Below are 57,671 nucleotides of genomic sequence, written 5' to 3' on the forward strand. Positions count from 1 at the left end.
GCATTATAGCTGATAGATATATCTTCCCGTTCTTCCAAAAGCTCTCGAAAATGTGTGAAATTAGAATCTTTGTAGTTATCAGAACGTCTTAAGTCTAAAATGTTTTGTTTGAAATCAGCATCAAAAGTATGAGAAGGTTTGTTGTTAGAATTCTTGTGAATGAGGGAAGTCACGCCTTCATTGTTCACTCCTTTAATTAAGCGGAATATTTGACGTTCACTCAGATTTAGAGTTTTAGCAGCATCACAAGGTGTAAGATTGCCTTCGATTACATTTGACAATACTCGATATCTGTTAATCTGTTTGTCATTCAATAAGTATTGCACCTCTTTTTTCATAAGATTATTGTGACATAATCAAAAGATAATTATAAGGTGACATTATCAAAAGATAAACACAGTCGAGAAAAGCTATACATGCTTTCAAACCATGCAGTTAGGGTAACAATATAGAGTAAATCCAAAGGAGGTAAAAACATGGCAAAAGGAAAAGACAAATATAGTCACAAATATGATATGAATGAGTTAAAACAAATGACAATCGAGATGATCAACAGAAGAGGTGTCCAGCTGGAGCAGATAGCTGAAATCGTTCTGGACCTTCAAAAAGAATATTATGAGGACCTCACAATTGAGATATGCATGGAAAACATTGATGCTGTACTTAGTAAGAGGGAAATTATTCACGCAATAATGACTGGAATAGCTATTGACGAACTGACTGAACAAAAACTACTGCCTGAGCCACTTCAAAGCATAGTTGCAGCAGATGAAGGATTATATGGAATCGATGAGATACTTCCGCTGTCCATTGTAAATGTTTATGGAACAATCGGTCTTACTAATTTTGGATACCTTGATAAGGAGAAAATCGGTATAATCAAGGAGCTGGATACAAAAAAAGGCGAAGCCTGCCACACATTCCTGGATGATTTAATAGCTGCAATAGCAGCTGCAGCGGCAAGCAGGATTGCACATTCAAGATAGAATAAAAAAAGAAGCGAGGCCTGAGCCTCGCTTTAATTATTATTTCATGTTTCCTTTTTCTTTCTCTTGTGCAAAGAATTCCTTTGTAAGCTTGATAATGGTTCCACTTAGCATAAGAACACCTATTAGGTTTGGAATAGCCATAAGACCGTTCATTGTGTCTGCAAGAGCCCAGATAAACTCCAATCCTCCAATTGCTCCAACTACAACAAATGGAATCCAGATAATTCTGTAAGGTACAATTGCTTTTTCACCGAACAGGTACTCAGCACACCTCTCGCCGTAGTATGACCAGCCAAGAATTGTTGAGAATGCGAACAACATGATACCTATTGATACAATGTATCCACCACCGATGATTGCTTCATCAAATGCTTGAGTTGTAAGTGCTGCACCAGTGGAACCTGAGTTCCAAAGTCCGGATACTAGGATTGCAAGAGCTGTAAGAGTACAGATAACAATTGTATCCATAAATACCTCGAATACTCCCCAAAGTCCCTGTCTTACAGGGTGGTCAGTAGTTGAAGCGGCATGCGCGATTGGAGCACTACCAAGACCTGCCTCATTTGAGAATACTCCACGAGCAACTCCGAACCTAACTGCCATTGCAAGTGTTGAACCTGCAAATCCACCAACAGCAGCTGTACCAGTGAATGCATTTCCAAATATAAGGCCAAATGCTTCAGGGACTTGTGATCCGTTCATAATGATTATAAAGATTGCTCCAAGGATGTAGATTGAAGCCATACCAGGTACAAGCTTTTCAGTTACAGAACCGATTCTCTTGATACCACCAAGAATTACAAGAGCAGTAAGTACTGCAAGTACAAGACCTGTTGCCAATGGGGGAACATTGAATGATTCCTGAAGTGAAGCTGCAACAGAGTTTGACTGAACCATATTACCGATACCAAAGGCTGCAATAGCTCCAAATACTGCAAATACTGTAGCAAGCCATTTCATGTTAAGACCATTTGCTATGTAATACATTGGTCCTCCAACAAAACGTCCATCTTCAGTTTTCTCTCTGAATTTAATTGAAAGAACAACCTCGCCGAATTTTGTTGTCATACCGAAAATTGCCGATACCCACATCCAGAATACTGCTCCTGGTCCACCAAGGGCTATTGCAGTAGCAACACCGGCAATATTACCAGTTCCAACAGTTGCTGCAAGTGCAGTAGCTACCGCCTGGAATGGAGTGATTTCACCTTCACCAGCCTGATCCTTGGAGAAGATTTTCAATAATGTGTTTCTAAGTACATAACCTAGCTTAAGAATAGAAAAGAAATTAGTTCTAATTGTTAAGTAAACTCCTGTACCTACCAGTAGTAAAAGCATAGGTGGTCCCCATACAAAACTATTGATGGTACTGTTAAGACTCATAATAAAATCCATAAATACCTCCTGTTATGATGTTTTCAAGAAACTTCGAACAAAGCAATTGGTGGATTGCCTTAAGCTGTCAGTTAAAACGTTTTCCCCGAACGCAAAAAAAACAACTCAAGAAACATTCTAACAGAAAGAATAATGGAATTCAATATAATTTAGAGAAAATTTAAAATATACAATCAAATGATAAAATAATAACGAAATCAACAGAAAATATGTGTATAATAGTTATCTTATTGACAACCATAATATCTTTAAAGGTTGACATATCAATAGTTTAAGAGAGATTATGGTTGCCTTTTATTCTTAAGATCTGATCAAATTAAATCAATTACATAGTAAAATCAGATTCGTTTTCACACCATAATCCGACTACATTATATTTACCATCTGTTAAATATGATATAATTAGATATATATAATGAAATTAAGAGGTGGAGTATGGCAAAATACTATTATGCAGTAAAAAAAGGATTGAAAACAGGGATTTACCATACCTGGGATGAATGTAAAAAACAGGTTCATGGATTTCCAGGAGCTGTATACAAGAAGTTTGGATCTATTGAAGAAGCTAAAGAATATATATCTGATAAGGATAATGCAGCTGAAATAATAAGCGAAGCAGAAGACAGTTCTGCTGCTGTAGCATATGTGGATGGAAGCTATGACCTTAGCAACGGGACTTATAGCTATGGTGTGGTAATACTCTCAGACAAAGAGAAGTATTGTTTAAGTGGAAGAGAAGAGGATCCTGAGCTTGCAGCAATGAGAAATGTGGCAGGTGAACTAAAAGGTGCCATGGAAGCAATGAACTGGGCTTTGTCAGAAAACAAAAAAACCCTTCACCTTCATTACGATTACACTGGAATCGAAAATTGGGCAAAGGGTAATTGGAAGACCAATAAATGTGGAACTAGGGATTATAAGAAATACTATGATAGCATCAAAGACAGACTGGATGTCAGATTCATAAAAGTGAAGGCACATAGTGGTGACAAGCTCAATGATGAAGCGGACCAGCTGGCTAAAGATGCAATACTCTAGGTAATTTTTTCATAAAGAATGTTATTGGTATCCAATAGTTGGATAGCGTACTCATCTACTCTGTAGTCATTTTTGTAATAGATTTTTTTTATCCCAGCCTGTATAAGAGATTTTGTACAATTCAGACATGGGAAATGCGTGACATAAGCAACGCATTTGTTAACAGGAATTCCTTCCTTAGCACAGTATAAGAGGGCGTTCATTTCTGCGTGTATGGTAGCAATGCAATGACCATCCCTCATCGTGTGACCTACGTCATCGCAATGGGGGTTTCCTGAAACTGATCCGTTGTACCCAGTTGATACTATCCGGTTGCTGTCATTTACTATAACACAACCAACCCATGCCCTGTCACATGTGGAGCGACTCGCTACAAGTTCTGTTATTTCCATAAAGTATTTATTCCAACTCATTCTTCTGGACATATAGTTCCTCCTTGTCAAGTGGATTCAATAGGGTAATTATACCATAAGGTCAGCCGAAGTAGTATGATATAATCTGGGTATATATGATTGGTAGGATACTGATTGAACATCTAATTCTAAGTCGGAGGTGGATGAGAATGTATGGTCTTGTGCTGGAAGGCGGAGGAGCAAAGGGCTCCTATCAAGTGGGGGCCTATAAGGCAATAAATGAATGTGGGCTTGAAATATCAGCAGTTGCAGGAACATCCATCGGAGCTCTTAATGGTGCAATGATCGTTCAGGGTGATTTTGAGGAATGTCTGGAATTATGGGATGACATTAGGTATTCTGACATCATTAGAGACAATGATCAGGAACTGAACAGACTACTTCACTCTAAGCCAGACATACACACAGTGAAGATGGTTGCAGATAAACTGAGGGGCGTAATATCAAACAAAGGATTTGACATAGCACCCTTTAGAAATATGATTGCCAGGTATACTCGTGAAGACGAAATAAGAAATTCACCAATAGAATTTGGTATTGCAACATATAATCTTACAGACAGGATTCCAATGGAATTATTCAAGGAAGACATTCCCTGCGGAGAGATGAAGGATTATCTATTGGCATCATCATATATGCCATTTTTCAAAATTGAGAAAATCGGCGGAAAGACTCTGTTGGATGGTTGGTTTCACGATAATCTTCCCTACCATATGCTTTTGAGAAAAGGCTACACCAATCTTATTATTGTGAGAACCCATCAGATGAATCCAGGAGAGCTGGAAGACATAAAAGACTTGGATCCAATAATAGTCTACCCAAAGGAAGATCTTGGGAGAGCCTTTGATTTGGACAGTTCAAAAATAAAGAGAAACATGAAAATGGGATACTGCGATGCTCTAAAAGAAATTAGAGATTTGAAGGGGAGAAGATACTATGTAAGGCCTGAAGGTGAGAAATTCTATTTTCAATATCTTGAAAGTATTGGCAATGATAAAATTGAGGAGCTTTGCAAATTGCTCCACATTGATTCAAAGCCTGGACTTAGCATACTGTTTGGGCACATCATTCCCAGGTTGGGATCAATGATGGATATAGAGGAAGGTTACGATTATGAGACATTCATTATATACATTATTGAGTATATTCTCGAAGCAGGAGAAGTTGAGAGATTTGAGGTCTATAGCTTTGAGGAGTTGACAAGAATGCTCAATCAGAATAATGGTAGGTTTCGTAAAAGAGAGTATAGCAGGTATGATAATATAATGAATCGATTTGGAAATCTGGTACCTTTTAACAGAGACGAAATTCTTCTTGAGGCAGCGAGAATAATATTTATGGATTGAATTTGGAGGAAGAGGAATTGATAATAGAAAGATTGACAGATAAATTAAAAAACAGAATACCAAAGCCATTGGATGCAGTAGGTAAATTTTCAGTCTTGATCCCTTTGGTCAACATTGATGGAGAATGGCATGTAATCTATGAATTAAGAGCAAGGCACATGAAAACCCAGCCAGGAGAAGTGTCTTTTCCTGGAGGAAAGGTAGAAAAAGGAGAAAGCTTCAAGACAACGGCAATAAGAGAAACCGTTGAAGAGCTGGGAGTCACTCCTGAAGATATCGAGATTCTTGGAGAGCTCGATTTTCTTGTATCCTATGCAAACTTCACAATTCATTGTTTTTTAGGGGTACTTAAGGTGGAAGACCTGGATAAGCTAGAAATCAATCCTGAAGAAGTGGATCACATTTTTACTGTGCCAGTAGGATTTATTCTGGATACAGAGCCCCTTTCCTATGAGCTTTTATTGAAAACAGAGGATGCGGAGGACTTTCCATATGAGCTTATACCAAGAGGAAGGGAGTATAATTTTCGCGAAGGGAAGCATCAGGTGCTTTTTTACCAATACGGGGATCACATTGTTTGGGGTCTGACAGCACGGTTGACAAAGCATCTTGCTGAAATAATAAGAGAATGTTAATGTATCATGTAATAAAAAAGACTGAGAAATCTATTCCAGTGGAATACTTTAGTCAGTCTTTTTATCTGGTTTTTAATTCAAATTCTTAATTGAATGAAAAACCAGTATTGCTGTTATCAGCGAAGCTGTAAAGTCAGCCAAAGGACCTGCCATCCAGACTCCTCGTAGGCCCAATAGGGGGGGAAGTATAAGTAGGGCTGGAATAAGTACCAAAACCTGTCTTGAAAGACTTAGAAGCATAGCCTGTTTAGGCTTGCCAGTTGCTTGAAAATAGGAAGTGCTGACAATCTGGAATCCTACAATCGGGAACATAAAAAGAAGAGTCTTTATCCCTGGAACTGCTATTGGAAGCAATCCTGACTGAGCTCCCTCGCTACCTGTAAACAGTAGAATTATTGCTTCAGGGAAAAATTGAACGATTAAAAACCCACTTGTAGTAATTGCAGTAGCCATCAACGAGGCATAGAGTAGCGTTTTTTTAACCCGATCGTATTGTCGGGCACCGAAATTATATCCCATAATGGGTTGAGAACCCTGGTTTATTCCAAAAACCGGCATTAGAACCATCATTGCAACGGAATTGATTACGCCCATACTGGATGTGGCAAGGTCGCCACCGTGAATCTGAAGATTAGTATTGTAAAGAGCAGTTACCATACTCGCAGCAATTTGCATGCTGAAAGGAGCAAAACCATTCCCAAAAATCTTTTTTACATATTCCAGTTTAAGCTTCAAGTATTCCTTTTTAAGATCTAGAATGCTGCTTCCGGTAAAGAAGTACCTTAGAACCCACATTGCTGAGATAAACTGAGAAATTATTGTTGCAATAGCAGCTCCTTGTACACCCATCTTGAATACAAAAATAAACAGCGGGTCAAGTATCATATTGAGAATTGCTCCGATCAGCATCGTCATCATGGCAATTTTAGGGTTACCCTCACCTCTTATAAAGTTGTTCATACCAAAGCCAATCGCCTGGAATGGTGCTCCGAGAAGTATGACCCTCATGTAGTCCATTGAGTAACCGATATTGGAATCGCTTGCACCAAAAGCCCTTAAAAGAGGTTCAAGAAACAGGTTTCCCAATATTCCAAGGGATACACCGATAATAATCAAGAGCATAAGAGAATTGCTGGCAATTTTGTCAGCTTCATCCTTGTTATTTTCACCAAGTCTGATTGATACCAGTGTATTTCCACCAATTCCTACCAGCATGGAGAAAGCCATAAGGATAAGCATCATAGGCATGCCTAAGTAAACACCACCGATTGCAATGCTGTTGACACCACGTCCGATAAATATGCGGTCAACAATATTGTAAAGGGCATTGACCATCATTCCAACAATAGCAGGAATTGAAAATTTTAGCAGAAGACTACCTACAGGCTCATTGCCAAGTCTTAGAGCCCGTTGGCTGTTGGTTTTATTTTTATCCATAGTATCACCTTTGTTTTTTTAAATACTGAAAATGGCTGCCAAGCTTTTGTCCAGTGTTATTATCATTAGATAATTATACTATACTAAGTGTATTATACCAATAAGAATCACTTTCTTTTGACTTTTATTCAAGTACTTGGTAAATTAAAAGTAATAGTGAGAAAATTGAATATAATCTATGATTTTCCCAGGGAGGATTTCCATGGCAAATAAAGACAGAGATTTTATAAAAAGATCAAATGATAGAAGTAAATCTTATGGCATAGATCCCAATCAAAAAAAAAGCAAACATATCCTATCACAGAAAGAACTCAACAGCATAATTACCAACAATCATACACTGATTTCTGTATCGGAACCTTTTATAAATCAGTTATATTCCTTTGTAAAGGATTCAGAATTTCTGGTTATACTCACAGATAGAGAGGGACGCATACTTAATATAACAGGAAATGAAGATATGCTGCAAAAAGCACATGACACATGGCTGGTGCCAGGTGCATCGATGAATGAAGAGGATGCTGGAACCAACGGCATGGGTACGTCAATAAGAGAAGGATATCCACTTCAGGTTACTGGTAAAGAACACGTATTGAAGATTCTACAGAACTGGACATGCTCAGGGGCACCCATAAGAGATCATGAAGGAAAGATCATCGGATGCATTGATTTGACAGGTAGTATGGAGCTTGTTAATTCACATACGCTTGGGATGGTTGCTGCAGCGGCTTCAGCAATAGAATACATGATAAGAAATACACATTGTTCAAGCCTACATGAAAAAATGGAGAGATATCTGGATACAATAATTAATTCTCTGCCATCTGGTATTTTCACTGTTGATATGGATGGGAAAGTAGTGCTGGCAAATGACTATACATATAAGATTTTAGGATATTCAAGTGAAGCGTTTAGTACAGTAAAGGGAGAAGAGCTTTTCCCCGACTGGGAAAGGATTGTAGGTAGAATCAAGAAAGGTGAGAGTATATATCAGGAAGATGTGTACATAAATCTAGATACAAATAAAAATGAAGTAAATCTGAGTGCGTATCCAGTAAATGGAGAAGGAGACATGCCTTATGAAATTGTATTTGTAGTCAAGGATGTAAAGAAGATGAGAAAACTAGCCAACAAGGTTACAGGCTCTCGTGCGGTTTATACATTTGACAAGGTTATTGGAGAGGATCATGAATTCATAAGAATTATTGATTTTGCTAAAAAAGTTGCAGACTCCAAATCCACAGTTTTGCTTTTGGGAGAAAGTGGAACAGGAAAGGAAATTTTTGCTCAGTCAATACAAAATCATAGCGACAGAAAAAATGAACCGTTTGTAGCGTTAAACTGTGGAGCAATTCCCAAGAATCTTATAGAGTCAGAGCTTTTTGGCTATGTAGGTGGAGCTTTTACTGGTGCCAATATAGAAGGACAGCCAGGAAAATTTGAAATTGCAGATGGGGGGACTCTTTTTCTGGATGAAATTGGAGAAATGCCATATGAGCTGCAAACAAGACTTCTACGTGTAATCGAGGAGGGAAATGTTAGAAGAGTGGGAGGTTCATTAGAAATTCCCGTTGATGTAAGAATCATAGCAGCGACCAATAAAAACCTCAGGGAAGAAGTGGACAAAGGTAATTTTAGAAAAGATCTATACTACAGATTAAACGTACTCCCATTAAGACTACCACCTTTGAGAGAAAGACCTGGGGACATTCCTCTTCTATTTGATTTCTTTATGAAAAGAAAAGCAAAAAGCCTCAGTAAAAAACCAGTGGAAGTTCCAGATTACTATATGGATATGCTCAAGAATCACAATTGGCCAGGCAACATAAGAGAACTTGAGAATCTGGTTGAACTGATCATTAATACCGAGTCTTTTCCTACACAGGGTTTTGATAAGGATATTGACTCTGTACCGGCAATGAAGGTAGTAAGTGACCGGACTCTTGAAGATATTGAAGCAGACCATATCAAGAGGATTTTAAAAAAATATGATGGAAATATAACTTTGGTATCAAAAAAATTAGGCATTGGTAGAAATACTTTGTATAGAAAAATTGAAAAGTACGATATCGGTGTATAATTATGGAGCAGTGCTCTAAAATGGAACGCGGTAATTTGCTATAATATGTTCCACAATGGAGCAAATAAAAATCAGGTGTGACAACAAATAAAACTGAATTGTTAGAATAGTTCAAATTCAGCCAATGATGCCAACTTTTTCGGTCGAGAAAAACTTGGCATCATTTTTGCAATGTATATATAGTGGAAGAAAGTGAAAAAAAAGAAGGGGGAATACATATGTTTGGTTACACAGGAAAGATTCTTAGAGTAAATCTTACAGATGGAACATTTAAAACCGAGCCATTGGATCACGAAATGGCAAAGAAATTCATCGGCGGTAGAGGTTTGGGAACAAAGATGATGATGGATGAGGTAGATCCTAAGGTTGATCCATTAAGTCCTGAGAACAAATTGTTTGTAGTAACAGGACCTATGACTGGAAATCCGGTTGCAACAGGTGGTAGATACATGGTTGTAACAAAATCTCCATTATCAAATACAATAGCATCATCAAATTCAGGAGGAAAATGGGGAGCTGAGTTAAAGTTTGCTGGATGGGATATAATAGCTTTTGAAGGAAAATCTGCCGAGCCAGTATATCTAAGTATTGAAGACGACAAGGTAGAGCTGCTTTCAGCTGCCGATATTTGGGGAACAACTGTTTCAAGCACAACCAAAAAACTTGGAGAAAAGCATGTAGATGGAGCCAAGGTTCTTGCAATTGGACCTGGTGGAGAAAACCTTTCTCATATAGCAGCAATAATGAACGACGAAGACAGAGCTGCGGGAAGATCCGGAGTTGGAGCTGTTATGGGTTCAAAGAATCTTAAGGCGATTGTAGTAAAAGGTTCAGGAAAACCAGATGTGCCAGATCAGGACAGAATTAAAGAGCTTAACAAGACTCAACTCGCAAAGATAAAGGAGAATGGAGTAACAGGTGAAGGGCTACCAACATATGGTACTGCAGTACTTGTAAATATTCTAAATGAGCTGGGAAGCTTACCGACAAACAATTTCCTGGAAGCTCAGTTTGATAAAGCAGATGAAACCAGTGGAGAAACACTGGCTGACAAGTATCTTACAAAAAGAACTGCTTGCTACAGATGCCCAATCGGTTGCGGAAGATATGTAAAGGTAGGAGATTGGGAAGGCGGAGGACCTGAGTACGAAACACTTTGGTCATTCGGTGCTGACTGCGGAATAAGTGATATGGAATCAATCATTATGGCTAATCACTGGTGTAATGAAATGGGAATAGACACAATATCAGCAGGAGCAACAATTGCAGCGGCAATTGAATTGCATCAGAAAGGTTATATAAAAGATGATGAGCTTGATGGACTTAAGCTTGAGTTTGGAAATGGCACTGACATTACTGAATGGGTTAAGAGAATGGGATATGCTCAGGGACTTGGTGCAAAGATGGCTGAAGGCTCCTACAGACTTGCTGATGGTTATGGAGTGCCAGAATTCTCAATGACAGTTAAAAAACTTGAAATGCCAGCATACGACCCAAGAGGTATAATGGGAATCGGTCTTAACTATGCAACAAGCAACAGAGGAGGATGTCACGTAAGAGGATATACAATATCTCCTGAGGTTTTAGGACTTCCCGAGCAATTGGATAGATTCGAAACAAGTAGCAAGCCTACCTGGGTAAAAATATTCCAGGACCTTACAGCTTCCATTGATTCATTGGGAGTATGTCTGTTCACTTCATTTGCACTTGGAGCGGATGACTATGCTGATATGTACAATGTAATTGCCGGAACTGATCTTACAGGTAATGACATTCTTGCAATAGGCGATAGAATTTACAATATCGAGAAGCAGTTTAACCTTCTTGCCGGAGTAACTTCTGCTGAGGACACTCTTCCTAAGAGATTACTTGAAGATCCTATTCCTGAAGGACCAAGTAAAGGTTGGGTAAACAAGCTTGATGAAATGCTTGGAGAATACTATAAGGAAAGAGGCTGGGGTGAGGATGGAATACCTACCGAAGCTAAATTGAAGGAACTGGGACTGTAATGATTAAAATCGAAGTCAGATATTTTGCCACACTCAGAATTGATGATAAGAAGAAAGAGACTCTGGAGGTCCAGGAAGATACAAGTGTGGAAACACTTCTTGACCAGATAGGGGTAAACCTTGAGGATGTTGCAATCCTATTGGTAAATGGAATAAGAACACCTCCCGAGAATAAATTGAAGGATGGGGATATATTATCCCTTTTCCCTCCTGTTGGAGGGGGTTAAGAGGAAGCCTGAAAGGGCTTCTTTCTTTTTAACTTTTTTTTGGAACTTTTAGGAATATCACCAGTTTATTGATATAATAAATAAAAGGGCCTAGGAGGGAGACAATTGACTGGAAAATATATTCTTGCACTGGATCAGGGAACCACAAGCTCCAGAGCAATACTCTTTGACAAGAGCGGAAAAATCTGTGGTATTGCACAAAAGGAATTCAAACAATACTATCCAAAAGAAGCGTGGGTTGAACATGATCCAATGGAAATTTGGGGAACTCAATCAGGAGTGATCAGAGAAGTGATGGATAGTGCATCTGTAACTGCAGATGATATTGTTGCGATCGGAATTACAAATCAAAGAGAAACTACAATTGTATGGGACAAGAATACTGGAAGACCAATCTACAATGCCATAGTATGGCAGTGTAGAAGAACAGCAGATTACTGTGAAGAACTAAAAGATAGAGGTTTGTCTGAATATGTAAAAATAAATACTGGACTCTTAATAGATGCCTATTTCTCTGGCACAAAGCTTCAGTGGATTCTCCATAATGTAGAGGGAGCAAGAGAAAAGGCACTTAACGGAGATTTGTTGTTTGGAACTGTTGACACATGGCTTTTGTGGAATCTTACAGGTGGTAGGGTCCACAGAACTGACTATTCAAATGCATCAAGAACGATGCTTTACAATATTCGAAACCTTCATTGGGATAAAAAGTTATTGGACGAAATGGATATTCCGGAAGCTATGCTACCTGAAGTAATGGATTCCTCCGGGATATTCGGATATACGTATGAAAAAAGCTTTGGCGCAAGGATTCCAATTGGAGGAATTGCTGGAGACCAGCAAGCAGCCTTATTCGGGCATACATGCTTCGAAAAGGGAATGGTCAAGAATACCTATGGTACAGGGTGCTTTATGCTTATGAATACAGGCCAGGAGCCCATAGAGTCAACAAGCGGACTTATAACGACCATAGCATGGGGCTTGGACGGTAAGGTGACCTATGCCCTTGAGGGGAGTATATTTGTAGCAGGAGCCGTGGTTCAGTGGCTGAGAGACGGGCTTAAACTTATCAGGACGGCGGCGGAATCCGAAGATTTTGCAACGAGGGTAGACAGCACAGATGGAGTTTTTCTTGTGCCTGCATTTGTTGGTATAGGAGCGCCTCATTGGGATATGTATGCAAGGGGTACTATTGTTGGAATAACAAGAAATACTACTGCTGAACACATAGTAAGAGCGGCCTTGGAGTCTATTGCCTACGAGACCAGGGATGTTTTGGAGGCCATGGAGAAAGATTCCGGGATATCACTTAAGACCTTGAGGGTTGATGGAGGAGCTGTGGAAAATAATTTCCTTATGCAATTCCAGGCAGATATACTGAACTTAGATGTCGAGCGACCAGTAACAAGAGAGACCACTGCTCTTGGAGCAGCATATCTTGCAGGTCTGGCAGTAGGTTTCTGGACCAATAAAGATGAGATTGTCAGAAACTGGGATCTTGACAGAAAATATACACCTGCCATGGACGAGTTGGATCGAACTGATTTGTACAGACAGTGGAAGAGGGCAGTAGGAAGATCCCTGTACTGGAAAGGAGAAGAATAATGCTAAGCATAGATGGAATAATTCTAGCTGCTGGCTTCTCCAGGAGGATGGGAAGGGATAAACTACTGCTACCGGTTGGAGAAGACCTTGTGGTGGAGAGAGTTATTAAAACAGCTCTTAACTCAAAGCTTTCAAGGCTAATCCTAGTATACAGAAAAACGAGTGTCGCTGAAATCGGCAAAAAGCATGGAATCAGGACAATCAAGAACAACAAGGCCAGGCTTGGACAGGGCGAAAGTGTTAAATGCGGCGTGGAAAAAGCAACTGGGGATGGATATCTTTTTATTGCTGGAGACCAGCCATTTGTATCCTGTAATCTGATTAATGAAATGATAAATGATTTTACAGCTTCAGGAAAAGGGATTATTGTTCCTACCCTGGATGGAGAGATTCATATGCCAATACTGTTTTCAAGCAAATATAGAAATGATCTATTAAAAGTACAAGGCGAAAATGGTGGCTTTGAAATAATAAGCAACAATCAAAATGATATTCATTGGTACCATGTAAATAGTCCCAGAGACGTAACAGATATTGATACAGAAAGTCAGTACAGGGAATTAATTGCCAGGAAGGATAGCGAATGTGATGGAATACAGGATTGAAACCAATAACAACAAAAGATATATATATCTGCCAGAACTTGAGACAATGGGGCTTAAACATTGCTTTACCACAAAGGACATGGATGTGGGGACGAGTACAAACCCTGACAAGGTATCTCTTCAGGGTTTTATAAATGAAGCATATCAGTTTATGGGTAGAAAACCTGAAATTCTTTATAATGGGTATCAGGCTCATACTTCAAATATTGAAATAATTCGTTTTCTCGATCAGGGGAAAGAGGGCCCATATGGAAGATTTATACCAAACACTGATGGGCTTCTTACTGATTTGAATGACGTAGCCCTACTTACGCGGTTTGCAGATTGTGTGCCTATTATATTATTTGATAAAGAGAAGAGAATTCAGGGAAATATTCATTCAGGATGGAAAGGAACACTTGAAAGAATAGTTGAAAAAGGAATCCTCGGACTCCTAAAGGAGTATGGATCTTCTGAAGAAGATATTTTAGCGGTAATTGGTCCTGCCATAGGTAGGGATGACTTTCAGGTTAGAGAGGATGTTGGAAGCTTATTCCTGGAGGAATTCAATGACTGGAAGGAACTAGTAAGAAAAGTATCGGAAGAAAAATTCCTTGTGGATCTTCAGGAGATAAACCGAAGAATGCTACTTAAAATGGGAATAGATGAAAAAAACATAACAGTCATTGACATATCAACATATGAAAGGGATGATCTTTGCCATTCATATAGACGAGATAAAGAAGATTTTGGTTTAATGGGACTTTTTACAATTCTAGAGGGTTAAGGACAGAAGAAGAGCTTCCCTGATTTGGGAAGCTCTTCTTCTGTTGTTTGAACCTATCTATGTAATTGGGTCTTTCGGCTTTGAGTCTTGTAAATACAAAGAGGGGTAAGATTTACCAAAGAATCTCAAAAAGACCATGAAACCGCTAGTTTGATAAAATAATAACAAAACGTATCAAAAAATTTAGATTTATAAATCTTTATAAGACTATTATAAATCAACAAAATAGTAATTGCAAGGATAAAGAGGGAATATTGATAAAAAAATATCTAACAATATAGTAAAATTGTTCAAAAATACGTAATAAATTTTGTTCTTGGCACCATATACAAGCCACCTGTTTAATGGTATACTGTGCTAAATAAATAAGAAAAAGGAGGAGTTGTATGAGTTTATTGATGGCATTTTCAACAGTTCTTATCGTTCTGGCTCTTGGAGACGTAATATCAGCAAAGACTAAGGCATTCGTACCATCGGTTTTCGTTGCGGCATTTTTATTTTTATTTGGATTCTGGACATTCTTTCCAGAAGACATCGTTGCACTAGCTGGATTCCAGATGCCAGTAGTATTATTGTCAATGTACCTTTTAATAACACACATGGGTACAATGATGTCAGTAAGGGAATTGGCAGGACAGTGGAGAACCATTCTTATTGCACTTATAGGTATAGTTGGTATTATGTCTCTTACTATGACAGTTGGTGTTGCTTTGTTTGGTAGAGAGACAGCAATAATAGCTACACCACCACTTACAGGAGGTATCGTAGCGGCTATAGTAATGAGTGACGCAGCAACAGCATTGGGGAGAGACAATCTTGCAATACTTGCCATAATTACATACGTAATGCAGGGATTTGTGGGATATCCTTTGACTTCCGTAATGCTTAAGAAGGAAGGAACCAGACTGGTTAATGGATTTAGAAGTGGTGAGATCAAGCACGTTAAGGAAGAGGTAGTAGTAGATAAGCCTGTCAAGAAAAAGCTTATTCCACCTTTGCCAAAGGACTACCAGACAACCTATGTAACTCTTGCAAGACTTGGTCTTGTAGCATGGGCAGCAGTAGCATTCTCAGGATTTATCGCACCGGTTATAAACATATCAGCATTTGTAATTTGTCTGTTGTTTGGAGTTATTGCTCAGGAGATTGGTTTTGTAGAGCAAAAACCTCTTAATACATCGGGTTCATTCGGATTCCTAATTACTGTCCTTATGGCTTATGTATTTGCTGGACTTGCAAGAGCGACCCCTGCAATGCTGATGGAGATAGTAGTCCCTTTAATGGGAATAATTGTTCTTGGTGTTTCAGGTATGGCCATTCTTTCCATGGTACTTGGTAAAAAACTTGGCTACACCAAGGAAATGGCGTTTGCAGTTGCATTGACTGCTCTTTACGGGTTCCCGCCAAACTATATTCTTACTGAGGAAGCCTCAAAGGCCCTTGGTGAGACACAGGAAGAAAGAGAGTTCCTAATGGACGAAATGCTTCCAAAAATGTTGGTTGGAGGCTTTACAACAGTTACAATTGTATCTGTAATAATAGCGGGAGTATTTGTAAACTTGATTTAATGAAAAGCGCCTTGAAAGGCGCTTTTCCTACAATTTAGAATAGAAGATACGAAAGAGGTGAAAATGGATGCAAAAGGTTAAATGCTCTTGGAGAGATAACATGACATTTTTAGGCAAGGATGAACTTGGTCATGAATTGTTGATGGATCTTGGTGAAGAGGCAGGAGGAGATAATGCAGGATTCAGACCAATGCCATTGCTGCTGGTTGGCCTTGGAGGTTGTATGGGAGTTGATGTAAAGATAATACTGGATAAGATGAAGGTTTCTTTTACAGAAATGGACCTTGAAATCGAGGCTGATATGGATGAAAGTACTATCCCGAGGATATATGATGAAATAAGAATTTTATTTAAGTTCAGTGGAGAAGACTTGGAAATGAAGAACCTTGAGAAGGCAATCAAGCTTGCCGAGGAAAAGTACTGCAATGTGAGTGCAATTCTAGGCAAGACGTGCAGGTTGGTGTACAAGGCAGAGATTCTTTAGGAGGATGATTTATGTTTACCAAAGTTGAAAGAATCAAAAAAGATATTGAGGAGCTTGCTAAGTTCAATAGCAGTAATGAAGGTGGACTGACAAGATTTTCATTGACTGAGGAAGACAAGCTGGCAAGAGACTATCTCAAGGCACAGTTAAGTAAGCTTAATGTTAAAGTATATGAAGACAATGCTGGGACTCTTTTTGCAAGAAGAGAGGGAACAGATCCAGATGCTCCAGTTATAATGATTGGATCACATTTTGACTCAGTAAAAAACGGTGGTAATTTTGATGGCCCAGCAGGTGTTGTCATGGCGCTCGAAATCTTTAGAGCACTTGAAGAAAACAATATTGAAACTAAATATCCAATAGAGTTTGTCGCAATGATTGAAGAAGAAGGTGGAAGATTTGGGTCAGGAGTATTTGGCAGTCGTGCAATGGCAGGACTTGTTGACTACGATCAACTGGAGAGAAACAAGGACAAAGATGGCATTTCAATGGCTCAGGCCTTTAGGGACTTCGGCTTTGAACCTGAGAAAATATCTGAAACCAAAAGAAACAGAGAAGACGTAAAAGCCTTTATCGAGCTACACATAGAACAAGGACCAATTCTTGAGAACGAAGGCAAGGATGTTGGAATAGTAGATTTTATCGTTGGCATAAATGAATTCAAGGTAGAAGTCAACGGAAGACCGGATCATGCTGGAACCACTCCAATGGATATGAGAGCTGATCCACTGTCAGTTGCATCAAAGGTAGTAGCCAATGTGGACTCATATCCTGGACCAGAAAAAAATGGAACAGTGGCAACGGTTGGAGTGCTTGAAGTGAAACCGGGTGCTGCGAATATTGTACCTGCTCAAGTTGTTTTTACGGTTGATATTAGATCAAAGGACGAAAGCAGCATAAAAAATGTCAAGAAAAAAATACTGGATGAACTTTATAGACATACAAAAGACACGGACGTGACCTATACTGTAACTGAAATGCTTGATGTGAAGCCTGTTAAGATGAATGAGGAAATGGTAAGTCTTTTCAAGGAATCAGGAGAAGAAAAAGGTATATCCTATAGAAACATGATAAGTGGAGCAGGACATGATGCCATGGTAATGGCTGCCGTAACAGAGGTTGGGTTGATATTTGTTCCAAGCAAGGATGGCAGAAGCCATTGCAAGGAAGAGTGGACCGATTATGATAAGCTCCAGAAAGGCATTGAGTTGATTTACGATACCATATTGAAATTAGGGGAGGCAAAATGATGAGAGTAAGAGAATTGGTAGAGAAGTATAAGGATTATTCAATTTCAATGAGAAGAGAATTTCATATGAATCCCGAGCCCAGTATGAAGGAATATAGCACTCAAAAAAGAGTAATGGAAGAACTCGAAAAAATGGGAATTCCTGCTGAAAAAAGTGGAGGAACTGGTGTTGTTGGAATAATCAAGGGAAAAGGTGAAGGAAAGACAATAGCCCTTAGAGCCGACATGGATGCTCTTGAGGTACTTGAGGGTAATGAGGTGGAGTACAAGTCCAAGGTTGAAGGTGTAATGCATGCATGTGGTCATGATGCCCATACGGCGGGACTCCTGACTGCTGCAAAAGTCCTGAATGACATGAAGGACGAATTCGACGGAACAGTGAAGCTTCTTTTCCAACCAGGCGAAGAGGTAGCACAGGGAGCCTTGGCCATGATAAAAGATGGAGCTATGGAAGGTGTAGATGGTATTTTTGGAATCCATATCTGGAATGATGTGGAGACAGGCAAAATATCAGTTGAAGAAGGACCAAGAATGGCTTCAGCGGCCATGTTTAAGATATTCGTCGAAGGAAAAGGCGGACATGGTTCAATGCCACATCAAACGGTTGACGCTGCAATTGTTACATCCGCAATTGTCATGAACCTGCAGTCAATAGCAAGTAGAGAAATAAACCCTCTTGATCCGTCAGTTGTAAGTGTAGGAATGATAAAATGTGGATCCAGATGGAATGTAATTTCCGGAGATGCCTATATGGAAGGAACAACAAGGTGCTTTTCAATGGAGGTAAACAACGCATTTGAAGGCATTATAAGGAGAGTAGTTGAAAACACTGCAGAGGCCTACAGAGCCAAAGCTAGAGTTGAATACACGCAGATGACTATCCCAACTATAAATGATCCAATGATGTCAGCACTGGCGGCAGAAACCGTTAAAAAGCTTAGAGGCGAGGAAGCCCTGGTTAAGTTTGAGAAAACAACAGGTGGGGAGGATTTTGCATTCTTCTCTGAGTATGCACCTTCAGCCTTTGCATTTGTTGGCTCAAAGAATGAGGAAAAGCACGAATACCATCCACATCATCATCCAAAGTTTAACATCGATGAAGATGCACTTGGTAGAGCTGCAGAATTGTACTCACAATTTGCACTGGATTTCTTAAGCAAGTAATTAAAATAACCACAAGACTTTTAATCAAGATCCAAAAGATGACTTCTGCATTGAAAAGGGGTCATCTTTTTTAATGTTCGCCCGGAATGGGTGTAATATAACGGGGAACCTTATCCTTTATATATTCGTTTAGTCGTGTATAATATTAGTATGTTGTGAAAAGATTGAAAAAGAATTGAAACTTAACTACTATTCTTAAATTAAAATATGGGGAGTTATTTTAGGAGGTGAAGTTGTGCGAATTTTGATTGCTGAAGATGAAAAGGACCTCTTGGAATTATTACAGGATAATCTTTCAAGAGAAGGGCATGATGTTTTTATAGCGGAAAATGGCAAAGTCGCATGGGAGATCTTTGAGCACGAAAAAATTGAACTGTGCATATTGGATGTTATGATGCCCGAAATGGATGGCCTGAAATTAGTACAGAAGATCCGAGAAAAGAGTGAAACTCCAGTCATCTTTTTAACAGCAAGAGGTGATGAAACAGACAAGGTGTTGGGACTTTCTTTAGGTGGTGATGATTATCTGGTGAAGCCTTTTAGCATGGCTGAACTCAAAGCAAGGGTACAAGTGCAGGCACGACATATACAAAAGCGAGGAATGGAAGTTGATGATTCGAATCCAAGTTTGACTGTACTTTCCTATGGCAAACTTAATCTGCATTTAGATGAAGCTGTTTGTTATAAGAATGATCAAACCATAATTCTTTCAGCCAAGGAGTTTTTACTGCTAAAACTCTTTATGGAAAATGTGGGGCGGGTTTTCACCAAAAAGCAGATCTACAATGCGGTATGGCAGGAGGAATATCTATATGATGATAATACAGTTATGGTACATCTGAGCCGCCTGCGCAGTAAAATAGAAGATGATCCGAAAAACCCCATTTACTTAATTACAATAAGAGGAATTGGATATAAGTTCTCTGTTTATCCACCAGTAAAAGCAGGTGAAGTTAATGCGCAGAAATAAACTCAAAGAAGATGTTAGTATTTCGAATCAATTAACCAAAAGTTATCTCATGATGTATCCCCTTTTCATAGTGTCTTACTTCTTTGTACTGCTAGTTGGTACCTGGGTAAGCAGTGGTTGGCTACAAGGTTCAAACATTGAGCCACAGTACACAGCATCAGAGCTTATTCGTTCAAATATCCAAGAAATTGACATCTCTGGTGTGACTAACTCTGATGGCGGTGTGGCGGTAATCTTTGAAGATGGTATTGTTCAGGAGCTTGGCGGGCACAAGCTATTTGAAAAGACAACTATATCTATGTCTGAATGGACAGACTTTTTAACGAGGATTGAAAGCCCTGATGGAGAGTATGTTTACAGTGTTACCTACAACGAACAAGAGAAATTTTGGCTGGTGGTTGGCTTTCCTGTTTCTATCCGAGTACGACTTTCAGTTGCTACTAATGCTCAGTCTTCGGAATACACAAAAGCATTGATTTTGTATATTACCATGATCCTTTCTTTGCTTTTGTTGGTGTTTTTGGGTGCATGGATTTATGCAAGACATTCTGCAAAGTCTTTTATCGCACCACTACGAAAGTTATGTAGCATGGTGAAGCGAATCACTCGTGGCGAGTATGAATTAGGAGAGAACGAGGGCTTAAATGGCGAATTTTTATGGCTTAAAAATGATATTCATAAGTTGTCAGCTGAACTGAATCAAGAAAAAATCCTACGTGAAAAAGCGGAAAATGAAAAAAAACAAACTTTGATGGACATTTCTCACGATTTGCGAAATCCCATTGCCTCCATTATGGGTTATGCGGAAACACTTAGTACATCAGTGGAGATGAATGATGAAAAATACAATCGCTATGTAAATGTGATTCTTAGGAACAGCATACGTGCAAACGACTTGATGAATGACCTCTTCACATACTCAAAACTTGATCATGCAAACTTTAAACCAACGCTTGTGCAGAGCGATATAACCGAATTTATACGAGAGCAGGCCTCGCAGTTTTTATCCGAGTTTGAGATGGCAGGAATAGATACAGAGTTTAATATTCAAGAAACAGAAATAATGATATCATTTGATGAAAAACTGCTGCATAGAGCCTTCGCTAATCTGTTTACCAATTGCATACAGCATAATCCAGCAGGAACAAAATTTACTCTTAGCCTTACCGAGGACAAAGATACTGTTAAAGTTATTATAGCAGATGATGGAATAGGTATGGAGGAATCAATTTCTGAAAACATATTCGAGCCATTTGTTCGCTCCGATAAATCAAGAAACTCAAAGACAGGCGGAAGTGGACTTGGACTTGCAATTGCTTCAAAGATAATTATGCTGCATGGTGGCACCATAGAACTTGATACTGCCCTTGGAGAGGGCGTGAAGTTTATTATAATGCTTAATAAGAATTTATAAATATGAGTGTAGAGAACGGTACTTCCATTTCGGGAGTGCTGTTTTTGCATTTAAGGTTAATGTAAGGTTTAGTTAAGCTTCATGTTAGAGAAGGGAGATATAGTAATAAATAGAAAGATAACAACACAAAAAAAGAGGAGGATACAAAATGAACATGTCTATTATATTCATCATTTTATTGATTGCTGCTACAGCTGCTTTACTCACTAGTATAATACTTAGTGTTTCGCTGCTGATTAAGAAAAGAAAGGAAAAAGCTATCGCTAAAACGATATCAAGATTAAAAGGATCTGGTGTTGTTTTATTCGGCTTAATGGTTATTATGGTAGGAATATCATTGTTTAGTCAATTCACATCAAAAACTCCACCTATTTTGAATGAGCAAGGCGATGTTCTGGAAGGTAGTATTGCAGAACTGACAAAGATCGAGTTGAACGAAAGAAAAGAATGGATTAGCATCCGAGGAGAGAACAAACAGAATCCAGTCCTGTTATTTTTGGCAGGTGGCCCTGGTGGTACACAGATGGCGGCAGTTCGACATGATCTTGCAGAGCTTGAAAAACATTTTGTGGTGGTGAATTGGGACCAGCCAGGCTCTGGGAAATCATATTATGCAGCTGCTAAAAACAGTTTAGATGTGCAGGATTATATAGATGATGGACTCGCACTAACTGAATATTTATGTGAGCGTTTCAAACAAGAGAAAATTTATGTAGCCGGGGAATCTTGGGGAAGTGCCCTTGGTGTTTTCTTGGCGTCAGAGACACCCGATCGTTATCATGCTGTGATAGGAACAGGACAAATGGTAGACTTCCTAAAAACAGAGCTGTTGGATTACGATAAGGCGATGGAGATTGCAAATGAAAAAAAAGATTTTGATAAAATCAAGAAGCTTACAGAAAACGGTAAACCACCCTACTATGGTTCAGATGTTACATGGAATAGTGCTGAGTATCTAAACTATCTATCAGCTGAGATGAGTAATAATCCCGAAATTCAAAATAATGGTTACAATACGTTTCGTGATATTTTCTCACCTGAATATGGAATTATTGACAAGGTTAACTACTTTCGGGGTATCTTGATGACCTTTAATCATGTTTATCCCCAGCTTTATGATATTGATTTACGAATAGACTACAATAAGCTTGAGGTGCCAATCTACTTTTTTCTCGGAAGGCATGACATCAATGCCCCACTCTCATTAGTGGAAGATTATGTAAATATATTAGATGCACCACATAAGGAAATTGTCTGGTTTGAGAATTCGGGGCATAACCCTTGGATAAATGAGAGTGATAGATTCGTTGAGGAGTTGCTCATAGTAAAAGATAGGGATAATTAACAAATAATTATTCTTGGTATCAATAATAGTTGAATCAAAAGATAAAGGTCGCAATGCGATTTGCAGAAGAGATTATCAAATAAAAACCCCCATATTGAGTAGGTTTTATTAGTCTACTCGATATGGGCATCGTATTTATGTCTTTTGGGTTTTTACATGTCACTGAGAATTTCAGTGTAGAGATCCGTTATTTCCAAAGCCAGCTGGATGCGAAGTCTTGTTTGGTAATCATCAAGATCAGCATCCATAAGCTCTTTAAGTCTATTCAATCTATAAGTCAGTGTATTTCCATGAATATGGAGGTCTTTCTTGGTCTTGGTCCAGTTTCCCCCGTTGTAGATATAGGTTTTCAATGTTTTGAACAATTCAATCTTGGAAGAATGAGAGTACTCCAGTACAGGCGAAAGAACATTTCTTGAAAAATTGACAAGATCATGTTTATCGTTTTTAAGAAGAATCTTTTTCACTTGATAGTCTTCGTAGAAGTGGCACCCACACATTGAATTTTCAGGTATTATATCAAATAATTTGTAAGTTCTTTCATAGATATTGCTGAACTCATCATAACTTGAGATTTTTTCACTTACAATGGATACGCAACTTGAATGAATTCGGGCTCTCGATTCCAATATCTCAGTAATTTTAACAAGGTTCTCATGAAAACTTTTCATGGTATCCCTGTCAAAGCTTTCACTGTCGTCGACAAGGACAATAATAAGGTTTCTTTTCTGTATTGACAGACTCTTTGCAAAGGTTTTAAGTGCAAGGGCATTTACTTCCTGGTAGAAGTAACGGAAATACTTATAAGCGGGATTCTCACTTTTCTGATAAAGGAGATTAATTAGAATCATCCTTTGGGGTTGGCTAAAGTCTATACGATACCTTTGATTGAACTTGTTTTCCAAGTCCATTGAATTACCTTTTAAAAGATTATCAAAGTAGTCTCCCCTTATGGACTGTTCAAGGTTGGTCATGTCATAATCCTTTAGGATTTCAAGAGCAACCACATTGGAACACTTCTCAACAACAATTCTATCCAGTTCGGAGAGATGATTTTCCTCCATAAGTATTCCGATCCAACCGAAAACATCTCCAGAGACAAATATGGGGTATAATAAAATCCAAAGCCCGAGTTCTTTATTGTAATGAACAGTATCCCCTTCAGAGTTCATGTAATTCAGGATTGCTGGTTTTATATCTTCAAGTTCTTCTCTTTTATCGTAATGATTCCCTGCATAAGAAACAATGGAATAAAAAAGGTCTATAATGAAAACATCTGTCTGTAGCAGCTCTGAAACTTCATCGATTATGTCATCGGACGTATTCCTGTTCAGTATCATCTCCGTAAATTTATTATGAAGGAAAGTGGAGTATTGGTATTTGTTTTTTTCCATTTCCACAAGCTGACTATATTCCTTGAGTGCATCTTGGGCTTCAATCTCACGAGAATATTTCTCAGCATTCTTTATCGCTATTGTAGCCTGAACTGAAATAAGCTCCGCGAGGTAAACATCATCCTTGGTAAATGGTTCCCGCCCAATGTAATTGTCAAGCACCAAAACTCCGATACACTCTCCATCATGAATTAAAGGGCAGCTTATTGCACTTAATAGAGTATCCATCGGTCTGATAATTCTATTGTGCAACATCTCTTTAGTCTCTCCTGACATGGAAGACATGGCTTCGTGAACTTCTTCAGTAGATTCCAGATGAAGTGTTTTCATTTGCATGAAAGTAATTCCAGTAATTGATTCTCCTGGCTTCAAAGATACATTCATATCATTGAAGCCAAAAGAATACTTGGATTTCAATAGGTTATCAGATTTATCATATAGGAAAATAATGCCTATGTCTGCGCTTTTTATCAAGCGAAGGGTGGCGTTCATAAGCTCCTTCAATATGAAGTCCAGATCCCTTGAAGCATTCAGCAACTTGGTTGCCTCAAGTATGTTCTGCAGTTCCTTGATTCTTTGTGAGGAATCCGTCATAATAAATCTACCTTTCAATAACTAAATTTGTACTTGGTGGTACGTTTTCTTGCCCTTTTTGATTAGGAGTTTTCCGTCCTTGAAATCATCAAGTGTAACCATCTTATCCACAGCTCCGACTTTTTCATCATCAATGCTTATACCGCCCTGCTCAACAAGTCGTCTTCCTTCACTGTTAGACTTAATCAATCCCAATTCTCTCATAAGGTCCAGGATTCCAATTCCTTCATTGAAAATACTCCTGTCCAATGTCGTTGAAGGGATGCTACTTTCATCCATGCCATCTGCAAAAAGGGCTTTTGCTGCTTTAAGCGCATTGTCTGCATCATCTTGTCCGTGAATCATTTTTGTTACTTCGTGTGCCAACACTTCCTTGGCTTTGTTGATTTCAGCTCCTTCAAGAGCTCCCAAACGTCGTACTTCATCCATTGGAAGGAATGTAAGAAGCGCAAGGAATTTTTCCACATCTCTGTCATCAACGTTTCTAAGATACTGGAACAATTCATAAGGAGTAGTCTTTTCCTTGTCCAGCCAAATGGTCCCTTTTTCAGTTTTGCCCATTTTCGTGCCCGCTGCTGTAGTCAAAAGCTTGAAGGTCATGCCGAAAACCTTGTCCTGCTCAAGCTTTCTAACTAACTCATAGCCTCCAAGGATATTTGACCACTGGTCACTTCCTCCCAGCTGAAGCTTGCAGCCATAGGTTCTGTAAAGGTGTAAAAAGTCATAGCTTTGCATTAGCATATAGCCGAATTCAAAGAATGTAAGCCCTTGTTCAAGTCGGTTTTTGTAGCAGTCAAAGGTAAGCATTCTGTTTACTGTGAAATGAACTCCGATTTCTCTCATAAATTCAACAAAATTCAGGTCCATCAACCAGTCAGCATTGTTTGGCATAAAGGCTTTCCCCTCACTGAAATCGATAAATCTTGAAAATTGTTCCTTAAACCTTGAAGCATTGTAATCAATCATTTCCCGTGTAAGAACCCTTCTCATGTCTGATTTACCTGACGGGTCACCAATCATGGTAGTTCCGCCACCCAGCAGTGCAATAGGTCTGTGGCCTGCTCTTTGCATATGCATCATTACCATCATTTGCAGAAAGTGACCCAGGGTAAGGCTGTCAGCTGTAGCATCAAATCCGATATAAAAAGCAACGGATTCTTTTTCCAATAACTCCTTTAAGGCTTCCTCATCCGTAACTTGGTCGATGTAGCCTCTTTCCTCAAGTACATCATAAACATTTCTCATATTATTCCTCCTCGCAAAAAAAATAAAGGGCTTTCTCATCAAAAGGACGAGAAAACCCGTGGTACCACCTTAATTCACATAAAGCCTCATATCACGTATGGTGTGAAATCCCCCGCAGACTCCAGGTTGTATTTGGATTATGTGTAATCTATCAGCTTCTCAACACCACTGACTCTCTGTGAAGATCCATCACAAAATCTACTTTTTCCCTTCATGGTCCCTATGAATTTAATAACATATTATTATATGGAATCCTGCTTGTCAAGAAAAGAAAAAGAGGACTGATTAGTCCTCTACCTTGATTTCCATGCTATTTTCCCAAAGTCCGTGGATATTACAGTAGCTGGTTGCATAAAGCGTACCAGGTGTTGAAACCTTGAACTTTGTAGTAAGATATGGAGCCGTGAACAACTCTGTCTCCCCATGTGCTGCAAATGTGTAGGTTCCGATTTCCACAGGGAACTTGCCTTCTGAAGGCTTGAAATATACCTTGATCCATGCTATGTAGTGCTCAAGGGTATTTGGATGTGGAATCTCTTCACCTACAAGTACCTTAACTTCCATTTCTTCGCCTTTTTTTACCATTTCAGGTGCATGGATAACAGGAACGTGTTTCTCGCCTTTCCAGTCTCCGCTCTGATAGAAATTACCGATTGACATACTAATTCCTCCTTATTTGATTTCTCTATTTAATTGTATACCCCAAGAGTCTTAAAAAAACACAAAATAATTATTAAAGAGGGCAATTGGTTGGTATAATAGTAGATGAGGGGAGAGAATAGAATGGAAAAAATTGAACTGATAGCAACGACAACTTTTGGATTGGAGGCAGTTACAAAAAGAGAATTGATAGATTTAGGTGTTGAGGACATTAATGTAGAAAATGGGAAGGTTTATTTTACTGGAACTCTAAGGGATATAGCGAGGGCAAATATTTGGTTGAGAACAGCTGAAAGAGTTCTGGTAAAAATGGGTGAATTCAAGGCCTTAAGCTTTGAAGAGCTTTTTGAAAAAACCAAAGCTCTGCCTTGGGAGGATTGGATACCTGAGGAAGGTAATTTCATAGTAGATGGCAAGAGCATTAAATCACAGTTATTCAGTATCTCAGATAGTCAAAGGATTGTGGAAAAAGCTATAGTTGAAAGATTGAAAACAAAGTATCCCATTGAGTGGTTCAAAAAATCCGGTCCAAGATACCGGGTTGAAGTGGCGCTTCTTAAGGATATTGCAACCTTGACGATAGACACATCAGGAGAAGGTCTCCATAAGAGAGGGTACAGGGACAGAGCAGGGGATGCCCCAATAAAAGAGACATTGGCAGCAGCAATGGTAATGCTTAGCTACTGGAATAAGGATAGGGTTTTGTTGGATCCATTCTGTGGCTCTGGAACAATTCTTATTGAAGCTGCTATGATTGGCAAGAATATCGCTCCAGGTTTGGATAGAAAGTTTGATGCTGAGAATTGGGATGTTGTACCAAGTAGTTATTGGTCTGAAGAGAAAATAGAAGCTATGAGAAAAATCGACCATGACAGCACACTTCATCTTCTTGGAGCAGATACTGACAAGAGATCAATTTTAAGAGCGAGGGATAATGCAGCCAATGTAGGACTTGAGGATGACATAGCTTTCTTTATGAAAGACATGAGAGACGTTGACTTGCAGGAGGACTACGGGGTAGTCATTACCAATCCACCATATGGAGAAAGAATGGGTGAACGAGAAGAAGTGGAACTTCTCTACAAGGACTTTGGAAAAAAATTCAGGGAATTGAGCACATGGTCAATATATGCAATTACCTCCAACGAGAGGTTTGAAGAGCTATATGGAAAGAAGGCGGATCGGAAGAGAAAATTGTACAACGGAAGAATAAAAGTGGACTATTATCAATTTTATGGTCCCAGACCAGAATAAGAAAGGGTGACATGAATGGGAATCTATACTAAAACAGGAGATAAGGGAAAGACATCATTATTTGACGACAAGAGAGTAACAAAGGATGATATCAGGGTTGAAAGCTATGGTACAGTCGATGAACTAGGAACATTTTTAGGCTTGGCAAAGAATTACGTAAGTGATGAAATCAGAGAAAAAATCTATGAAATTCAAAACAAACTCTTCACAGTCGCAACAAACCTTGCAACTGAAGACCAGTCAAAAGTGGCATACAGAATGAAGGATGAGGATATCAAGTATCTCGAAGATACAATTGACGAGTACATGGGAAGACTTAATGATCCTACTGGATTTATAATACCAGGCTCAAATATCCCATCAGCATATCTTCACGTGGCTCGAACTGTATGTAGGAGAGCTGAAAGAAGGATAATTTCCCTTTCAGGGGTAGCTGAAGTAGATCCTTTGGTTGTCAAGTATGTCAATAGATTATCAGATGCCATATACGCAATGGCAAGATATTCAGAGGAGGAACAAAGAGCCGTAAAATATGAATAGATTTATATGCTGAGCATATGAAATTGATTTCCTGAAAATATACTGTAAAAATCTCTAAAAACCAGCACATGAGGTTTAATTTGTTGTGGAAAAAATTCTTTGTATGAGATACAATGATAATAGTCACCAAATATTTACTATTTATGGTGCAAAGGGTTAGTTAAAGTATTAACAACCTTAAAGAGGTGATTATTGTGATTGAAGATAAAAAGGCAGTCCAAACAGAAGATGATGCCAACTATATTCCCTACGGAGTACTTAATTATCGTGTTCTGGAAGGTATGGCCGACTGGGTAAGGGTAATTGATAAAAAGGGCAAGGTTATATTTGCCAACTCAGCCATGAAGGAAGCACTTGGTGAGGACATTGTAGGAAGTGATTGCTACGATGTGCATTGCAAAAATAAGAAGTGTGCATTTTGCATAACCAATAGGAGCATTGAGACGGGGGAAACAGTTCAAAAAGAAGAAATAATCCAGGGACAGTATTATTCAGTCAAGAGCTCGCCTGTTAAGAATCATCACGGAGAGATTTCAGGAGCCGTTGAGGTTTTCAGAAATGTAACCAGGGAAAGAAAACTTGAACTGGAGCTTGTCGAAAGAAACAAGAAGATAAGCAGAGACCTTCATTTTGCAAGAAGAATTCAGGAAAGAGTACTACCCAAGAGAGGCATCCTTGAAAATCTTAAGATTGACTATGTCTATCAGCCTTCAGAGATGCTTAGCGGGGATATGTTTGATTTATATTATATTGACGAGGCCAATATCGGGATTTATATTTGCGATGTAGCAGGTCATGGAATCGCCGCATCAATGATGACCATGTTTATCAAGCAGGCAATGAGAAGCATCAAAGATGAAATACTAAGTCCGGCATTGGCATTGGAAGAGCTTAATAATAGATTCAGCACTCTTGGACTTGAAGCAGACAAATACTTTACAATATTCTATGGAGTATACAATAAGGTAACCCACAGGTTGACCTATTCCAATGCAGGACACAACTGTTATCCGATTAAATTCAATTTTCATGAGATTGAACCACTTAAAATAAAGGGATATCCAATTACGATGCTCTTTGAAAAGGTAGAATATAAAGAAAAAGAGATTAAACTGGAGCTGGGTGACAAGATACTTTTCTACACTGATGGAATCACAGAAGCAAGAGACCATAACGACAAACAATTTGGAATAGAGGGAGTTTTGGAGACAGTACAGAAGAATCCCGACAATATTCTGAAAGAAGTTGAAGATAAGTTTATAATCCATAGCTGGGGAGAACAGGATGATGATTATGCCCTGGTACTGGTGGAAGTGGTAGATTAACCTAGAATTTTGATTCTAGGTTTTATTTTCATCCCTTGCAAAAAGGGAAGCACCCATTATACTGAGGAGGGATAACATGAGTGTTGGTTTTGATTATTCAAAGAGTTTTGTAAAAAATCATGAAGTGGAGTTTATGGAGCCATTTCTTAAGGAAGCGCATAATATGCTTCACGATGGCAATGGACCTGGCAATGAGTTTGCTGGATGGCTTAATTGGACAGAGAACTACGACAGAGAGGAATACAAAAGACTGAAGGTGGTTGCATCAGAGATAAGAGAAAAAGCTGATGTGTTTATTGTAGTCGGTATTGGCGGATCATATCTGGGTGCACGTGCAGCCTTCGAAGCATTATCACACACTTTCCACAACAATTTATCTAAGGATGGCAGAGGAGCTCCACAGATTTATTTTGCAGGCAATAATATGTCTCCAAAGTATATGACCGACTTGATGGATGTAATCGGAGATAAGGAAATCTATGTAAATGTAATTTCAAAATCAGGTACAACTACGGAACCTGCAATTGCATTCAGGATTCTGAAGGCATATCTGGAAGAAAAATACGGGAAGGAAGAAGCGAAGAACAGAATAGTTGCAACAACGGACAAAGACAAAGGCGCGCTGAAAACTCTTGCGACCAATGAAGAATATGAGACATTTGTGATACCTGATGATATAGGTGGGAGATATTCAGTCCTTACGCCGGTTGGATTATTGCCACTGGCTGTTGCTGGAATAGATATCGACCAATTGATGGAAGGTGCACACGAAGGTGCAATCCAATACAGCAATCCATATCTTGCGGAAAACAGATGCTATCAATATGCAGTTACAAGACAGATTCTCCAGAGAAGAGGCAAGGATATAGAGATTCTTGTAAACTATGAACCAGGACTTCAGTATCTTGGAGAATGGTGGAAGCAGTTGTATGGGGAGTCAGAAGGAAAAGATGGCAAAGGGATTTTTCCAGCCAGTGTCAACTTTACAGCTGACCTTCATTCCATGGGTCAGTGGATACAGGATGGAAAGAGAAATATCTTTGAAACCAGCATCGTAATTGAAAGTGCTCAGAAGGACATGGAGATCATCCATGATGAAGAGAATCTTGATGGTCTGAATTATCTTGAGGGAAAAACAATCGGGCAAGTTAACAGAAAAGCCTTTGAAGGAACATTATTGGCACATCTTGAAGGAAACGTTCCTAACTTGATTATTTCATTGCCGGAATTAAATGAATTCCATTTTGGCAAGCTTCTATACTTTTTCGAGAAGGCATGTGCGATTTCTGGATATATTCAGGGCGTAAATCCCTTCGATCAACCAGGAGTCGAGGCTTACAAGAGTAACATGTTCAAACTTCTTGGTAAGGAAGGCTACTAAGACACTTGATAATGAATGGGAATACTGGTATGATAAATATTAGACAAGGAGGGATATTGTTGGAATTTAAACATTTGATTCTTAAGAAGGAAAACAATGTTGCCACTCTGTGGATCAACAGACCTGATGCAATGAATTCACTGAGTACAGAGGTTCTAAAGGAACTATCAGTGGCTGTAGACAGAGTAAGGGATGACGATGATGTTTTCGTGCTGGTTATCACTGGCGAAGGAAAAGCTTTTGTTGCAGGAGCTGATATAGCAGAAATGAGTGGCATGAACTCTGTGCAGGCTAGAATCTTTGCAGAAATCGGCCTAAGCACATTTAGGAAAATTGAGTCCATGGAAAAACCTGTAATCGCTGCTGTTAATGGTTTCGCTCTTGGTGGAGGATGTGAGTTGGCAATGGCATGTGATATTAGAATTGCCTCCAAAAAAGCAAAATTCGGTCAACCGGAAGTAGGATTAGGCGTTACTCCTGGATTTGGTGGAACAGTTAGGTTGTCGCGACTTGTTGGTATCGCAAAGGCAAAGGAACTGATTTTTACAGGCAATATTATAAAGGCGGATGAAGCCATGGATATAGGGCTTGTAAACAAGGTGACAGAGCCGGAATCTTTAATTGAAGAAGCCATGGAAATGGCCAACAAAATAGCTCAGAATGCTCAGCTTGCAGTAAGATGTTCAAAGCAGGCAATCAACAGGAGCTATGATGTTGACATAGAAACTGGAATGGAAATTGAAAGGAATCTTTTCGCTCTTTGCTTTTCAACTGGAGATCAAAAAGAAGGCATGAAGGCATTTGGGGAAAAAAGAAAACCTGAATTCAAAGTAGAATAACTGGAGGTGCTTTATGAAAAAAGTAAGCGTATTGGGAAGAGGCACAATGGCATTGGGCATAGTTCAAATTTTTGCTCAAAAGGACATTGAAGTAACAGTATGGGTAAGATCAATTGATTCAGAGAAACCTAGAGGCAGCATTGCTCCGATTGAAAAAACAATGGGCAAGCTGGTTGCAAAGGAAAAAATAACTCAAGAACAGATGGACAAGACTCTTGAAAATATAAAAATTACAACTGAATTGGCTGATGTTTCAGACAGCGATCTGGTAATTGAAGCAATATCAGAGGACATGAAGGTTAAGAGAGATACCTTTGGCAAGCTTGATGAAATCTGTAAGCCGGAAGCAATTCTTGCAACAAACACATCATCCTTGTCTATAACTGAAATCGCTAACTCAACAAAGAGACCAGACAAGGTTATTGGAATGCACTTCTTTAATCCTGTTCCTCTTATGAAGCTTGTGGAAGTAATTAAGGGACTCGCTACATCCGATGAGACAAAGGACAAGATAATTGAACTATCCCAATCTCTTGGAAAGACTCCTGTTGAAGTGGAGGAAGCTCCAGGATTTGTAGTGAACAGGATACTTATACCTATGATAAATGAAGCAGTTGGGATACTGGCTGATGGAGTTGCAACAGCTGAAGATATCGATGAAGCAATGAAGCTTGGCGCAAACCATCCGATTGGCCCATTGGCTCTGGGAGATCTTGTTGGTCTGGATGTATGTCTTGCCATAATGGATGTTCTTTATGATGAATTCCAGGACTCAAAATACAGAGCACATCCACTTCTAAGAAAGATGGTAAGAGGAAATCTACTTGGAAGAAAAACAGGAAAAGGATTCTACGCATATTAGAAATTGTGTAATTGACAATAACTCTAAAAATATGATATATTTAATTTGTTAGAGGGAGTAACTGCCCGTTACGGGAACTTAAGTCACCAATAACGGACCAATGGTCCTGGCTTAAGTGATGTGAAATCGTGTGAGACTCTACAATTCCTGAAGGGGAGTTGTAGAGTTTATTTAATTTCAAGGAGATAAAAATGGAAGATCTGATTCTTAGCTTTATTAATCCACTGCCAATAATTTTTCTTTTAGGTATTATAGCCGTTAGTTTATATACATTAAGCAAAGGGGCAGATCTGCTTATTGATGAAGCAGTTGCTGTGTCGAGTTATCTTAATGTACCAAAAGCAATAATAGGAGCAACAATAGTATCCTTGGGTACAACATTGCCAGAGCTTTCAGTATCCACAATGGCAGCAATTCAGGGAAGTCCGGATATGGCTCTTGGAAATGCAGTCGGTTCAATAATTACAAATTCAGGGTTGATAATCGGGCTTGCAGCATTACTTAAACCAATAGATATCGATCGAAGTTCAATTAAAATACAGGGATGGCTAAAGCTTTTATCGGCAGGGATGCTAATTGCATTTTCTCTTCCGTTTTTTTCAGCAGGAAGTGAGGGTACAATATCTCAAATGATGGGATTTTTATTTGTTGCCATGCTGATTGCGTATCTTTACTGGTCATTTCAAGAGTCCAAAAGGGAGTCTGCCCTAAGTGAAAACAAGAATGATGAAGTAGCTTCTAAGGCTGAAATAATCAAGAAATTTTTATTGATGGGAGTTGGAATGGCAATAGTTATTCTTTCATCGCAGGTTCTTATACCAACTGTTGAGGTAACTGCTATAAAACTGGGAGTTCCTAAGAGCATAATAGCTGCAACACTTGTTGCATTTGGCACCAGCCTTCCTGAACTTACTACTAGCATAAAGGCTGTCTTAAGAGGTCACGGTGACCTGGCCGTAGGAAACATAATCGGAGCGGATATACTGAATGTATTATTTGTTATAGGAGTTTCTGCTGCAGTGACGCCTGAAGGTCTTCTTGTACCGGCATTGTTTTACAGGATACACTATCCGGCAATGGCTGTAATTCTGCTGACATTCAGATTTGTAACATTAAACAAGGGAAACATAATTAGAAGGAGAGAAGGAGCAATTCTGATGGCCTTCTACATGATATATCTTGGAATGAATCTTACCAACTTCATATAAACAAAAAAAGGGTCGTATCACATTGATACGACCCTTTAAAATCCTAGATTACTTTGTTGAGGCTTCTGTTAAGCAGATTATCTCCAATCTTGAAGACATTACCTGCACCCATTGTAATTACAACATCACTATCCGTGGTTTCTCTAAGTATAAAAGATTCAATTTCATCGAAGGATCCAAAATATGTGGCATCCGAACCCTTGTCCTTGATTCTCTTTGCAAGCTCCCTTGAGTGTATTTCACCAAGATCCTTTTCTCTGGCCGCATATATATCCGCAATAATGACTTTGTCAGCATCCTTGAATGACTCTGAAAAACTATCTAAAAGAATCTTTGTTCTTGTAAATGTGTGAGGCTGAAAAATACAGAAGATCCTTTTTTGGGTTGCTTTTCTCAATGCACTTAGGCTTGCCTTTATTTCTGTAGGATGGTGTGCATAGTCATCGATGATTTCAATCTCACCAAGAAAGCCCTTGTGTTCCAATCTTCGATGTACTCCTTTGTAATTGGAGATTTTAGCTGATATAAGCTCCATATCCAGACCAATATTACTGGTTGCAATAATTGCAGCAAGAGAATTGTAGATATTATGAGTTCCCATAACGCTAAGTTTGATAGTGGTTGACTTTTCTCCATTAACAAACAAATCATAAACAGGATAACCCCTGTCGTTAAACCTTATATTTCTAGCTTCATAATCAGATGGAACCTCGATACCAAAAGTAATAATCTTGGATTTTACAGCAGGGATTAACTTTCTGATGTGTGGATCATCGTTGTTCAAGATTGAATAGTCATCTACACCAAGATTAAGCAAATATCCTTTGAACGTATCTGTTATGTGGTCCATGCTCTTGAAGAAATCAAGATGGTCTTCATCAATATTGAGGACTACTGCAATTGACGGGAAATACTTAAGAATATTGGCTTTGTATTCGCAAGCCTCCGTTAGGAGATAATTATCTGAGCCAAGTCTTACATTCCCGCCTATATCATCAAGCTCTCCGCCTAGTAATATGGTTGGGTTTATTTCCGGATTATTAATAATGGTTGCGATCATACTGGTGGTAGTGGTTTTTCCATGAGTACCGGAAACAGCAATGGAATTTTTGAAATTTCTCATTACAGCACCAAGAAAAGCGGCTCTGTCAATCACAGGAGCTGGTGACTCAATTGCTGCAAGAAGCTCCTCATTGTCAGAAGATATTGCATCTGTGTATATAACAAGATCTGCATCTCCAATATTTTCTTTGTTGTGACCTATAAATATTTCTGCTCCCATTGTTCTTAGATGGTCAACTATCTGGCTATCAGTAGTATCCGTTCCTGAAATATTGAATCCTTTTTGTATAAGGATTTCAGCAAGACCACTCATGCTTATTCCACCGATTCCGATAAAGTGTACTCTACGGTACTCGGGACTGCCTAAATTTATATCAAACATTTAATTTCCCCCTGAATTTAATCAAATTACATTCTTGTTGCTCAAATAATACCCCAAAAAACAATTACTCAGGCATACATTCAATGATTATATCATAACAAAAATAATAATAAAGGACAAATTTGATAAAAAAATTTATAATTTTCTAAAAAAAAGAAGGAATCCATCAAAAAATGTAGAATAATAATAGTAACATGTAAAAGAACCGTCGAGGAAGGTGGTGAGACAATGAAGATTACAGACGTAAGGGTTAGGAAGGTTACAGAAGAAGGCAAGATGAAGGCAATAGTATCAGTTACGTTCGATGAAGAGTTTGTTGTACATGATATCAAAGTAATTGAAGGACAGAACGGATTGTTTATTGCTATGCCAAGTAGAAAAATGGCAGATGGTGAATTCAGAGACATCGCTCACCCGATTAATGCCACCACTAGGCAAAAAATTCAAGAGGCAGTTTTTGAAGAGTATGAAAAAGCTTTGACACCAGAGTAGAAGGGCCTATGGGCTCTTTTATTCTCTTTAGAAGCTTCATTTTTTTTGTGTAATTATCAATTTGGTGTGGACTTATAAAATAAATGGGTTAAAATAATATGGAGGGAATAACAAAAAGAGGTGTGTTATAAAATGAATATAGGAATAATACTGGCAGCCGGAGAAGGAACCAGAATGAAGTCCCGACACCCAAAGGTGTTGCATGAGATTTCCGGAAAACCTCTCTTGTCATATGTACTCGATGCGGCACAGAATGCTGATATAAGCAGAAATGTCGTAATTGTAGGCCATGGAAAAGATGAGGTTGTGGAAAAAATATCCGGTGAGAACATTATTTTTGAAGAACAGCCTGTACACCAGGGAACACCATACGGTACAGGTTACGCTGTCATGCAGGGAATTAGTCATGTGGCAGATGAAGACAATGTAATTGTTTTGTGTGGAGATACTCCCTTGATTACTTCAACTACCTTGACAGAGCTGATGGAGTACCACGATTCTCAGAATAATAATGCAACGGTTCTTACAACAGAGCTTGCTGATCCAACAGGTTACGGAAGAATTGTAAGGAAAGATGAGGGCAGCTTGGAAGAAATCGTTGAGCACAAGGATGCAAGTCCAGCACAAAGGGGAATCAAAGAAATCAATTCAGGAATCTATTGTTTTAGTGGCAAAGAGCTAAAGATAGGATTAAAAGGAATTGATAACGACAACAGCCAAAACGAATATTACCTTACCGACGTTATCAGTGTTCTGGTCCAAGGAGGCTATAAGGTGGGAGCTTTCCTTATCGAAGATTCAACTCAGATACATGGTATCAACTCTAGGGTGCAACTTGCTCAGGCTGATGATATAATAAGAGAGAGAATTAATACCGGACATATGGAAAACGGTGTAACCTTGATTAATCCTAAAGACACTTACATTGAACCAAAAGTGCGAATAGGTAAGGACACAATTGTGTATCCAGGAGCAGTTCTAGAAGGTGAAACTGTAATTGGAGAGGATTGTATTATCAGGGGTACAACCAGAATCGTGGACAGTGTCATTGGCAATGGAGTAAGCATCGAGTCAACATTGATTGAAAAGAGTAAAGTTGACGATGGATGCAAAATAGGTCCCTATGCTCATCTTAGACCGGATTCGGATCTAGGGAAAAATGTCAAGATTGGGAACTTTGTTGAAATCAAGAAGTCCACTCTTGGAGATAATTCCAAGGCAAGTCATCTATCCTATGTTGGAGATGCACTAGTAGGTTCAGGAGTCAATATAGGCTGTGGTGTTGTATTTGTAAATTACGACGGTGAAAAAAAATACAAATCAATCATAGGAGACAATGCCTTTATTGGAAGCAATTCAAATCTGGTCGCACCGGTTAGGGTGGAGGACTGGGGCTATGTAGCAGCTGGCTCTACCATAACGGAAAATGTTGGAGAAGGAGAACTTTCAATAGCCCGAGCCAGACAAGTTAACAAGGCAGGATGGGTGGAGAAGAAGGGACTAAAAAAACACAAATAACTAGGAGGATGTAGAGATGAACCTTTGTTTAGGTGGAATCAAGGTTTTCACCGGAAATGCCAATAGAGAGCTGGTAAAAAATATTTGCCAGGAGCTGGGTATTACCCTGGGTACATGTGATGTAACCCACTTTAGTGACGGTGAGATTAACGTAAATATCGGGGAAACTGTTAGAGGCTGCGATGTATTTATCATCCAGTCGACAAACACACCTGTTAATGACAATCTTATGGAGCTTCTTATTCTAATAGATGCAGTGAAGAGAGCTTCAGCAGGAAGAATAAATGCTGTTATACCATACTATGGTTATGCCAGACAAGACAGAAAAACCAAGGCAAGAGAGCCAATTACTGCAAAGCTTGTTGCCAATCTACTGACCACAGCAGGAGCTGACAGAGTAGTGGGCATGGATCTTCACGCTGGTCAGATACAGGGATACTTTGATATTCCAGTAGACCACCTTTCGGCAGTTCCAATTCTTGCAGAGTATTTCAAGGATATTGTGGATGAGGATACTGTAATAGTATCTCCTGACCTTGGAGGAGTAACAAGAGCAAGGACTTTCGCCAATATCCTTGATCTTCCCATAGCGATTATAGAAAAGAGAAGACCAAAGGCAAATGTATCAGAAGTAATGAACGTAATAGGTGACATCGAAGGTAAAAACGTAATACTTGTAGACGATATTATTGATACAGCCGGTACAATAGTTAAGGCAGCTAGCGTATTAAAGAGCTTTGGAGCCAAAAAGGTCTATGGTTGCGCTACTCATGGTGTGCTTTCAGGACCTGCATTGGATAGGATCCACAACTCAGAGCTTGAAAAATTTGTAATATCAGACACAATTCCATTGGCAGAAATGGCAAGGATTGATAAGATTGAAGTTGTTAGCGTTGCACCGATTTTTGCGGAAGCAATAAGACGAATCAACAGCAACGAGTCTATCAGCGTTATTTTCGAATAGTCACATAGCAGGGAGTTGATTATGTGATTGTAATAGCAGGATTGGGAAACCCCGGAAGCAAATACTCAGAAACCAGACACAATATCGGCTTTAATGTAGTTGACAGATTGGCACAGGCCAATGGCATCAAAGTCAATAAACTAAAGTTCAAGGCCTTGATTGGTGAGGGCTTTATTGGGACCGAAAAGGTTCTTTTGGTAAAGCCAAGTACATTTATGAACAATAGCGGACAATGCATAAGAGAAATTGTGGAATTCTATAAGCTGCCACCAGGGAATCTACTTGTGGTGGTCGATGATATAGACATAGAATTTGCCACCATAAGAATTAAGAAAAAGGGAAGTGCAGGCTCGCACAATGGTCTTAAGTCAATTATTTATCAGTTACAGGTAGATGATTTTCCAAGAATCAAGGTGGGAATTGGCAAAAAGCCTCATTACTATGACCTGGCCGACTTTGTCCTCAGTAAATTCAGTTCTGATGAAAGAAAGCTGGTTGACCAGGCAATTAAAAAAGCAGCAGAAGCAGCAGAGGAATTCGTAAAAAGTGGCATAGACAAAGCCATGAATAAATTTAATGTCAGAAATGCAGCCCAGGACTAAAACCTGGGCTTAAACCTTTGGGAGGGTTGAAATGAAGGATTTTCTTATTGATCCACTGTTAAATCTAAAACCATATAAAAAATTGCTGCAGGATATTGAAAGTGGAACATCCCCACTCTCGACCCATGGACTGATGGAAGAGAATCTGGGGCATTTTCTGTGTGGATTAAAGGTCCATACGGAAAGGCAAATTCTTCTTTTGACCCATAATGAGACAAAAGCCAGACAAATTTATGATGATATAAGGACAATCCTTCCTGAGCAGAAGATAAGACTATATCCCGCAAAGGACACAATACTATATGATGTAGATGCTTTCAGTTCCGAAAGGACACATCAACGCCTCGAAGTTTTGTCGTGTCTTATGGAAAATAAGAGTATGCTTGTAATTGCATCGATAGAAGCTTTGTCAGATCATATAATATCCAGAGAATCCTTCCAGAGTTTCAGCTTGAATATCCAGTTGGGAAAAGAGGCAAGTCTAGTGGAGCTGACATCAGGACTTGTTGGTGCAGGTTATGAAAGGGTAAGCCTTGTGGAGCAAACTGGCCAATTCAGCATACGTGGTGGAATTCTGGATGTATTTCCGCCCAATGTGGAGCATCCTGTGAGAGTTGAATTCTTTGACACCGAAGTTGACTCAATCAGAACCTTTGATTGGAGGGACCAGAGGTCTGTTGATGTAATAGATGAAGTAGACATCTTTCCGGTTTCAGAAGTAATAATTCCAGCAAGTGGAAGAATGGAAATTGCAGGAAGGCTGGGAAAAGAACTCGAAGAATTCAAAGCAAAAACAGAAGCAGGAGACGCAAAAGACAAAGCAAGTGATAAATTCGGAAAATATATTGATGCCTTGGAAGAAGGATCACATATTACAAATAAGGACCTGCTTATTCCGTACATTCCAGAAGGACTTATGGGTACCGTAGTAGACTTTTTTCAGGAGTCGTCTTTAATAATACTTGATGAGCCAAAAAGATTAAGAGAAAAGTACGAAGACATGACAGGAGAATTTAATGGAAGAACCATTGACCTATTGCAGGTGGGAGAAGTTCTGAAATCGCATCTTGGGCTAAAATATGATTACGAGGAATTAATAGCTGAATTAAAGAAGAAGATAGTTGTTACAAGCGCATCATTTTTAAAGCAGGACAACGATTTTTCGCCTAAGGCAATAGTACGTTTCACCATGAGGACAATACCTGTATATCATGGAAAACTGGAGATTCTTAAAGAAGATCTGGACAGATACTTGTATAAGGGATACAAGATTATTGTTTTGGCAGGGACTTCGGACAGAGGAAAGAGACTAAAGGAGACACTGATGGATATTGGGATTGTCTCCGAGTTTTATGGTTCCAGGGAAAAAACAATCCAAAGCGGTCAGGTGTTTATTGCAGAAGGCTCCCTAAAGGCAGGATTTGAGTACGAAGAGATGAAGCTTGCAGTAATAACTGACAAGGAGATTTACGGTGCAGGAAAGAAAAAGACCAGAAAGAAGTCCAAGAGACTCAAGGACAGTGGTGAAAAGCTGCAATTCTCAGACCTTAATGAAGGTGACTATATTGTGCACGAGAATTACGGTATTGGACAATACCTTGGTGTATCGCAGCTGGCAGTACAGGGTGTAAAAAAAGATTATCTAATGATTCAGTATAAGGGAAAGGACAGATTGTATCTTCCAATAGAGCAGATGACCATGATACAGAAGTATATTGGATCAGATTCCATTAAGCCAAAAGTTAACAGGTTAAGTGGGTCCGAGTGGTCCAAGACAAAGACCAGGACCAAGAAGGCAATTGAAGAAATGGCAATAGATCTTCTGGAGCTTTACGCAAAACGAGAGAAGGTAGAAGGATATCAATTTTCAAGTGATACAACATGGCAAAGAGAGTTCGAAGACTTCTTCCCCTATGAAGAAACCCAGGGACAACAAACATCCATTAAGGACATCAAAGAAGACATGGAAACGAAAAAGCCAATGGACAGACTTCTTTGTGGTGATGTTGGATATGGAAAGACAGAGGTTGCTTTAAGAGCTGCATTCAAGGCAGTAATGGATAGTAAGCAGGTTGCAATCCTTGTACCGACAACAATACTTGCCCAGCAGCATTACAATACCATCGTCGAGAGGCTTGGGAACTTTCCCGTAACAGTAGCGATGCTTAGTAGATTCAGATCAAGAAAAGAACAGCAGGCTTCAATTGAGATGCTTAGAAAAGGCATGATGGATATAGTGATTGGAACACACAGACTTCTTTCAAAGGATGTTGTATTTAAAGATCTTGGATTGCTGATAGTGGATGAAGAGCAGAGATTTGGAGTCAAGCACAAGGAAAAGTTGAAGAAATTAAAGGAAAATGTTGATGTACTTACCCTGACGGCAACCCCCATACCGAGAACTCTTCACATGTCGCTTGTTGGCATAAGAGATATGTCTGTAATCGAGGAGCCACCAGAGGAAAGATATCCAATTCAGACATATGTTACAGAGTACAACAAGACTCTGATTAAGGATGCCATTCAACGGGAGATTTCAAGAGGTGGACAGGTTTATTATGTATATAACAGGGTGGAGACTATTGATAAGGTAGCAATAGAGCTTAGGGAACTAGTTCCGGAAGCTGAATTTGCAATCGCCCACGGTCAAATGGCAGAACGTGAGTTGGAGCAGGTAATGATGGACTTTATGAATAAGGAAACCAGTGTTCTTGTTTGTACCACAATAATAGAAACCGGACTGGATATACCAAATGTGAATACAATTATAATTCACGACGCAGATAAGTTCGGGTTATCCCAGCTGTATCAGTTAAGGGGAAGGGTCGGAAGATCAAACAGACTTGCATTTTCATACTTTGTATATCAAAAGGACAAGGTGCTTTCAGAGGTTGCCGAAAAGAGATTAAGAGCTATAAAAGAGTTTACTGAGTTTGGATCAGGGTTTAAAATCGCCATGAGAGACCTTGAAATAAGAGGTGCAGGTAATCTTCTGGGAGTTGAACAGCATGGCAACATTGAATCCATTGGATATGACCTTTATGTAAAATATCTTGGGCAGGCGGTTAGAAAGCTAAAGGGAGACAAGGTTGAGGAAAAACTCGATACAACTGTTGATATACAGGTGGATGGATATATCTCAGGTGATTATATTCCAGATGAAGAACAGAAGCTTGAAATCTACAAGAGGATTTCAACAATCGAGTCCATGGATGACTATAGAGAGCTTATTGATGAGCTGATAGACAGATTTGGAGATCTTCCAAAACCAGTTGAAAATCTAATGAACATATCCTACATCAGGGGAATCGGAAGCAGAAACCATATAACAAATATAATACAGATTAACAAGAAGGTCAGAATTGACTATGAAAATGTAGACCATATAAAGCTGGATCTGATACAGATGCTAACAGAGAAATATGGATCTGCAGTTTCCTTTGATCTTTCAAATCAGCCAAGTTTAAACCTTGAGATAAAGGGAGATGTAATTAACAGGCTGAAGGAATTTCTTGAGGCCATTGACAATTTTGCTCAACTGGGTAATAGTGTATAGAGTGAAATAATCTACCAAATTACAGAGAGGATGTTAATTTTAAAATGAATAAGGCTTTGAAACTTATTATTATAATTATGATAGCTTCAGCAGTGCTTTCAGGATGCTCGACAGATACTCAAGGGCTTGTAGCTGAAGTGGATGGACAACCGATAACCCAGGAAGAGTTTGACAAGGACTTTCAAGTATACAAGGATCTCTACGAAAGACAACTGGGAGAAGGAGCTCTTGAACAGGAAGGAATAGACGGAAAAACAATGGGCGAGAGTCTGGAGGAAAGCATTCTGGAGAAATTGATCATGGAGAGACTGATCCAGGCTGACAATGAAGAAAAGGGAATAGAGGTATCAGAAGAAGAAATCCAGGAATATATAGATGACTACAAGGAATCAATTGGAGGAGAGGAAAGCTACCAGCAGTTCCTGCAGTCGAACAATCTCTCAGAGGAATATTTTGTTGATAACATGAGAAAAGAATTGCAAGGACAGAAGAATAAAGAAGATTTTATCGGTGGATTAACTGTAAGTGAAGAAGAAGCAATGGAGTACTATGAAACAAACGGTGAAGACATTGTAGAAATAAATGCCAGTCACATACTTCTTGGAAGTGAAGAAGAAGCACTTAGTGTGATGGATAGATTAGATTCAGGTGAAGACTTTGCCCAGGTTGCAACTGCTAAATCAATGGATAGCGTCTCTGCAGTAAACGGAGGAAATCTTGGGTACTTTGGAAAAGGTCAGATGATTCCAGAATTCGAAGATGTAGCATTCCAATTGGAGGAAGGCGAAATAAGCAATGTGGTGAAGACCGAGGTCGGGTACCATATAATCAAGGTTCAGGATAAAAAGGAAAGTTTTGAAGACCTAGAGGCTAAGATAGTAGCATTAATCGAAGAACAGGAATACTTTGAATATGTTCAGTCTCTTAGAGAAGAGGCTACAATAGAGAATTATCTTGATTAATAAATAGGGGATTGTAGTTACAATCCCTTACTCAGGAAAAGACATAGGAGGACAATAGGAATGTCTAAAGGACACAGCTTTTTAAGAGGGGCGGCAATATTGGGAATGGCAGGGGTGCTTGTAAAGATTCTGGGAGCCATCTACAGGATTCCCCTATCCAATATAATTAAATCAGAAGGATTGGGATATTATCAGACTGCATATCCCTTCTATGTGCTTCTCTTTACGCTTTCAACTGCAGGATTTCCAGTTGCAATAGCAAAGCTCGTATCCGAAAAAAGGGCGCAGGGAGACTATGCAGGTGCTCACAAGATATTCAAGACAGCTCTTGTGGGACTGGTGGTACTTGGAGCCTTGACGGCTTCTATCTTGGCTTTTTCAGCCAACGCAATTGTAAACTATCTTGGGAATGTCAACGCTTACTATGCACTTATCGCCTTGGTTCCAGCACTTTTTTTCGTGCCAATCATGGCAGCTTTCCGGGGGTTTTTCCAGGGAAGTCAAAGTATGCTCCCCACGGCGCTTTCACAGATAACCGAGCAGCTGTTTAGAGTAATCACAGGACTTGGTCTTACTTATCTTCTCCTGGACAAGGGAATTCCAATAGCAGCAGGGGGAGCTTCCTTTGGAGGATCCATGGGAGCATTAATGGGTCTTGCAGTAGTTGCATACATCTATATGAAGAGAAGATCATCCATAATGGATGAGATTGCACAGAGTACGATTGTAAGGGAGTATCCGGGAAAGCAGATAATCAAGGATCTGCTGCTGATAGCTGTTCCCATAACCATCGGAGCAACCATAGCACCCATAATGGACACAATCGATGCGGCATTGGTTTTAAGAAGATTGCAGTCCATCAACTATACGGCGGCTGAGGCAAATGCATTGTACGGAGAATTAAAAGGTATGGCACAGACTCTTGTTAACCTGCCGCAAGTGTTTTCAATTGCAATTTCCATGAGTCTTGTACCAGCAATATCCAGTGCCAGCGCCAGAAACTCGGAAAAAGAAACAAGTAACCTTATATCAAGTGGAATAAGGATGACTCTTCTGATTGGCTTGCCTTCAGCAATCGGTCTCTTTGTTCTTTCAACACCAATTGTGGCACTTTTATACTACAACAACCCACCGGAAGCAATAGCAAGCGTTGGAGATATTCTGGCATACTTGTCCCTGGGAGTAATATTCCTGACCATGGTTCAGGCACTTACTGCCATACTTCAGGGACTGGGGAAACCCTTTATACCTGTAAGGAACTTGTTTATCGGAGCATTGGCAAAGATAGTGCTAACCTATGTATTGACAGGAATTCCAGCCATCAATGTAAAAGGTGCTGCAATAAGTACCGTGGTAGCCTATGCAATAGCATCTAGCTTAAATCTATGGTATGTAATAACTGTTGCCAAAGCCAAGCTGAATCTGGGTGCAATACTTCTGAAACCTCTAATTTCAGCTGTAGGAATGGGAATTATTGCAAGAGCTTCTTACGTGGTCCTTGCCGGACCAATTGGTGGAAGACCGGCGACACTTGTAGCCGTACTTCTTGGAGTTGTTGCATATGGGGTCTTGTTGCTTGTGACAGGAACACTTACGGACGAGGATCTTGATCTTATGCCAAAAGGTGACAAGTTCAGAAAGATAGTTAAGAGATTTGATAAATGGTCTTAAAGGAGAATAATTATGAGTAAAATATTTGTGGTAGGTCTTGGACCCGGGAACATTGACGATCTGACCCTTGGAGCCATAAGGAGAATGGAAGGCGGCAAACCCAATTATATTAGAACAGAGCGACATCCTGCTGTTGAGTATATGAAGGAAAAAGGGATCGAGTATACTGCTTTTGACCATATCTATGACAATGAAGAAAGCTTTGAGAAGGTTTATGAACAAATAGTCTCTAAGCTTCTTGCTGCTGTAAAAATCCAGGGTGAAATCAATTATTTTGTTCCGGGGAATCCAATGGTTGCGGAGAATACAGTCAAAATGCTTCTAAGCCAAAGCGTATGCCAGGTGCAGATTGTATCTGGGATGAGCTTTATTGAACCAGTTCTTGAAACTGTCAAGGCAGACCCGGTAGATGGCCTTAAGGTTATTGATGCAATAGGACTGGAAGCAGCCAAGGTGGACATAAATTCACACCAGATATTTACTCAGGTTTATAATGCAAGAGTCATGTCGGAAACCAAGCTGGTTCTAATGGACATCTTTCCTCCTGATTATGATGTTACCCTTATACACAACGGTGGCATGGGAGACAGGGAAGTAATCGAGAGAATACCCTTGCATGAGATTGACAGGTCAGATAACATTGGTTCACTTACAAGTCTTTTTGTGCCCAAGGTAGATAAAAATGTTCAAAGAATTTATGACTTCAACGATATTCAGGCTATTATGAAAAAGCTTCGAGCAGAAGATGGATGCCCCTGGGATCGTGAACAGGACCATTTTAGCATAAGGGGAGCAGTTCTGGAGGAAGCATATGAATTGGTAGAGGCAATTGAGGAGGATGATCCTGATCATGTTGTGGAAGAATTAGGTGATTTACTGCTTCAGGTGGTCTTTCACGCACAAATCGGACATGAAAATGGTGATTTTAACCCAGTTCAGGTGACAAGTTCTCTCGCAAACAAGTTAATTACTAGGCATCCACACGTTTTTTTTGAAAAAAATGTAGATAATTCCGATGAAGTAGTATATAATTGGAATAAGATAAAGTATGCAAACAGGAATATTACTAGGCTTTCAGAGAAATTGAGAAATGTTCCAAGGTTGCCAGCTCTCCTTAGAAGCAATAAGGTCCAGGAGAAAGCAGCTGAAGTCGGGTTTGACTGGGACATGATCGAAGGGCCTGCAGACAAGGTAAGCGAAGAGCTGAAAGAAGTCTTGGAAGCCGCTTCGACTCACGGTTCAGGAAGCTTGGTTGTAGAAAGTGAAATTGGAGATTTGCTGTTTGCTGCTGTAAACCTATCCAGATTTCTAGAGGTCAATCCCGAGGTAGCATTGGGCAGAACCATTGAAAAGTTCACAAAAAGATTAGAGGAAATGGAATACATGGCTGATGGAATGGGTATAGTTATGGAAGAAATGACTCTGGAGGAACTAGATAGCCTCTGGGATAGGGTGAAGCTCCAGGAAAATGGAGATAACCAGGACTGATTATGGTTAGTATTTCTAGAAAATAAAAAACAAGGAGGAATTATTAATGAACAAAGCAGAACTTATTGCAAGCATCGCGGAAAAGAGCAATCTTACTAAAAAGGATGCAGAAGCAGCACTAAACGCATTCATGGGATCAGTAGAGGAATCATTGGCAGCAGGTAATAAAGTACAACTGGTAGGATTCGGAACTTTCGAGGTTAGAGAAAGAAAAGCTAGAGAAGGTAGAAACCCAAGAAATCCTGAAGAAGTCATTAAAATTCCAGCATCAAAGGCACCTGTATTTAAAGCGGGTAAAGCACTTAAAGAAAGCGTAAACGTAAAAAAAGGCAAGAAGAAATAAAAAAACAGGAAATCAGGTCTTTGACCTGATTTTTTTTGTTGGAGGAGGGAATTGCATGAGATTGGACAAGTTTCTCAAGACAGCAAGGATAATCAAGAGAAGAACTGTTGCAAAGGAAGCCTGTGACCAAGGAAAAGTGACCATAAATGACAAAGTGGCAAAGGCTGGAGATAATGTAAGCATAGGTGACAAGATAACTCTAAGCTTTGGAAGTGGACAGATGAAGATTGAAGTTGTCGATCTAAAAGATAACGCAAAGAAGGATGAAGCACATGAGCTTTACAAATCTCTGGACTAATCCAAATGAAGCTTGAAATAATTTCCGATTAGTGAGATAATAAAATTGTATGAGGAGCTCTTAAAAAGAGGATGGTGATGCTTATGTCCGATAAAAAAACGAGAAAGAGAAAAGGAATAAGAATTATTCACGTTCTGTTGATTCTTCTTGTTGTTTACGTGGGCTTTGTTATGAATCACCAAAGAAAACTTATGAGTAACTTGCAGGAGCGAAGAGCATCAGTGGAATCAGAAATTACAAGCCTTGAAAGGGACATCAACATACTCAATGATGAAATTGGGAAAAGCGGTACCCTTGAGTTTATCGAAAAGGTTGCAAGAGATGATTTGGGGATGGTAAAACCACGTGAAATCATCTATATTGACAAGAGTAATAAACGAAATGATACACTGGATGTTTTTAAGAATGATAACTGATTGACAGGGGTCATCTAGTACTATATACTTGACCTATACCAATATTTTTAAGGAGGAGTAATTTGTCTATGTCCGTTTCAGTTGGAGAAATCGTTGAGGGTACAGTAACAGGTATTACTAATTTTGGTGCGTTTGTTTCATTGCCAGGAGGAAAAAGTGGACTGGTACATATTTCAGAAGTATCCCACGATTATGTAGAAAAAGTATCTGATTACTTAAAGAAGGATGAAAAAATTAAAGTTAAGGTTTTATCAATTTCCTCGGATGGGAAAATTAGTCTTTCTGTAAGACAAGCAAAGCCTAAAACTAGTAAGCCAGTAGAGATAGATTGGGCTAAACAAGATGACAGGCAAAAAAACATGTCTTTTGAAGATATGTTGAACAGCTACTTGAAAGACAGCAGTGAAAAGATGGATCAGATTAAAACCAAAGATGGCAGAAAAAGCTATGGCGTTAAAGGTAAAAAAGCCAGTAACGACGATTAATAAAAAAACCGGGTTTTCCGGTTTTTTCTGTTTTTAATACTGAAGTAAATAGGAGTCATGGGTTATTAGGTGATAATATGATCAATAGAGTAAAGAATAATATAGAAAAATATAAATTGCTGGAAGATACCGAAACGGTACTTGCAGCCATATCCGGAGGACCGGATTCAATGGCTATGCTGTATAGTCTCTATGAACTAAGACAAGAATATGGGATTAGGATTTTGGTTGCACATGTGAATCACGGAGTAAGGGGTGAATTCGCAAAAAGGGACCAGGATTTTGTCCAGGCAATATCAAATGGACTGGGTCTTGATTATTACACGACAGATGTCGATATGGTTGCTTACGGCAAGGAACATAAGATGACATCTGAAGAGGCGGGACGTTTGTTGAGATACGATTTCTTTAGAAAGATTCTTAAAGAAAATGGCGGTGGAAGAATAGCCATTGCACATAATAAGAACGACCAGGCTGAAACAGTACTTCATCGGATAATAAGAGGGACTGGTTTGGATGGACTCAGAGCTATGACCATGATAAATGGAGATGTGATAAGACCTCTTCTCAATATAGGAAGAGATGATATAGAGAGCTTTATAGAAGAGAAGGGTATTAAGACTGTTGAAGACCATACAAACCTTCAGACAGTATATACGAGAAACAAAATTAGACTCGAGCTTATTCCATATCTAAGGGATAATTTCAACCCCAATATAGTTGACTCTCTCTACAGACTTTCAGAAATCGCCCAGTCAGATTTGGGTGTTCTGGACCAGGAGATGGAAAAAAAGTACAATTTAATAGTGAAAAAAAGAACAAACAATAGTATAATCTTTAAAGGCGAAGCATTCATGGAGCAAGATGAAGGTACAGCCAGAAGAATCATTAGGAAAGCATTATTGAATCTATTGGGTAATCTGGAGGGATTTGGAGAGATACATATTCAAAATGCAATTGATCTTTTCAGGTCAGGAGTAACAGGAAAGTCTGTAGATTTAGGCAGAGATGCTTCAGCAATTGTATCCTATGATGACCTCATAATTAGGATTGGGAAAGCTCAAAGCCAAAAGATGGACAAGACCATTCTGGAAATCGGAGAAAATAGATTGCCTGGCTGGAAGCTGATAGTTTCTCTGCAAGAAGCAGACTTGATTTCAGATAAGGGTGAATTCTCAAATTTACATATTGACAGGGATAAGGTACAGGGGAATATTTTTATTCGGCCAAGAGAAGATGGTGACAGAATCAAACCACTGGGAATGGAAGGAACAAAAAAAGTAAAAGACATTTTCATCGATAATAAAATTCCTAGAGAAGAAAGGAACAATATCCCAATAATTGGAGACAAAAAGGGTATAATCTGGATACCTGGGAATGCAATAAGCAGGGATTACAGAGTGGATTCAAATACAAGGAGTATTTTAAAGATAACAATCAAGACGATTGAAGAGGAAAAGAATTGACTGGGAGGAAAATGATTTGAATAATCCAATTAAGGAAGTTCTTCTGACAGAAGAAGAGATCAGTGAGAGAGTTGGAAAGCTTGCAGAGGAAATTTCTGAAGATTATAGAGGTAAGAATTTATTGGTTGTAGGTATTCTTAAAGGAGCTGTTATATTCCTGTCCGATCTTGTAAAAAGACTTGAATTTCCAGTGATGCTTGATTTCATGGCGGTTTCGAGTTATGGTAAATCAAGTGTTTCTACTGGTGAAGTGAGAATACTGAAAGACCTTGATTATAGTGTGGAAGGCAAGGATATACTTATCGTCGAGGATATTATTGATACCGGATTAACCCTTAATTACCTTAAAGACATATTGGGTAAGAGGGGAGCAGATAGTGTTAAAATCTGCACGCTTCTTGATAAACCGGGACGAAGAACAGTAGGTGTAGACATAGATTATCTTGGATTTGAAATTCCAGATGAGTTTGTGGTAGGATATGGGTTGGACTACAATGAGAAATATAGAAATTATCCTTTTGTAGGAGCATTGAAGGAAGAAATATACGAATAACCACTAATTGATAACCAGCTTAGGCTGTGTTATAATCAATAAATATCATCCACTGGAAGAGATGGAGGGAGGACTAGTATTGAAACGATTTTTTAAGGGCATCAGCATATACCTTTTAATAGTTTTACTTATAATGTTTAGCGTAAGGATGTTCGGAACAGAAGTAGAACAGGTAACAGAACTGGACTTTACAGAGTTGGTGTCTAACATAAACGATGGAAGCATAACTAGAATTACATCAATTGGAAATACAGTCGAAGGAGAGCTGGAGGATGGAAGAAAATTCTCTGGAATATTGCCTGAAGAGGCTAGACTGACATTCTACCATGACTATATGAAGGAACTTGTTGACAGCGGTGAGCTGGTGTACGCTGCAGAGCAGGTACCTGAAACGCCCTGGTATATAAACATGCTGCCCACACTAATGATTTTGGTTGTCTTTGGAGTTTTTTGGTTTGTATTTATGCAACAATCCCAAGGTGGCGGCGGTGGCGGAAAAGTCATGCAGTTTGGAAAGAGCAAGGCCAAGCTTGTTAAGATTGAAGAAGGAAAGCTTGTATCCTTTGATGAAGTTGCAGGTCTCGAGGAAGAAAAGGAAGAACTGCAGGAAATCGTAGATTTTCTAAGCGGACCAAAAAAATATATTGATATAGGTGCAAGAATACCAACAGGAGTACTTATGGTTGGACCTCCTGGAACAGGTAAGACCTACCTGAGTAAGGCAGTTGCCGGAGAAGCAGGGGTACCGTTTTTCACAATATCAGGATCTGATTTCGTGGAAATGTTTGTTGGAGTCGGAGCCAGTCGTGTAAGAGACCTGTTTGAGCAAGCCAAGAAAAATTCACCATGTATAGTTTTCATAGACGAAATCGATGCGGTTGGAAGAAGAAGAGGCGCTGGACTTGGTGGAGGACACGATGAAAGAGAGCAGACACTGAATCAGCTGCTTGTTGAGATGGATGGATTTGCGAAGAATGAAGGGATAATAGTAATGGCTGCAACAAACAGAGCAGACATCCTTGACCCTGCACTTCTGAGACCGGGAAGATTTGACAGAACAATATATGTAGGACTTCCTGATATAAAAGGAAGAGAAGCAATACTGAAAGTACACACAAGGAAAAAACCTCTTGAAGATGATGTAGATCTAAGAGTTATTGCTAAAAGGACTCCAGGATTTACACCAGCTGATCTTGAGAATCTTGTAAATGAGGCAGCACTTCTGACAGCAAGATTCAACCTCAAGAAAATACCGATGCATTTGGTAGAGGAAGCATCAATAAAGGTACAAGCGGGTCCTGAGAAGAAAAGCAAGGTAATCAGTCCTCACGAGAAAAGGTTGACAGCCTTCCACGAAGCAGGGCATGCACTTACAGCAAGACTAATGCCTGGAACTGACCCTGTTCACCTTGTTACAATAATACCAAGGGGAATGGCAGGTGGCTTCACAGCATATATTCCTGAGGAAGACAGAAATTACCTCACAAAGAGGCAAATGGAAGATAGGCTTGTAATGTTGCTGGGAGGAAGGGTTACAGAAGCTCTTGTCCTGGAGGATATAAGTACTGGAGCTCAAAATGACATCGAAAGAGCGACTAAGCTTGCAAGATCAATGGTCACACACTATGGTATGAGTGACGTGCTTGGACCAATGACATACGGAACAGATGAAGAAGAGGTATTTGTAGGTAGAGACCTGAATCGATCCAGGAACTATAGCGAGGATGTAGCTGCAGCTATAGACAAGGAGATGAGAAAAATAATTGATACTGCTTACCATAGAGCCGAATCACTGTTAAAAGATAATATGGAAACACTTCATAGAATTGCGGAAGCATTGCTCGAGAAAGAGACAATAGATGCAAAAGAGTTTGAAGAACTTTTCCAAGGAAATTAACGCAGGACCCCTTTATTGGGGGCCTGCTTTTCCCATGTCTTGACATATAATAATTGATAAATATAAAAATAAATTCAAATGTGGAAGGTGAATAATTTTGGAAAAATTAATTATTACAGTGGCATCCGTGGGCTCTTTACCTACTAAAAAAGAAACACCTTATGTACCCATAACTCCTGATGAAATAGCACAGGATGCATTAGAATGTTATGAGGCTGGAGCAACCGTTTTACATGTTCACGCAAGAACTCCATCAGGAGATAATACTCATGACGTAGCTTTGTTTGAAGAGATTCATGAAAAAGTAAAAAATAAAGTGCCAGAAATGATAGTCCAGATATCGACAGGTGGCAGAGCAGGGTTGGGGTTTGAGAGTAGGAATAGAGGGTTATTTGCTAATCCTGAAATGGCAAGCCTAACTACAGGGTCCGTTAATTTTCCAAATATGGTTTATGAAAACTCTCCAATATTGGTAAGAGAACTTGCCATAATGATGGCAGAGAGAAATATAAAACCTGAGATAGAAATTTTTGATACTAGTATGATAAAACCGGCATTGGAATTATGTGAGGAAGGCATCATAAAGGAACCTTTGTATTTCAACTTCATCATGGGATTGAAGGGTGCGCAGGATGCTAAGTTTTCTCAATTAAGTCATTTGCTTAGTTTAATACCAAAAGATTCACAATGGAATATTTCAGGAGTTGGTAGACATCAAATATTTACATCTTTTTTAGGTATATGTTTAGGTGGTCATGTAAGAGTGGGCTTAGAAGATAATATTTATTATAGTAAGGGTGTACTTGCTAGAAATTCTGATTTAGTAAAACGTGTTGTTAGATTATCAAAGGAATATGGGAGAGAAATTGCTACGGCTAGTGAAGCCAGAGAAATCTTAAAATTGTAGTGTGTTTTGAAAAAGAAAGTAGAATTGATACTAAAATATAATATCAAAATGCTTTTTTGGTGGTATTATATTCTTATGCTTTCTGCAATTTTACATTCATAATTTAAAATTGTTGAATATTATATTGCAATTATGCAATAAGTTCTAATATAATAGGGGTTATGGAAGGTACCAATATGAGGAGGTAAAATGATGTACGATGAAAAAAAGCTAGAGCAAATTAAATCGTCTTTCAAGGACTGGGATGAAATAGTCGCAAAGCAGCTTGAAAAACATCCTGAAATGAAGGAAACCTTTGCAACTGGTTCAGACAAAACAGTTAAAAGGCTTTACACGCCACTAGACACATCAGAACTGGATTATGAAAAGGATCTTGGCTACCCTGGTGAGTACCCATATACAAGAGGAGTACAACCAACGATGTATAGGGGAAGATTTTGGACAATGAGACAGTATGCAGGATTTGCAAGTGCAGAAGAGTCAAACAACAGATACAAGTATCTTCTTGACCAAGGTCAGACAGGACTGAGTGTTGCCTTTGACCTGCCAACACAGATTGGTTATGACTCAGACCACGTATTATCAGAGGGAGAAGTAGGAAAAGTCGGGGTTGCAATAGATTCACTTAAAGATATGGAAATTTTATTTGATGGAATACCATTGGACAAAGTCAGTACATCAATGACAATAAATGCCCCTGCAAGCGTTTTACTTGCTATGTACATTGCAGTGGCCGAAAAGCAAGGAGTATCTCCGGGACAACTAAGAGGTACCATACAAAATGATATCTTGAAAGAGTACATTGCCCGTGGAACCTATATATTCCCGGTTGAGGAATCAATGAGACTGATAACCAATATTTTTGAGTATTGCTCAAAGGAAGTTCCACAGTGGAATACAATAAGCATAAGTGGATATCACATAAGAGAGGCTGGTTCAACAGCAGCTCAGGAAGTAGCGTTTACACTTGCAGATGGAATTGCATATGTTGATGCAGCAATTAAAGCAGGACTTGACGTAGATGATTTTGCACCTAGATTGTCATTCTTCTTTAATGCTCATAACGATCTTCTTGAGGAAGTTTCAAAGTATAGAGCTGCAAGAAGACTTTGGGCAAGAATCATGAAAGAGAGATTTGGAGCAAAAAAAGAAAAGTCACTCCAACTTAAGTTCCACACTCAGACTGCAGGATCAACACTAACTGCACAACAGTCTGACAACAACATTGTAAGAGTTGCAATACAAACATTGGCAGCGGTACTTGGTGGAACACAGTCACTACATACAAACTCAAGGGATGAGGCACTTGCACTTCCAACAGAGGACTCAGTCAGAATTGCATTGAGAACACAGCAGATTGTGGCACATGAATCAGGAGTTATAGAGACAGTCGACCCATTGGCAGGATCCTACTATATTGAGAGTCTTACCAATGACATTGAAAAGGAAGCAATGGATTACATTGAGAAGATAGACAATCTTGGCGGAGCGCCGAAAGCAATTGAAAAGGGTTTCATTCAAAAAGAGATTCAAAACTCAGCGTACAAGTATCAGATGCAGGTTGAAAGTCTTGAGAAAATTGTTGTAGGAGTAAACAAATTCAGAATCGAAGAAACAGATAAGAAAGAACTTCTTAAAGTCGATCCACACGTGGAGCTTATGCAAAAGAAGAAGATCGAAAGGCTTAAGAGTACCAGAGACAACGATAAGGTTCAAAATACTCTTGATATCTTGAAATCAAAGGCTGAAACTGATGAGAACCTTATGCCGTTTATAATTGATGCAGTTAAGGAATATGCAACATTGGGAGAAGTTTGTGGAGTTCTGAGAGAAGTTTTCGGAGAGTATGAGCAATCTGTAATATTATAGTTATGAGGAGGAAGTCAAATGGATAAACCCATTAGAGTACTTGTGGCAAAGCCAGGATTGGATGGACATGACAGGGGAGCAAAAGTTATAGCCAGAGCACTTAGAGATGCAGGAATGGAAGTAATTTATACAGGTTTAAGACAAACACCAGAGCAGATAGTAGCTGCTGCAGTTCAGGAGGATGTAGATGTCGTTGCATTGAGCATTCTATCAGGTGCACATAACCATCTGTTCCCTAAAGTGGTAAGACTTCTAAAGGAAGAGGGAATTGAGGATGTTTTGGTACTTGGCGGAGGTGTAATACCAGAGGATGACATACCTGGATTAAAGGAAGCCGGAGTCGAGGGGATTTTCACACCTGGAACACCAACCAAGGAAGTTATAGAGTTCATTAAGGGAAACGTTAAGAAATAATAGGTGGTGTTTTAATTGAATATTGAAGAAAGGCTTCTTAAAGGTGATAAAAGAGCCTGTGCACGCCTGATATCCTTGCTCGAAAACAATGATGAACAGGCAGTGAATATCATAAAGAGACAATATCACAAGACCGGTAACGCCTATGTAATTGGAGTTACCGGTTCTCCGGGAAGTGGTAAATCGACACTTACAGACAGACTGACAAAAGAATTGAGAGCTCAAGGAAAAAAGATAGGGATACTTGCAGTTGATCCTACAAGCCCCTTTAGTGGTGGTGCAATTCTTGGAGATAGAATCAGGATGTCAGACCTTGCCCTCGATAAGGATGTATTTATCAGAAGCATGGGCACAAGAGGTTACCTGGGTGGAATTTCAAAGGCAACCTGGGGAGCTGTAAAGGCATTGGATATATATGGTTGTGACTATATTTTTATTGAAACTGTAGGTGTAGGTCAATCGGAAATTGATATTGTGAAGATGGCAGACACAGTTCTTATGGTAATGGTCCCCAATATGGGAGATGACATACAGGCAATAAAGGCAGGAATAATGGAAATCGCAGATGTATTTGCAATAAACAAATCAGATTTGGATGGTGCAGACAAAACAAAACTGGAAATTGAGATGAACTTGGACCTGAATGAGAAAAGTGACTACAGAGCACCAGTGGAGCAGGTATCTGCTATTAAAAATGAAGATATCGACGTTTTGCTCCAAAAGATAATGAACCATGAGAACTATCTGAAGGAGACAGGAAAGCTTCATGAAAGAAGAAGAAGAAATCTTAAGGTTGAGATTGTTCAGCTTGTGGAGGAAGAGCTTCTGAAGTTAATCATGGATAAGGCACTTGAAGGGGATCTTTTAGAGGAACTTTCTCATGAGGTGGAAAAGAGAAAGCAGGACCCATACACTGCCAAGGAAAAGATAATATCCCTAATCAGGGAGTAGATGTGAGGAGGAAAATCTGTGGTAACTAAAATAGATCACATTGGAATAGCTGTAAAAAACCTTGACGAAACATTGAAATTCTATGAAGATGTAATGGGGATAAAATGTACAAGCAAGGAAGAAGTTGAGGAACAAAAAGTTAGAGTTGCATTTTTACCAGTAGGAGATTCAGAAGTAGAGCTTTTGGAGTCTACGACCGAGGATGGACCGGTAGCAAAGTTTATTGAGAAGCGTGGAGAAGGAGTTCAACACATAGCTTTCAAGGTAGACAACATTGAAGAAGCCATCAAGGATCTTCAGGAAAAGGGTGTAAGACTAATCGATGAGAAGCCTAGATACGGCGCAGGTGGGGCGAGAATCGCTTTCCTTCACCCAAAATCAACATCTGGCGTTCTTATAGAAATCAGCGAGAGAGACTAAGTACATTAGGAGGATGAAAATGAGCGATAAGATTCAAGATCTTCTCGAAGCTAAAAGAAAAATCAAGCTTGGAGGCGGAGAAAAAAGAATAGAAAAGCAACACAGCTCAGGAAAAATGACAGCAAGGGAAAGAATCAACTACCTATTTGATGAGGGAAGCTTTGTTGAACTGGACGCATTTGTTAAGCACAGAGCAACAAACTTCAATATGGGAAAAGTTCATGCCGAAGCAGATGGAGTGGTAACAGGCTACGGAACAGTAGACGGAAGATTGGTTTATGTATATGCTCAGGATTTCACAGTAATCGGAGGATCACTTGGAGAAATGCATGCAGCAAAGATAAATAAGGTTCAGGATATGGCCCTTAAAATGGGTGCGCCAATAGTTGGAATCAACGACTCAGGTGGAGCAAGAATCCAGGAGGGAGTAGACGCCCTGTCAGGATACGGAAAAATATTCTACAGAAACACAATATCCTCAGGAGTAATCCCACAGATATCAGCAATAATGGGACCAAGTGCAGGAGGAGCGGTTTACTCACCTGCCATAACAGACTTCATCTTTATGACTGACAAGACAAGCATGATGTTTATAACAGGACCTCAGGTAATCAAGTCAGTAACAGGAGAGGAAGTAAGCCAGGAAGCTCTTGGAGGAGCAAATACCCACAACAAGAAGAGTGGAGTCGCACACTTTATCGACAAGACAGAACAGGAATCACTGGATAAGATAATAGAGTTGTTGGGCTTCTTACCTTCAAACAACATGGAGCAGCCACCAGCTTATGAAGTAGTAGATGACATAAACAGAGTGGATGAAGAGCTTAATGAAGTAGTACCGCAAAACCCAAACAAGCCTTATGATATGAAAAAAGTAATAGAAATGATAGCGGATGATAACCACTTCTTTGAGG

The 57,671-nt window shown here is 39.3% G+C and carries 53 protein-coding genes (1 of these 53 running past the window's edge); 45 read left to right on the plus strand and 8 right to left on the minus strand.

Going from position 1 to position 57,671, the window contains the following annotated elements; all coding sequences use genetic code 11:
* On the minus strand, positions 1-338 hold a 338-nt coding region (locus tag ACOEN1_RS05910), incomplete at its 3' end, for a helix-turn-helix domain-containing protein (protein WP_422485593.1).
* Between the two features lie 138 nt (positions 339-476).
* On the opposite strand from ACOEN1_RS05910, the gene ACOEN1_RS05915 reads away from it, so the two are divergent.
* Positions 477-986 carry a phosphatidylglycerophosphatase A gene (locus tag ACOEN1_RS05915; protein ID WP_422485594.1) on the plus strand — a complete coding sequence of 170 codons (510 nt, stop codon included), beginning with the start codon at positions 477-479 and terminating at the stop codon, positions 984-986.
* A 39-nt stretch (positions 987-1,025) separates the two neighbouring features.
* On the opposite strand, the gene ACOEN1_RS05920 is transcribed toward ACOEN1_RS05915, so the two are convergent.
* Positions 1,026-2,384, minus strand: coding sequence for an alanine/glycine:cation symporter family protein (locus tag ACOEN1_RS05920; protein ID WP_422485595.1), 1,359 nt, complete (start codon positions 2,382-2,384; stop codon positions 1,026-1,028).
* A 435-nt stretch (positions 2,385-2,819) separates the two neighbouring features.
* On the opposite strand from ACOEN1_RS05920, the gene ACOEN1_RS05925 reads away from it, so the two are divergent.
* A complete protein-coding gene (locus ACOEN1_RS05925) occupies positions 2,820-3,422 on the plus strand; it encodes a viroplasmin family protein (protein WP_422485596.1) in 603 nt (200 codons plus the stop codon).
* On the opposite strand, the gene ACOEN1_RS05930 is transcribed toward ACOEN1_RS05925, so the two are convergent.
* On the minus strand, positions 3,419-3,847 hold the full coding sequence (locus ACOEN1_RS05930) for a deoxycytidylate deaminase (protein WP_422485597.1): 429 nt from the start codon (positions 3,845-3,847) through the stop codon (positions 3,419-3,421). The genes ACOEN1_RS05925 and ACOEN1_RS05930 overlap by 4 nt on opposite strands.
* A 137-nt stretch (positions 3,848-3,984) precedes the next feature.
* On the opposite strand from ACOEN1_RS05930, the gene ACOEN1_RS05935 reads away from it, so the two are divergent.
* Positions 3,985-5,181: a patatin-like phospholipase family protein gene (locus ACOEN1_RS05935; protein ID WP_422485598.1), complete on the plus strand. Its 1,197-nt coding sequence runs from the start codon at positions 3,985-3,987 to the stop codon at positions 5,179-5,181.
* A gap of 17 nt (positions 5,182-5,198) precedes the next feature.
* Positions 5,199-5,816 carry an NUDIX hydrolase gene (locus ACOEN1_RS05940; protein ID WP_422485600.1) on the plus strand — a complete coding sequence of 206 codons (618 nt, stop codon included), beginning with the start codon at positions 5,199-5,201 and terminating at the stop codon, positions 5,814-5,816.
* A gap of 72 nt (positions 5,817-5,888) precedes the next feature.
* Here ACOEN1_RS05940 and ACOEN1_RS05945 read toward each other — a convergent pair whose 3' ends face one another.
* Positions 5,889-7,253 carry an MATE family efflux transporter gene (locus tag ACOEN1_RS05945; RefSeq protein ID WP_422485601.1) on the minus strand — a complete coding sequence of 455 codons (1,365 nt, stop codon included), beginning with the start codon at positions 7,251-7,253 and terminating at the stop codon, positions 5,889-5,891.
* Positions 7,254-7,455: 202 nt separating this feature from the next.
* Here ACOEN1_RS05945 and ACOEN1_RS05950 point away from each other — a divergent pair, with 202 nt between their 5' ends.
* The 13 genes from ACOEN1_RS05950 to ACOEN1_RS06010 all read left to right on the plus strand — a co-directional run bounded on the left by ACOEN1_RS05950 (position 7,456) and on the right by ACOEN1_RS06010 (position 22,739).
* Positions 7,456-9,333: a sigma-54-dependent Fis family transcriptional regulator gene (locus tag ACOEN1_RS05950; RefSeq protein ID WP_422485603.1), complete on the plus strand. Its 1,878-nt coding sequence runs from the start codon at positions 7,456-7,458 to the stop codon at positions 9,331-9,333.
* A gap of 218 nt (positions 9,334-9,551) precedes the next feature.
* Complete coding sequence (locus ACOEN1_RS05955) at positions 9,552-11,342, plus strand: aldehyde ferredoxin oxidoreductase family protein (RefSeq protein WP_422485604.1); 1,791 nt, start codon at positions 9,552-9,554, stop codon at positions 11,340-11,342.
* Complete coding sequence (locus ACOEN1_RS05960) at positions 11,342-11,569, plus strand: MoaD/ThiS family protein (RefSeq protein ID WP_422485605.1); 228 nt, start codon at positions 11,342-11,344, stop codon at positions 11,567-11,569. Before ACOEN1_RS05955 ends, ACOEN1_RS05960 begins: the two co-directional genes overlap by 1 nt.
* Positions 11,570-11,674: 105 nt before the next feature.
* The gene (glpK, locus tag ACOEN1_RS05965) at positions 11,675-13,174 is read left to right on the plus strand and encodes a glycerol kinase GlpK (RefSeq protein ID WP_422485606.1); all 1,500 of its coding nucleotides are present in this window, start codon (positions 11,675-11,677) and stop codon (positions 13,172-13,174) included.
* Positions 13,174-13,779 carry a nucleotidyltransferase family protein gene (locus tag ACOEN1_RS05970; RefSeq protein WP_422485608.1) on the plus strand — a complete coding sequence of 202 codons (606 nt, stop codon included), beginning with the start codon at positions 13,174-13,176 and terminating at the stop codon, positions 13,777-13,779. The genes glpK and ACOEN1_RS05970 overlap by 1 nt, the downstream gene beginning before the upstream one ends.
* Entirely contained in the window at positions 13,763-14,545 is a 783-nt protein-coding gene (locus ACOEN1_RS05975) for a polyphenol oxidase family protein (RefSeq protein ID WP_422485610.1), read from the plus strand. The genes ACOEN1_RS05970 and ACOEN1_RS05975 overlap by 17 nt, the downstream gene beginning before the upstream one ends.
* 386 nt (positions 14,546-14,931) lie before the next feature.
* Positions 14,932-16,113 (plus strand): hypothetical protein, encoded by a 1,182-nt coding sequence (locus tag ACOEN1_RS05980; protein WP_422485612.1) that lies wholly within the window; start codon positions 14,932-14,934, stop codon positions 16,111-16,113.
* A gap of 100 nt (positions 16,114-16,213) precedes the next feature.
* A complete protein-coding gene (locus ACOEN1_RS05985; protein ID WP_422485614.1) occupies positions 16,214-16,597 on the plus strand; it encodes an OsmC family protein in 384 nt (127 codons plus the stop codon).
* Positions 16,598-16,608: 11 nt separating this feature from the next.
* Positions 16,609-17,847 (plus strand): M20 family metallo-hydrolase, encoded by a 1,239-nt coding sequence (locus tag ACOEN1_RS05990; protein ID WP_422485616.1) that lies wholly within the window; start codon positions 16,609-16,611, stop codon positions 17,845-17,847.
* Positions 17,847-19,010, plus strand: coding sequence for a M20 family metallopeptidase (locus ACOEN1_RS05995; RefSeq protein WP_422485618.1), 1,164 nt, complete (start codon positions 17,847-17,849; stop codon positions 19,008-19,010). The genes ACOEN1_RS05990 and ACOEN1_RS05995 overlap by 1 nt, the downstream gene beginning before the upstream one ends.
* 235 nt (positions 19,011-19,245) lie before the next feature.
* Positions 19,246-19,980: a response regulator transcription factor gene (locus ACOEN1_RS06000; RefSeq protein WP_422485620.1), complete on the plus strand. Its 735-nt coding sequence runs from the start codon at positions 19,246-19,248 to the stop codon at positions 19,978-19,980.
* The gene (locus ACOEN1_RS06005; RefSeq protein WP_422485621.1) at positions 19,967-21,394 is read left to right on the plus strand and encodes a sensor histidine kinase; all 1,428 of its coding nucleotides are present in this window, start codon (positions 19,967-19,969) and stop codon (positions 21,392-21,394) included. The genes ACOEN1_RS06000 and ACOEN1_RS06005 overlap by 14 nt, the downstream gene beginning before the upstream one ends.
* 148 nt (positions 21,395-21,542) lie before the next feature.
* On the plus strand, positions 21,543-22,739 hold the full coding sequence (locus ACOEN1_RS06010) for an alpha/beta fold hydrolase (RefSeq protein ID WP_422485623.1): 1,197 nt from the start codon (positions 21,543-21,545) through the stop codon (positions 22,737-22,739).
* 152 nt (positions 22,740-22,891) lie between these two features.
* Here the strand turns inward: ACOEN1_RS06010 and ACOEN1_RS06015 are convergent, their stop codons facing one another.
* The 3 genes from ACOEN1_RS06015 to ACOEN1_RS06025 form a co-directional block, all read right to left on the minus strand.
* Entirely contained in the window at positions 22,892-24,727 is a 1,836-nt protein-coding gene (locus ACOEN1_RS06015) for a helix-turn-helix domain-containing protein (protein WP_422485625.1), read from the minus strand.
* A gap of 21 nt (positions 24,728-24,748) precedes the next feature.
* Positions 24,749-25,972: a tyrosine--tRNA ligase gene (tyrS, locus tag ACOEN1_RS06020; protein ID WP_422485627.1), complete on the minus strand. Its 1,224-nt coding sequence runs from the start codon at positions 25,970-25,972 to the stop codon at positions 24,749-24,751.
* A 285-nt stretch (positions 25,973-26,257) separates the two neighbouring features.
* Positions 26,258-26,632 carry a class II SORL domain-containing protein gene (locus ACOEN1_RS06025; RefSeq protein ID WP_422485629.1) on the minus strand — a complete coding sequence of 125 codons (375 nt, stop codon included), beginning with the start codon at positions 26,630-26,632 and terminating at the stop codon, positions 26,258-26,260.
* A gap of 123 nt (positions 26,633-26,755) precedes the next feature.
* Here ACOEN1_RS06025 and ACOEN1_RS06030 point away from each other — a divergent pair, with 123 nt between their 5' ends.
* The 7 genes from ACOEN1_RS06030 (at position 26,756) to ACOEN1_RS06060 (ending at position 34,041) form a co-directional block, all read left to right on the plus strand.
* A complete protein-coding gene (locus ACOEN1_RS06030; protein ID WP_422485631.1) occupies positions 26,756-27,886 on the plus strand; it encodes a THUMP domain-containing class I SAM-dependent RNA methyltransferase in 1,131 nt (376 codons plus the stop codon).
* Between the two features lie 15 nt (positions 27,887-27,901).
* Complete coding sequence (locus ACOEN1_RS06035; protein ID WP_422485633.1) at positions 27,902-28,426, plus strand: cob(I)yrinic acid a,c-diamide adenosyltransferase; 525 nt, start codon at positions 27,902-27,904, stop codon at positions 28,424-28,426.
* Positions 28,427-28,620: 194 nt separating this feature from the next.
* The gene (locus ACOEN1_RS06040) at positions 28,621-29,751 is read left to right on the plus strand and encodes a SpoIIE family protein phosphatase (protein WP_422485635.1); all 1,131 of its coding nucleotides are present in this window, start codon (positions 28,621-28,623) and stop codon (positions 29,749-29,751) included.
* Between the two features lie 76 nt (positions 29,752-29,827).
* On the plus strand, positions 29,828-31,132 hold the full coding sequence (locus ACOEN1_RS06045) for a glucose-6-phosphate isomerase (RefSeq protein ID WP_422485637.1): 1,305 nt from the start codon (positions 29,828-29,830) through the stop codon (positions 31,130-31,132).
* Positions 31,133-31,191: 59 nt separating this feature from the next.
* Positions 31,192-31,971, plus strand: coding sequence for a short-chain-enoyl-CoA hydratase (locus tag ACOEN1_RS06050; RefSeq protein ID WP_422485638.1), 780 nt, complete (start codon positions 31,192-31,194; stop codon positions 31,969-31,971).
* A gap of 13 nt (positions 31,972-31,984) precedes the next feature.
* A complete protein-coding gene (locus ACOEN1_RS06055; RefSeq protein ID WP_422485639.1) occupies positions 31,985-32,833 on the plus strand; it encodes a 3-hydroxybutyryl-CoA dehydrogenase in 849 nt (282 codons plus the stop codon).
* Positions 32,834-33,024: 191 nt separating this feature from the next.
* Entirely contained in the window at positions 33,025-34,041 is a 1,017-nt protein-coding gene (locus tag ACOEN1_RS06060) for a calcium/sodium antiporter (RefSeq protein WP_422485640.1), read from the plus strand.
* A 43-nt stretch (positions 34,042-34,084) separates the two neighbouring features.
* Here the strand turns inward: ACOEN1_RS06060 and murC are convergent, their stop codons facing one another.
* Positions 34,085-35,485: a UDP-N-acetylmuramate--L-alanine ligase gene (murC, locus tag ACOEN1_RS06065; RefSeq protein ID WP_422485641.1), complete on the minus strand. Its 1,401-nt coding sequence runs from the start codon at positions 35,483-35,485 to the stop codon at positions 34,085-34,087.
* A 228-nt stretch (positions 35,486-35,713) separates the two neighbouring features.
* Here murC and spoVG point away from each other — a divergent pair, with 228 nt between their 5' ends.
* The 21 genes from spoVG to ACOEN1_RS06170 form a co-directional block, all read left to right on the plus strand.
* Entirely contained in the window at positions 35,714-35,977 is a 264-nt protein-coding gene (gene spoVG, locus ACOEN1_RS06070; RefSeq protein ID WP_422485642.1) for a septation regulator SpoVG, read from the plus strand.
* Between the two features lie 132 nt (positions 35,978-36,109).
* On the plus strand, positions 36,110-37,495 hold the full coding sequence (gene glmU, locus ACOEN1_RS06075; RefSeq protein ID WP_422485643.1) for a bifunctional UDP-N-acetylglucosamine diphosphorylase/glucosamine-1-phosphate N-acetyltransferase GlmU: 1,386 nt from the start codon (positions 36,110-36,112) through the stop codon (positions 37,493-37,495).
* 16 nt (positions 37,496-37,511) lie between these two features.
* Positions 37,512-38,459 carry a ribose-phosphate diphosphokinase gene (locus ACOEN1_RS06080; RefSeq protein WP_422485644.1) on the plus strand — a complete coding sequence of 316 codons (948 nt, stop codon included), beginning with the start codon at positions 37,512-37,514 and terminating at the stop codon, positions 38,457-38,459.
* Positions 38,460-38,482: 23 nt separating this feature from the next.
* Positions 38,483-39,061 carry an aminoacyl-tRNA hydrolase gene (pth, locus tag ACOEN1_RS06085; RefSeq protein ID WP_422485645.1) on the plus strand — a complete coding sequence of 193 codons (579 nt, stop codon included), beginning with the start codon at positions 38,483-38,485 and terminating at the stop codon, positions 39,059-39,061.
* Positions 39,062-39,092: 31 nt separating this feature from the next.
* The gene (mfd, locus tag ACOEN1_RS06090) at positions 39,093-42,617 is read left to right on the plus strand and encodes a transcription-repair coupling factor (protein ID WP_422485646.1); all 3,525 of its coding nucleotides are present in this window, start codon (positions 39,093-39,095) and stop codon (positions 42,615-42,617) included.
* A gap of 44 nt (positions 42,618-42,661) precedes the next feature.
* Entirely contained in the window at positions 42,662-43,579 is a 918-nt protein-coding gene (locus ACOEN1_RS06095) for a peptidylprolyl isomerase (protein ID WP_422485647.1), read from the plus strand.
* A 60-nt stretch (positions 43,580-43,639) separates the two neighbouring features.
* A complete protein-coding gene (locus ACOEN1_RS06100) occupies positions 43,640-45,250 on the plus strand; it encodes a putative polysaccharide biosynthesis protein (protein WP_422485648.1) in 1,611 nt (536 codons plus the stop codon).
* Positions 45,251-45,262: 12 nt separating this feature from the next.
* A complete protein-coding gene (gene mazG, locus ACOEN1_RS06105; protein ID WP_422485649.1) occupies positions 45,263-46,738 on the plus strand; it encodes a nucleoside triphosphate pyrophosphohydrolase in 1,476 nt (491 codons plus the stop codon).
* A 46-nt stretch (positions 46,739-46,784) separates the two neighbouring features.
* Positions 46,785-47,081 (plus strand): HU family DNA-binding protein, encoded by a 297-nt coding sequence (locus tag ACOEN1_RS06110; protein ID WP_409228001.1) that lies wholly within the window; start codon positions 46,785-46,787, stop codon positions 47,079-47,081.
* 55 nt (positions 47,082-47,136) lie between these two features.
* The gene (locus tag ACOEN1_RS06115; RefSeq protein WP_422485651.1) at positions 47,137-47,379 is read left to right on the plus strand and encodes an RNA-binding S4 domain-containing protein; all 243 of its coding nucleotides are present in this window, start codon (positions 47,137-47,139) and stop codon (positions 47,377-47,379) included.
* Positions 47,380-47,462: 83 nt separating this feature from the next.
* A complete protein-coding gene (locus tag ACOEN1_RS06120) occupies positions 47,463-47,795 on the plus strand; it encodes an FtsB family cell division protein (RefSeq protein WP_422485652.1) in 333 nt (110 codons plus the stop codon).
* Positions 47,796-47,863: 68 nt separating this feature from the next.
* Positions 47,864-48,280: a S1 RNA-binding domain-containing protein gene (locus tag ACOEN1_RS06125; protein WP_422485680.1), complete on the plus strand. Its 417-nt coding sequence runs from the start codon at positions 47,864-47,866 to the stop codon at positions 48,278-48,280.
* Positions 48,281-48,357: 77 nt separating this feature from the next.
* On the plus strand, positions 48,358-49,746 hold the full coding sequence (gene tilS / locus ACOEN1_RS06130; protein WP_422485653.1) for a tRNA lysidine(34) synthetase TilS: 1,389 nt from the start codon (positions 48,358-48,360) through the stop codon (positions 49,744-49,746).
* A 16-nt stretch (positions 49,747-49,762) separates the two neighbouring features.
* Positions 49,763-50,299, plus strand: coding sequence for a hypoxanthine phosphoribosyltransferase (gene hpt / locus ACOEN1_RS06135; protein WP_422485655.1), 537 nt, complete (start codon positions 49,763-49,765; stop codon positions 50,297-50,299).
* Between the two features lie 79 nt (positions 50,300-50,378).
* The gene (ftsH, locus tag ACOEN1_RS06140) at positions 50,379-52,196 is read left to right on the plus strand and encodes an ATP-dependent zinc metalloprotease FtsH (RefSeq protein WP_422485657.1); all 1,818 of its coding nucleotides are present in this window, start codon (positions 50,379-50,381) and stop codon (positions 52,194-52,196) included.
* A gap of 97 nt (positions 52,197-52,293) precedes the next feature.
* Positions 52,294-53,103, plus strand: a complete 810-nt coding sequence (locus ACOEN1_RS06145; protein WP_422485659.1) for a 3-keto-5-aminohexanoate cleavage protein — start codon at positions 52,294-52,296, stop codon at positions 53,101-53,103.
* 192 nt (positions 53,104-53,295) lie between these two features.
* Positions 53,296-54,972: an acyl-CoA mutase large subunit family protein gene (locus ACOEN1_RS06150; RefSeq protein WP_422485661.1), complete on the plus strand. Its 1,677-nt coding sequence runs from the start codon at positions 53,296-53,298 to the stop codon at positions 54,970-54,972.
* A gap of 18 nt (positions 54,973-54,990) precedes the next feature.
* Positions 54,991-55,386: a cobalamin B12-binding domain-containing protein gene (locus ACOEN1_RS06155; RefSeq protein WP_422485664.1), complete on the plus strand. Its 396-nt coding sequence runs from the start codon at positions 54,991-54,993 to the stop codon at positions 55,384-55,386.
* 15 nt (positions 55,387-55,401) lie between these two features.
* On the plus strand, positions 55,402-56,337 hold the full coding sequence (gene meaB, locus ACOEN1_RS06160) for a methylmalonyl Co-A mutase-associated GTPase MeaB (RefSeq protein WP_422485666.1): 936 nt from the start codon (positions 55,402-55,404) through the stop codon (positions 56,335-56,337).
* A gap of 18 nt (positions 56,338-56,355) precedes the next feature.
* Positions 56,356-56,757, plus strand: a complete 402-nt coding sequence (gene mce / locus ACOEN1_RS06165; RefSeq protein WP_422485667.1) for a methylmalonyl-CoA epimerase — start codon at positions 56,356-56,358, stop codon at positions 56,755-56,757.
* A gap of 19 nt (positions 56,758-56,776) precedes the next feature.
* Positions 56,777-57,671: the 5' portion of an acyl-CoA carboxylase subunit beta gene (locus ACOEN1_RS06170; RefSeq protein WP_422485668.1), read on the plus strand. 650 nt of this gene lie beyond the right edge of the window; the window shows 895 of its 1,545 coding nt (coding positions 1-895); the start codon lies at positions 56,777-56,779; its stop codon lies beyond the right edge, outside the window.

The sequence above is a fragment of the Gudongella sp. DL1XJH-153 genome (genome assembly GCF_049310905.1).
Lineage (GTDB): Bacteria > Bacillota > Clostridia > Tissierellales > Tissierellaceae > Gudongella.

Coding starts and splice junctions, on each gene's coding strand:
- spoVG (WP_422485642.1), top strand. CDS start 35,714: ATGAAGATTACAGACGTAAGGGTTAGGAAGGTTACAGAAGAAGGCAAG.
- ACOEN1_RS06080 (WP_422485644.1), top strand. CDS start 37,512: ATGAACCTTTGTTTAGGTGGAATCAAGGTTTTCACCGGAAATGCCAAT.
- ACOEN1_RS06115 (WP_422485651.1), top strand. CDS start 47,137: ATGAGATTGGACAAGTTTCTCAAGACAGCAAGGATAATCAAGAGAAGA.
- mfd (WP_422485646.1), top strand. CDS start 39,093: ATGAAGGATTTTCTTATTGATCCACTGTTAAATCTAAAACCATATAAA.
- ACOEN1_RS05960 (WP_422485605.1), top strand. CDS start 11,342: ATGATTAAAATCGAAGTCAGATATTTTGCCACACTCAGAATTGATGAT.
- ACOEN1_RS06015 (WP_422485625.1), bottom strand. CDS start 24,727: ATGACGGATTCCTCACAAAGAATCAAGGAACTGCAGAACATACTTGAG.
- ACOEN1_RS05985 (WP_422485614.1), top strand. CDS start 16,214: ATGACATTTTTAGGCAAGGATGAACTTGGTCATGAATTGTTGATGGAT.
- ACOEN1_RS05945 (WP_422485601.1), bottom strand. CDS start 7,253: ATGGATAAAAATAAAACCAACAGCCAACGGGCTCTAAGACTTGGCAAT.
- glmU (WP_422485643.1), top strand. CDS start 36,110: ATGAATATAGGAATAATACTGGCAGCCGGAGAAGGAACCAGAATGAAG.
- ACOEN1_RS05955 (WP_422485604.1), top strand. CDS start 9,552: ATGTTTGGTTACACAGGAAAGATTCTTAGAGTAAATCTTACAGATGGA.
- ACOEN1_RS05995 (WP_422485618.1), top strand. CDS start 17,847: ATGAGAGTAAGAGAATTGGTAGAGAAGTATAAGGATTATTCAATTTCA.
- ACOEN1_RS06005 (WP_422485621.1), top strand. CDS start 19,967: ATGCGCAGAAATAAACTCAAAGAAGATGTTAGTATTTCGAATCAATTA.
- ACOEN1_RS06035 (WP_422485633.1), top strand. CDS start 27,902: ATGGGAATCTATACTAAAACAGGAGATAAGGGAAAGACATCATTATTT.
- murC (WP_422485641.1), bottom strand. CDS start 35,485: ATGTTTGATATAAATTTAGGCAGTCCCGAGTACCGTAGAGTACACTTT.
- ACOEN1_RS06100 (WP_422485648.1), top strand. CDS start 43,640: ATGTCTAAAGGACACAGCTTTTTAAGAGGGGCGGCAATATTGGGAATG.
- ACOEN1_RS05975 (WP_422485610.1), top strand. CDS start 13,763: ATGGAATACAGGATTGAAACCAATAACAACAAAAGATATATATATCTG.
- ACOEN1_RS06120 (WP_422485652.1), top strand. CDS start 47,463: ATGTCCGATAAAAAAACGAGAAAGAGAAAAGGAATAAGAATTATTCAC.
- ACOEN1_RS06155 (WP_422485664.1), top strand. CDS start 54,991: ATGGATAAACCCATTAGAGTACTTGTGGCAAAGCCAGGATTGGATGGA.
- ACOEN1_RS06150 (WP_422485661.1), top strand. CDS start 53,296: ATGTACGATGAAAAAAAGCTAGAGCAAATTAAATCGTCTTTCAAGGAC.
- ACOEN1_RS05915 (WP_422485594.1), top strand. CDS start 477: ATGGCAAAAGGAAAAGACAAATATAGTCACAAATATGATATGAATGAG.
- ACOEN1_RS05980 (WP_422485612.1), top strand. CDS start 14,932: ATGAGTTTATTGATGGCATTTTCAACAGTTCTTATCGTTCTGGCTCTT.
- ACOEN1_RS05930 (WP_422485597.1), bottom strand. CDS start 3,847: ATGTCCAGAAGAATGAGTTGGAATAAATACTTTATGGAAATAACAGAA.
- ACOEN1_RS05950 (WP_422485603.1), top strand. CDS start 7,456: ATGGCAAATAAAGACAGAGATTTTATAAAAAGATCAAATGATAGAAGT.
- ACOEN1_RS06030 (WP_422485631.1), top strand. CDS start 26,756: ATGGAAAAAATTGAACTGATAGCAACGACAACTTTTGGATTGGAGGCA.
- ACOEN1_RS06045 (WP_422485637.1), top strand. CDS start 29,828: ATGAGTGTTGGTTTTGATTATTCAAAGAGTTTTGTAAAAAATCATGAA.
- ACOEN1_RS05990 (WP_422485616.1), top strand. CDS start 16,609: ATGTTTACCAAAGTTGAAAGAATCAAAAAAGATATTGAGGAGCTTGCT.
- mazG (WP_422485649.1), top strand. CDS start 45,263: ATGAGTAAAATATTTGTGGTAGGTCTTGGACCCGGGAACATTGACGAT.
- ACOEN1_RS06010 (WP_422485623.1), top strand. CDS start 21,543: ATGAACATGTCTATTATATTCATCATTTTATTGATTGCTGCTACAGCT.
- tyrS (WP_422485627.1), bottom strand. CDS start 25,972: ATGAGAAATGTTTATGATGTACTTGAGGAAAGAGGCTACATCGACCAA.
- ACOEN1_RS05970 (WP_422485608.1), top strand. CDS start 13,174: ATGCTAAGCATAGATGGAATAATTCTAGCTGCTGGCTTCTCCAGGAGG.
- tilS (WP_422485653.1), top strand. CDS start 48,358: ATGATCAATAGAGTAAAGAATAATATAGAAAAATATAAATTGCTGGAA.
- ACOEN1_RS05920 (WP_422485595.1), bottom strand. CDS start 2,384: ATGGATTTTATTATGAGTCTTAACAGTACCATCAATAGTTTTGTATGG.
- ACOEN1_RS06110 (WP_409228001.1), top strand. CDS start 46,785: ATGAACAAAGCAGAACTTATTGCAAGCATCGCGGAAAAGAGCAATCTT.
- ACOEN1_RS06060 (WP_422485640.1), top strand. CDS start 33,025: ATGGAAGATCTGATTCTTAGCTTTATTAATCCACTGCCAATAATTTTT.
- ACOEN1_RS06025 (WP_422485629.1), bottom strand. CDS start 26,632: ATGTCAATCGGTAATTTCTATCAGAGCGGAGACTGGAAAGGCGAGAAA.
- ACOEN1_RS06095 (WP_422485647.1), top strand. CDS start 42,662: ATGAATAAGGCTTTGAAACTTATTATTATAATTATGATAGCTTCAGCA.
- ACOEN1_RS05925 (WP_422485596.1), top strand. CDS start 2,820: ATGGCAAAATACTATTATGCAGTAAAAAAAGGATTGAAAACAGGGATT.
- ACOEN1_RS06125 (WP_422485680.1), top strand. CDS start 47,864: ATGTCCGTTTCAGTTGGAGAAATCGTTGAGGGTACAGTAACAGGTATT.
- ACOEN1_RS05935 (WP_422485598.1), top strand. CDS start 3,985: ATGTATGGTCTTGTGCTGGAAGGCGGAGGAGCAAAGGGCTCCTATCAA.
- ACOEN1_RS06055 (WP_422485639.1), top strand. CDS start 31,985: ATGAAAAAAGTAAGCGTATTGGGAAGAGGCACAATGGCATTGGGCATA.